The organism is Ruegeria denitrificans, assembly GCF_001458295.1.
Classification (GTDB): Bacteria; Pseudomonadota; Alphaproteobacteria; order Rhodobacterales; family Rhodobacteraceae; genus Ruegeria; species Ruegeria denitrificans.
Genome location: NZ_CYUD01000001.1, coordinates 114,665 through 172,335 on the forward strand (window position 1 = coordinate 114,665; position 57,671 = coordinate 172,335).

Annotated in this window: 44 protein-coding genes and 1 tRNA gene (2 of these 45 running past the window's edge); 29 read left to right on the forward strand and 16 right to left on the reverse strand. The window is 54.3% G+C overall.

All coding sequences use genetic code 11. From position 1 onward, the window contains the following. From RUE5091_RS00520 to RUE5091_RS00555, 8 genes are all read right to left on the reverse strand, one after another. A protein-coding gene (locus tag RUE5091_RS00520; protein WP_058279934.1) for a sacsin N-terminal ATP-binding-like domain-containing protein crosses the window boundary here: on the reverse strand, positions 1–4,335 show its 5' portion. Its footprint begins 996 nt before the window's first position; 4,335 of the gene's 5,331 nt are visible here — the first part of the coding sequence; its start codon is at positions 4,333–4,335; its stop codon lies off the left edge, out of view. After that, positions 4,332–4,793 carry a hypothetical protein gene (locus RUE5091_RS23005; RefSeq protein WP_131726253.1) on the reverse strand — a complete coding sequence of 154 codons (462 nt, stop codon included), beginning with the start codon at positions 4,791–4,793 and terminating at the stop codon, positions 4,332–4,334. Before RUE5091_RS23005 ends, RUE5091_RS00520 begins: the two co-directional genes overlap by 4 nt. 14 nt (positions 4,794–4,807) lie before the next feature. Then, positions 4,808–7,975, reverse strand: coding sequence for a UvrD-helicase domain-containing protein (locus tag RUE5091_RS00525; RefSeq protein WP_058279935.1), 3,168 nt, complete (start codon positions 7,973–7,975; stop codon positions 4,808–4,810). Further along, positions 7,972–10,113, reverse strand: coding sequence for a PD-(D/E)XK nuclease family protein (locus RUE5091_RS00530; protein WP_165590733.1), 2,142 nt, complete (start codon positions 10,111–10,113; stop codon positions 7,972–7,974). Before RUE5091_RS00530 ends, RUE5091_RS00525 begins: the two co-directional genes overlap by 4 nt. A gap of 528 nt (positions 10,114–10,641) precedes the next feature. Beyond that, a complete protein-coding gene (locus tag RUE5091_RS00535; protein WP_243470688.1) occupies positions 10,642–11,478 on the reverse strand; it encodes a HEPN domain-containing protein in 837 nt (278 codons plus the stop codon). A gap of 870 nt (positions 11,479–12,348) precedes the next feature. Next, positions 12,349–14,964 carry an AAA family ATPase gene (locus tag RUE5091_RS00545; RefSeq protein ID WP_058279938.1) on the reverse strand — a complete coding sequence of 872 codons (2,616 nt, stop codon included), beginning with the start codon at positions 14,962–14,964 and terminating at the stop codon, positions 12,349–12,351. Next, positions 14,961–16,091, reverse strand: a complete 1,131-nt coding sequence (locus RUE5091_RS00550) for a metallophosphoesterase family protein (protein ID WP_058279939.1) — start codon at positions 16,089–16,091, stop codon at positions 14,961–14,963. Before RUE5091_RS00550 ends, RUE5091_RS00545 begins: the two co-directional genes overlap by 4 nt. Positions 16,092–16,345: 254 nt before the next feature. Next, on the reverse strand, positions 16,346–17,344 hold the full coding sequence (locus RUE5091_RS00555; protein WP_082643531.1) for a helix-turn-helix transcriptional regulator: 999 nt from the start codon (positions 17,342–17,344) through the stop codon (positions 16,346–16,348). Between the two features lie 262 nt (positions 17,345–17,606). On the opposite strand from RUE5091_RS00555, the gene RUE5091_RS00560 reads away from it, so the two are divergent. From RUE5091_RS00560 to RUE5091_RS00630, 15 genes are all read left to right on the forward strand, one after another. Further along, the gene (locus tag RUE5091_RS00560; protein ID WP_058279941.1) at positions 17,607–18,470 is read left to right on the forward strand and encodes a GIY-YIG nuclease family protein; all 864 of its coding nucleotides are present in this window, start codon (positions 17,607–17,609) and stop codon (positions 18,468–18,470) included. Between the two features lie 366 nt (positions 18,471–18,836). After that, positions 18,837–21,446, forward strand: coding sequence for a Z1 domain-containing protein (locus RUE5091_RS00565; RefSeq protein ID WP_243470689.1), 2,610 nt, complete (start codon positions 18,837–18,839; stop codon positions 21,444–21,446). A gap of 1 nt (position 21,447) precedes the next feature. Then, positions 21,448–22,449, forward strand: a complete 1,002-nt coding sequence (locus RUE5091_RS00570) for a PD-(D/E)XK motif protein (protein WP_082643508.1) — start codon at positions 21,448–21,450, stop codon at positions 22,447–22,449. Beyond that, positions 22,446–24,290, forward strand: coding sequence for a hypothetical protein (locus RUE5091_RS00575; RefSeq protein WP_207383705.1), 1,845 nt, complete (start codon positions 22,446–22,448; stop codon positions 24,288–24,290). The genes RUE5091_RS00570 and RUE5091_RS00575 overlap by 4 nt, the downstream gene beginning before the upstream one ends. After that, a complete protein-coding gene (locus RUE5091_RS00580; RefSeq protein WP_058279944.1) occupies positions 24,287–25,198 on the forward strand; it encodes a hypothetical protein in 912 nt (303 codons plus the stop codon). The genes RUE5091_RS00575 and RUE5091_RS00580 overlap by 4 nt, the downstream gene beginning before the upstream one ends. Then, positions 25,195–26,085: a DUF6339 family protein gene (locus tag RUE5091_RS00585; protein WP_058279945.1), complete on the forward strand. Its 891-nt coding sequence runs from the start codon at positions 25,195–25,197 to the stop codon at positions 26,083–26,085. The genes RUE5091_RS00580 and RUE5091_RS00585 overlap by 4 nt, the downstream gene beginning before the upstream one ends. Before the next feature lie 493 nt (positions 26,086–26,578). Beyond that, the gene (dcm, locus tag RUE5091_RS00590; RefSeq protein WP_058279946.1) at positions 26,579–27,805 is read left to right on the forward strand and encodes a DNA (cytosine-5-)-methyltransferase; all 1,227 of its coding nucleotides are present in this window, start codon (positions 26,579–26,581) and stop codon (positions 27,803–27,805) included. 31 nt (positions 27,806–27,836) lie between these two features. Further along, positions 27,837–28,280, forward strand: coding sequence for a very short patch repair endonuclease (locus tag RUE5091_RS00595; protein WP_243470690.1), 444 nt, complete (start codon positions 27,837–27,839; stop codon positions 28,278–28,280). Beyond that, positions 28,277–29,527 carry a type II restriction endonuclease gene (locus RUE5091_RS00600; protein WP_058279947.1) on the forward strand — a complete coding sequence of 417 codons (1,251 nt, stop codon included), beginning with the start codon at positions 28,277–28,279 and terminating at the stop codon, positions 29,525–29,527. Before RUE5091_RS00595 ends, RUE5091_RS00600 begins: the two co-directional genes overlap by 4 nt. A 271-nt stretch (positions 29,528–29,798) precedes the next feature. Beyond that, positions 29,799–30,434, forward strand: coding sequence for a class I SAM-dependent DNA methyltransferase (locus RUE5091_RS00605; protein ID WP_058279948.1), 636 nt, complete (start codon positions 29,799–29,801; stop codon positions 30,432–30,434). 156 nt (positions 30,435–30,590) lie between these two features. Continuing rightward, on the forward strand, positions 30,591–31,412 hold the full coding sequence (locus RUE5091_RS00610; protein WP_058279949.1) for a methyltransferase domain-containing protein: 822 nt from the start codon (positions 30,591–30,593) through the stop codon (positions 31,410–31,412). Between the two features lie 268 nt (positions 31,413–31,680). Then, positions 31,681–32,091, forward strand: coding sequence for a hypothetical protein (locus tag RUE5091_RS00615; RefSeq protein ID WP_058279950.1), 411 nt, complete (start codon positions 31,681–31,683; stop codon positions 32,089–32,091). Positions 32,092–32,423: 332 nt separating this feature from the next. After that, on the forward strand, positions 32,424–32,687 hold the full coding sequence (locus tag RUE5091_RS00620; protein WP_058279951.1) for a DUF3489 domain-containing protein: 264 nt from the start codon (positions 32,424–32,426) through the stop codon (positions 32,685–32,687). Then, on the forward strand, positions 32,684–33,097 hold the full coding sequence (locus RUE5091_RS00625; RefSeq protein WP_082643509.1) for a DUF2924 domain-containing protein: 414 nt from the start codon (positions 32,684–32,686) through the stop codon (positions 33,095–33,097). Before RUE5091_RS00620 ends, RUE5091_RS00625 begins: the two co-directional genes overlap by 4 nt. Further along, a complete protein-coding gene (locus RUE5091_RS00630; protein WP_058279952.1) occupies positions 33,097–34,725 on the forward strand; it encodes a recombinase family protein in 1,629 nt (542 codons plus the stop codon). Before RUE5091_RS00625 ends, RUE5091_RS00630 begins: the two co-directional genes overlap by 1 nt. Before the next feature lie 330 nt (positions 34,726–35,055). On the opposite strand, the gene RUE5091_RS00635 is transcribed toward RUE5091_RS00630, so the two are convergent. Continuing rightward, a complete protein-coding gene (locus RUE5091_RS00635; RefSeq protein ID WP_058279953.1) occupies positions 35,056–36,183 on the reverse strand; it encodes a tyrosine-type recombinase/integrase in 1,128 nt (375 codons plus the stop codon). Beyond that, positions 36,183–36,737 (reverse strand): hypothetical protein, encoded by a 555-nt coding sequence (locus RUE5091_RS00640; protein WP_058279954.1) that lies wholly within the window; start codon positions 36,735–36,737, stop codon positions 36,183–36,185. Before RUE5091_RS00640 ends, RUE5091_RS00635 begins: the two co-directional genes overlap by 1 nt. Before the next feature lie 108 nt (positions 36,738–36,845). Between RUE5091_RS00640 and RUE5091_RS23010 the strand changes: the two genes are divergently transcribed. The 8 genes from RUE5091_RS23010 (at position 36,846) to RUE5091_RS00675 (ending at position 47,366) form a co-directional block, all read left to right on the forward strand. Then, entirely contained in the window at positions 36,846–37,052 is a 207-nt protein-coding gene (locus RUE5091_RS23010) for a MerR family transcriptional regulator (RefSeq protein WP_131726254.1), read from the forward strand. Then, on the forward strand, positions 37,049–37,315 hold the full coding sequence (locus RUE5091_RS00645; protein ID WP_058279955.1) for a hypothetical protein: 267 nt from the start codon (positions 37,049–37,051) through the stop codon (positions 37,313–37,315). Before RUE5091_RS23010 ends, RUE5091_RS00645 begins: the two co-directional genes overlap by 4 nt. Before the next feature lie 499 nt (positions 37,316–37,814). Then, the gene (locus RUE5091_RS00650) at positions 37,815–40,223 is read left to right on the forward strand and encodes a VapE domain-containing protein (RefSeq protein ID WP_058279956.1); all 2,409 of its coding nucleotides are present in this window, start codon (positions 37,815–37,817) and stop codon (positions 40,221–40,223) included. 1,005 nt (positions 40,224–41,228) lie between these two features. Further along, positions 41,229–42,653 (forward strand): dihydropyrimidinase, encoded by a 1,425-nt coding sequence (gene hydA / locus RUE5091_RS00655; protein WP_058280339.1) that lies wholly within the window; start codon positions 41,229–41,231, stop codon positions 42,651–42,653. Beyond that, complete coding sequence (locus RUE5091_RS00660) at positions 42,650–43,039, forward strand: VOC family protein (RefSeq protein ID WP_058279957.1); 390 nt, start codon at positions 42,650–42,652, stop codon at positions 43,037–43,039. Before hydA ends, RUE5091_RS00660 begins: the two co-directional genes overlap by 4 nt. Beyond that, complete coding sequence (locus tag RUE5091_RS00665) at positions 43,036–43,716, forward strand: aspartate/glutamate racemase family protein (protein ID WP_058279958.1); 681 nt, start codon at positions 43,036–43,038, stop codon at positions 43,714–43,716. The genes RUE5091_RS00660 and RUE5091_RS00665 overlap by 4 nt, the downstream gene beginning before the upstream one ends. Continuing rightward, the gene (locus RUE5091_RS00670; RefSeq protein WP_058279959.1) at positions 43,709–44,626 is read left to right on the forward strand and encodes a dihydrodipicolinate synthase family protein; all 918 of its coding nucleotides are present in this window, start codon (positions 43,709–43,711) and stop codon (positions 44,624–44,626) included. Before RUE5091_RS00665 ends, RUE5091_RS00670 begins: the two co-directional genes overlap by 8 nt. A 535-nt stretch (positions 44,627–45,161) precedes the next feature. Continuing rightward, positions 45,162–47,366 carry an adenylate/guanylate cyclase domain-containing protein gene (locus RUE5091_RS00675; RefSeq protein WP_131726255.1) on the forward strand — a complete coding sequence of 735 codons (2,205 nt, stop codon included), beginning with the start codon at positions 45,162–45,164 and terminating at the stop codon, positions 47,364–47,366. A 19-nt stretch (positions 47,367–47,385) separates the two neighbouring features. Here RUE5091_RS00675 and RUE5091_RS00680 read toward each other — a convergent pair whose 3' ends face one another. Together RUE5091_RS00680 and RUE5091_RS00685 are read right to left on the reverse strand one after the other, a co-directional pair. Next, positions 47,386–47,865 carry a YHS domain-containing (seleno)protein gene (locus RUE5091_RS00680; protein ID WP_112297127.1) on the reverse strand — a complete coding sequence of 160 codons (480 nt, stop codon included), beginning with the start codon at positions 47,863–47,865 and terminating at the stop codon, positions 47,386–47,388. A 14-nt stretch (positions 47,866–47,879) separates the two neighbouring features. Then, the gene (locus tag RUE5091_RS00685; RefSeq protein WP_058279962.1) at positions 47,880–48,473 is read right to left on the reverse strand and encodes an ankyrin repeat domain-containing protein; all 594 of its coding nucleotides are present in this window, start codon (positions 48,471–48,473) and stop codon (positions 47,880–47,882) included. A gap of 372 nt (positions 48,474–48,845) precedes the next feature. Here RUE5091_RS00685 and RUE5091_RS00690 point away from each other — a divergent pair, with 372 nt between their 5' ends. Next, positions 48,846–49,862: a M14 family metallopeptidase gene (locus RUE5091_RS00690; protein WP_082643510.1), complete on the forward strand. Its 1,017-nt coding sequence runs from the start codon at positions 48,846–48,848 to the stop codon at positions 49,860–49,862. Positions 49,863–49,887: 25 nt separating this feature from the next. Here the strand turns inward: RUE5091_RS00690 and RUE5091_RS00695 are convergent, their stop codons facing one another. Together RUE5091_RS00695 and RUE5091_RS00700 are read right to left on the reverse strand one after the other, a co-directional pair. Beyond that, positions 49,888–50,529: an MSMEG_1061 family FMN-dependent PPOX-type flavoprotein gene (locus RUE5091_RS00695; protein WP_165590734.1), complete on the reverse strand. Its 642-nt coding sequence runs from the start codon at positions 50,527–50,529 to the stop codon at positions 49,888–49,890. A 283-nt stretch (positions 50,530–50,812) separates the two neighbouring features. Next, positions 50,813–51,556: a hypothetical protein gene (locus RUE5091_RS00700; protein WP_131726256.1), complete on the reverse strand. Its 744-nt coding sequence runs from the start codon at positions 51,554–51,556 to the stop codon at positions 50,813–50,815. Between the two features lie 370 nt (positions 51,557–51,926). Between RUE5091_RS00700 and RUE5091_RS00705 the strand changes: the two genes are divergently transcribed. Both RUE5091_RS00705 and RUE5091_RS23945 read left to right on the forward strand, forming a co-directional pair. Next, positions 51,927–52,877 carry an HIT family protein gene (locus tag RUE5091_RS00705; protein ID WP_243470691.1) on the forward strand — a complete coding sequence of 317 codons (951 nt, stop codon included), beginning with the start codon at positions 51,927–51,929 and terminating at the stop codon, positions 52,875–52,877. A 297-nt stretch (positions 52,878–53,174) separates the two neighbouring features. Next, positions 53,175–53,420 (forward strand): hypothetical protein, encoded by a 246-nt coding sequence (locus RUE5091_RS23945; protein ID WP_503167653.1) that lies wholly within the window; start codon positions 53,175–53,177, stop codon positions 53,418–53,420. A gap of 222 nt (positions 53,421–53,642) precedes the next feature. Here the strand turns inward: RUE5091_RS23945 and RUE5091_RS00715 are convergent. After that, positions 53,643–53,717, reverse strand: a tRNA-Gln gene (locus RUE5091_RS00715). Between the two features lie 430 nt (positions 53,718–54,147). Between RUE5091_RS00715 and RUE5091_RS00720 the strand changes: the two genes are divergently transcribed. Beyond that, positions 54,148–54,654, forward strand: a complete 507-nt coding sequence (locus RUE5091_RS00720; protein ID WP_058280340.1) for a ferritin — start codon at positions 54,148–54,150, stop codon at positions 54,652–54,654. Between the two features lie 28 nt (positions 54,655–54,682). Here the strand turns inward: RUE5091_RS00720 and RUE5091_RS00725 are convergent, their stop codons facing one another. After that, positions 54,683–55,171, reverse strand: a complete 489-nt coding sequence (locus RUE5091_RS00725; protein WP_207383710.1) for an SH3 domain-containing protein — start codon at positions 55,169–55,171, stop codon at positions 54,683–54,685. A gap of 170 nt (positions 55,172–55,341) precedes the next feature. Between RUE5091_RS00725 and RUE5091_RS00730 the strand changes: the two genes are divergently transcribed. Together RUE5091_RS00730 and ggt are read left to right on the forward strand one after the other, a co-directional pair. Then, on the forward strand, positions 55,342–56,328 hold the full coding sequence (locus tag RUE5091_RS00730) for a 2-hydroxyacid dehydrogenase (protein WP_058280341.1): 987 nt from the start codon (positions 55,342–55,344) through the stop codon (positions 56,326–56,328). 39 nt (positions 56,329–56,367) lie between these two features. Beyond that, positions 56,368–57,671: the 5' portion of a gamma-glutamyltransferase gene (ggt, locus tag RUE5091_RS00735; RefSeq protein ID WP_058279969.1), read on the forward strand. 490 nt of this gene lie beyond the right edge of the window; 1,304 of the gene's 1,794 nt are visible here — the first part of the coding sequence; its start codon is at positions 56,368–56,370; its stop codon lies off the right edge, out of view.

The following is a 57,671-nucleotide window of genomic DNA, read 5'->3' on the forward strand; positions in this document are numbered from 1 at the left end:
AAAAGACGGAAGTTCATCTTCCGGTAATTCCCCAAACGTCTCTGCAAAAGAAGCCTCCACATGCTCGACGACCATCTGTCGGTCTAGCGTTTCGAAATCGAGGACCCAAGCTGGTTCAAACGGGATGAAGTTTAGCTCGCGCCTTGAAAGGTAGGTCGAAAGGTCCTTTCCGAGCCGATAATCCTGAAGATGTAGCAGCCGCAATCGGTCCCTTAATTCGGGCGACATCTCGCGCAAATACGCTTCGAACATGGCCCGCAATTCCGCTTCGCTTGATAGAGTCTCCTCGCCGATCGACTGGAGCACTCGGTTGAACCGTCCGTAGTGAAGGTCCAGCTCTGTCGCAATCGAACGACGATCAGGACTAGTCTCACAAGCAGCGAGCAGATCGCCGGCAGCTGGAGAGCTTGTTGAAAGATGCGTCTCAAGCCAATTCCGAATACTAAATTCAGCTCCTTGTTCCATGGCGGCATCAGCAAGGCCCCGAGCCAGATCGACATTCTCATAATATGCGACGATTGGAACGATCTGGTGTAGGACGTGCGCCAGGTCGGTCCGCATCCCTGCGCGCATGTCTTCGACAATTCTAACGTCACATCTAAGCGCAGAGGCAAGCTCGGTTTCGGTCGGTCGCTCGAGAGAACCAAAAGGGCGTCCTTGAGCCAACCGTAGAATGGCTATCTCAAGTGATCGCAGTCGAGCATGGATGAGTTTGGAAAGCTCGGCTGCAATGATTTCTGCAAGTCGCGGCCAGTCAATTGGGATATCTTCCGTCAGTATAAGCGTCGGTTTGGCATCATCTTGATAGGCGTACCACTGCATGCGACCGCCGCTCGCCACGTCCTGACCAGCTACGGTCAGCGAAATTGAATTGCATCTACGAATCCTGATCAACCGAAGTCTCTTGTCGAGATTCGTGGCGAGGATACCTCTCTCAAGGTTCTCACCAATCACTTCGTTGGCAATGACTGCAACTTCAGGAAGCCAGTCTAGGCCTAAAGAAACTAGGTACTCGTCATCAGACGACGGCACGAAAACTGAACCATCCACCAGCAATCGGACTGAGGCATGGTCCAGTTGCTTCGCTGAGTAGGCCTCGACATGTCCAAAACTTTCTTCGATGACCCCAAGGTCCACTTCGCCCAGCTCGAGTACCGACACGCCAGATGCGGAGAGCGCCCGCGCCTCAAAGTTCTGCGCGTTTTCCACGAGGACTACCGTAGTCTGTGCACTTTCTTCAACTTCGATCCTTGTCAATTTCCCAGAACGATACACGGCAAGAGGGAGGTTAGACGGTAACTCGATTTTGTTTTCGGCGATTTCTTTCCAGGCTTGACTGTATTCGCGACGAAACTTTCCAATATCCCCAGACCGTAGATCCGCGACGCCGTTTGCCAAAGCAATAAGGCGTTGAGTTGCAGTGTCCGTACTGGTCCAATCGAGAAGCCCAAGCCTATCACTGAACACGATCTCAGCGAGCTCGTCTCGGTCCAAGAGCACTCTCGCGTCCTCTGAGAGACGAGGCATGAAAGCCGGAACACCTGATCTTTTGGATTTCGATGCCCAGCATTGGTTTGGCAAAAGAAAGACACGCTCACCGCGCAGGTCTGCATTCAGCCACTCCTCGGACTGCAGGAAGGCACCTAACGGTGTGACAACGCGGCGTTCATTCCAATCGCGTTCCAAACGATCATAGCGGCCAATCCTTGCGTAAAAGAAATTGTCGAAGTGACAAGAGATATGGTGGACAAGCAATTCATAAAACGCCTCCCGCAAATGGTCTGGAAATTCATCGTATTCAATCTGGCCTGGCAGCCGCCAAAACTCGCCACTTAGTGTGTAATCGGGCGTGTTTGGATGGCTAAAGTAGGTTTGTTGCGCGAGCCTTGTCCACTTTCCTGTTAGGCCCCGGCTTGCATCTCCAGTTTGCAAAAGCTCGTCCCAATAGTCAGAGGGTGATCCACTTCTGTCAACTCCGGATGCTATCGGCTTCAGACCATCAGTAACACCCAAGAGACTCAGGAATATTATCCACTTTCGGCTGCTCTCCGGACTTTGCGTGCTCCACTCGCTTAGAGGCTGGAGAAGCTGGTTTCTTGCTCGCATGCAGTCATCCGAGAGCAGTGATGCGTCACTAAGGAACGCTTCCAAGCGCCTTCCGGTACCGCTCCATGCACTCGAAAAAACGGCTTCAGCTGCTGGTATCCACCCTCCGACCGTCGGGACGTGCAAGTTGGCATCTTCAATTGCGGAGGCCGCACTTTTACCCGCTGCATCCCAAACACGAAATGCCCAATCGAGAGCGTCCATCCGCCTTTTGTCGCTGAGCCTCCTGCCCAGCGCTGCGCTCAGGCCGGAAAGCGCCTCTATAGGATCGAACAGTCGAACGAGCCCTGCATCGGATAACGTCTTCAGGACTTCACCGGACAGAGCGATCTTTTCATCAAAAAAGCGATAGCCTTTGGTTAGGGAAGACGGCGGTAGAGGAACATCACCTTTCTTGCGCTTGCCGATTTCACTTGCGCCGCGAACGAAGAGACCGCGGCGGTCAACCGCATCATGTCCGCCGGCCGCACGCAGCTTTCCCTCCCGGTCGAGAAGAATCTCAGCTCCGTCAAGGCTTTCTAGCGTCACCCCGGAAGCCTCGCAGAGAGTCACCAGATCTTTGTAGAACTTGGCCCATGTCACCGGCTTTGCAGACCGCTGTACAAGCGATTTCGCGTAAGCTTCCAACCAATTGGCAATCTCATTCGGTGATGGTAGGCGAGAATACTCCCAGCCAAAGCGGCCCCAAATGCGCCCCGCCATATCGCGTAGCCTTTCAAGACGCTGACTGTCCAAATCGCCGGATGTCAGGTGCATTCCCACGTGCTTAACGATTTCGCGCGGCTTCAACAGAACAAAATTGGCGTCTGGCCAGATGCTTACTTCAGCAATCGTTGACCATTTTTGACCGTCTTCGGTGGGGTTGATCGGAATTAGTCGAAGTTCTGTCAAATCCAAGTCGGCGGCTTCGACCGCTGCGTCCAGTTTTTGTGCGGCGTCCCCTTTCCATGCGATCAAGTCAAATACACTGCTGGCGGGAACATCGAGCTGCTTTTGCACGGCAGTGAGTGCACCGAAAAGACAGGCTTCCGCAATGGCATCCATGAGCAGGTTGTTGAGCGGAAGGTTAAGGTCAATATTGCGTCGGTCGATGTCGGCGTAAAAAGGCGCATCAATGTGCCCCAAAAGGGGCGACCCGGCTTCGCTCGCCATCGGAAGAAAATTGTACAGCTGTCCGTCCTCAACTGCTGCGGTGGACATCCCTACTGCAATAGAAACAGACGGTTGTCCCTTCCAGTCCAACCAGCGTTTCAGAGGCGCTACTCGATCAATGCTATCTTGCACGGCCTCAAGAACGCGTTTTTTATCAACGTCTTGCTGCACAAGCAGGAAGCGTCGCCGCTCACCCACTTCGATCGCCGACACTCGTGGATGCAATGGGCCATCCGCCTCACGCAGGATTGTCTGGCGTCTGGTCAATCGACGGCTACCAGTCCTTTTTCCCTCAATTTCGACATCAATGCGAACCTCCGCGATTCGGTCTAAAAAAAGGAGCAGCGGGTGTTCCAAGTTTGCGATCTCGTCCACTTGCTGTAACACCAAACTCACCGCAGATGAGGATCGTAGAGGAGCGACGACCACCGTAGCAAAACCGGCAGCCGCGAAGCGTTCTATCTCGGGAGGAATTTCATCTAGGGGTTGTGGCACGAGGTAACGCGGAATTGTCTGCGCGATGACATCTGCTTCATCTTCGCTAACGTGCTGGTCGTCCAGTTCTGACAACAAGATACCACGTATCTCAACCGGTCGAGAAAACCGAAAACAGTATCCATCGAACGCATTGGGCGAGCGGTTCTCCGATCGTGAATAGATATGTACATCGTCAGTAATCGTCTCGACACTGCGAAAGCCGAGCCCCTTATTTCCAATTCCCTCGCCAATCTCCTTTTCGCTGGTCGCCAAGTTCGTGATGGCGTCCACGTCACGCTCTGTGAATCCGCGCCCTTTGTTGGCCACATAAAGGTGACCTTCGGTTTCTGATGTTTTGACAAATTTGATCCTGATCGCACCGTTGTCACCCACGTCATGAGCATCGTGTGCATTCTGGACGAGCTCGAAAAGAACTCTATCCCCGTATTCAGCGCTTATAACTTCGCCCGAATTCTTGAGGCTTTTGTAGGTTAGAAGACGCTTGCGATGTGCATCAAGGGCATTTGAAAGCGCATTACGGGCCTTACTCTTCAGAAGGTAGGAGAAACCATGGGACGCAATATCTGTGGGGATGTTCAACTGTTTGGCCTCGTCTTGCTAGTCGACAAATGGGAGCAAAACCGGGAAAGCTGCTTTAGTTTTTCCTTTGCCTGTGAACTCCTCAAATTGGTTGACCCAATTCGATTAAGCGCGCCCATTTCCTGATGTTTGGAACCCATTTCCGCATAGTGAATTGACGAAAAACCCTTTGCGGAAAACGTGTTAGCTGAGTTTTCTACCAATAATCCTTCAGGCGATAACTCGAATGAAACCTCGCCTTTGGGACTCGGTTCAGTGGGTGCGTCGTCTGCGTTCAGAGGAAGTTTGAGAAATGCGCGAACTGTGTAATCGATTTTTGCGTTGTCTTCACTTCCAGCAAAAGAGAAAACTAATTTTGGTTTTAACCGCAATGCGATCCAATCCACATCTGCAAGCCGATCCTTAAGTGACTTTTTCGAGTTTTGAGGTAATTCTGAGATAATCTTTTGAATATCCACCTGTTTTCCTTTGATTAAGCGCAAACAGCGGTTTCATGAGCCACGTGCGCAACCGATATCATGCCTTCGTTCATCCAGTTGATGGCTAGTTGCCGCACGGGCTTGCCGCCGCTGGCGGAGAGCAACTCTGTATATGCGCGCAACTGCGGCAGATAGTTTGCAAATCTGGTTGATGGGTCAGGGCAGGGGCCTGATTTGTGGTCCAGTATCAGGTACCCGGACGGCCCCTCCGCGAGACAGTCGATGATCGCATTGGTCTGCGACCCGTCAGTGCGCACGTCCTGAATCGGAAGTTCAAAATGCAGGTGTTCGTACCCTTGGTCTTTGAGCCAGGCCCGGACGCTTTCGATCTGGGCCGCTATGGTATCAAGTGCCACAGAATCCAGGCCAACTGTGGCGGCCAGCCGATTTCGCAAGTCGGGTCGTTGACACAGAACACGGAAGGCAAGGTGCCAAGCAGTCCCTCTTTCTGTGGCGCTGTTGAAATGGTCCGCCCGGACCCCAAGGCCATGACCGAGCTCAAAATGTCTTAGCATCGGTGGTATTGTTTTCGCTTCGGTCTCAAGCGATGAAGGGCTGACGCGCCACGGGGTGCGCGACGCAACTGGCGCAACCCGCGATTGCCCAAAGCGTGGGACAGACGCCTGGTTCACTGCGCCGGCTTCGGGGAATTCTCTGTCAGGGGCTTCATAAATAATCCGCGCGTCTACTTCACTCCCAGACACCATCAAACTTGCCCCGGATACATCCAGTCCGGATCGCGCGCGCAACAGGTCAACCATGCGTTCTGGACGGTCCTTTTCTTTCGAGGGTTCCGCCGGCAGAGAGACGATCAACCTGTCGCGTGCGCGCGTCATTGCAACATAGAGTTCGCGAGCCGCGTCCCGTTCATCTTTTTCGATCAAGTCGTCAGCAAAAACTTTCTGTTTTTCAGGCGCCGCAAAATTCGGAAGCCAGCTCAGACCAGCCTGATTAAGCACGTTGTCCAAGTCGTCGAAACTCGAGAAATCCGCGCTCAGAGTGCCAGGACGTTCGGGAAACTTGAATTCCAGTCCTGCCACGACAGTGATATGCCACTCTCGCCCCTTTGCCGCATGCCAGGTTGATATTTCGACACCAGTTCCTGACCAGCCAGCCGGATCCGGATGGCGGTTCCAGTCTTTTTCAGTTTGTGCCGAAATCCAACCGAGGAAAACCTGTGGCCCAAAACCATGGAAACCGGCAGCGGCGCGCATATCTTGGGCGAGCTGATCAAATTCGCCGGCTTCAGCCTGAAAACGTGTCAAATCAGCCAGTGCTTCGAGCGGGTCGGACAAACCAGCGGCCCAATCGCGCAGTCCCGTAGCTATTATAATTTCTGCGATCAGGTCGCCGACAGGCAATTCGTTTGCGAGGGGCTGCAATTTGTGCAGTGCTTCTAGCGCGGTATCTGTGTCGAGTTTGCCGCTGACTGAACTGGCAAGCGCGTCTTCAAGTGCAACAGCCGGTGGACCGAGCGTCAGCCATGTGAGCGCCGCGTGGCGGTCGGCAGGGTCGGAAACAAAGGCAACAGCAGCCCGTGCAGCCCGTGTTGCCGGTGCTTCAAGCCAGCCCTCGCCTTGAATTCGGACCGGCAGACTACGTTTTCGCAACGCGTCCGCCATACGCGCGCATTCGGCAGTCGTGTAACAAAGCACAGCCACATCTGACGGTCTCACTGATCGCAGCTTTTTTGTATGCTTGTCGCGAACCCGTTCGTTCCCTTCGAGAATCTCGAAAACTCTGTCCGCTACGCAGTCGGGCGCGTGTTTCTTTCTATCCGCCCAACTTCGCGGGAGCACGATTGCTTCGATAGCGGTCTCGCCCGTTTCGTCTTGTGTTGGTGACAGTGCATCGTAACTTTCTGGGAAGAGCACGCGCCCGAGCTCGTTTACAAAACCCATGATGCGTGCATCCGAACGCCAGTTTTTGTTCAGGGGATCGACATTGTCAGGGAAAGATTTCTGAAGCGCTTCTGAAAGACGTGAATCTGCTCCTTGAAAGCCCATTATTGACTGTTTTGTATCACCAACGATGAGTGCTCGCTGTGCACCCTTCGCCAGTCGCCACAACAGCGAAAACTGTACGGGGTTTGTGTCCTGGAACTCATCGATGACGACGCAGTCGACCTCCGACAACACAGCTGCAAGGATGTCTTCACGGTCGCGAAGCAGCGTCTCCGCTTCCACAATCATATCCGCGTAATCAATCAGCCCGGCCTGCCTTTTTGCAGCATCGTAGCTTGCAAGCACTTGCTGGGCCCCGCTAACAAGCGCTGTAAGATGTGTTTTGGCGTCCTCTAACGGGCCCGGATGTTGTAGCAGGGCGTCGGCGGCCTTCATCACGGTCGCCGCGTAGGCGTCGTACCCGTCCGGAGTTGGCGACGTGCGTTTTGAAAGTCTCAGATCTCGCAAAGCGTGCCAGAGAGACCAGTCCCGCTCAAGGTCATCCGTGTTTGCCGCGCGTCTTAGGTTTGCGAAGTCTCTGGCAAAATCCTTTTGCGCCGACTGGTTGCCGGCGTCGGGCGCAAGCGAACTGGGAAAGGCAAGCAGGAGATCTTTGGCCGCGTCTTGCAGTGTACTTGTCAGAGAAGAACCATCGGCGGCGCAGGCACCATATCCATTTTCCAGTCGTTGAATCGCTGTTTTGCACAAGGCATTTGACATGCCGCTCCTGCCAAGGCCCCGCAAGAGATCGACTGTGCGTAACAGGTCGGATCGCAAAGCACTCTCGGCATTCTCACCTGACAAAAACGACCATTTATAACCATATCTCCCGAGGTCTTGCATGATCGGTTCAAGAGCTTGGCAATATGCCATTTCGAGACGGATCAAAATATCACGCTCGGCCTCGCTGAGTAGGCGGCTTTGAGGAGAACGGCCCGCAGCAAATGCATGCTCTGTCAGGAGCCTTTGTCCCAAGGAATGAATTGTCCCAACATAGGCCCGATCGATTTCCAGAGCATCTTCGACACGGCCCCGTTTCATAAGTTCGGCCCGAATACGCATGCGCAGCTCGGACGCGGCCGCTTCTGAAAAGGTGACCGCAAGAATTCGGCCCGGTTTCACCTGATCTGTTTCGATCCAGTCTGCCAAGGTGTTTTGGATGCGCGTCGTTTTACCGGCTCCAGCACCGGCGGGAACTAACGTCAGATGATCTGTCATTGAGACCCCTCTTCCGCCGGCAGGGTGAAAGCTTTCACAAACTCATTGTCTTTGAGTGCGTAGGGCGTAATGCCCCGGTCCTTCTCCATGATCGAAATGTCATCAGATCGGTTCAATCGGATGATCCCTGCTCTTGCTTCGGATACAGCTTGCAGCAGGTGATCCGTCGCATTCGCAGAGATGTCGACCGAAGCAACTTCCGCACCGGGTATACCTTCACCGCCAAAGTCCGTCAGGACAGTTGCATCAAGCATGGTATGATATGCGGTTGTCGTTTTGACGCCTTCGGGAACGAGGCGCGTAAGAGACATCGCTTCTGAGGGGCGTTCCAACATGGCGCGGTACAGCGCAACCTGCAGGTCCCAGCCTTTCGTCATGCGCGCGCGCCGCGAGTAGGATTTTGATCGTTTGTGGTCTACGACAAGCACACGATCGTTGGGCAGTCTCAAAAGACTGTCCGCGCGTCCCGCGATCGGCAGGCCGTCGAAGTCTCCCTCCAGGCCAATTTCATTATGTAAAACAGTGGCTTCCGATTTGCGCAGGAAGCCGCCCCAGGATTGTGCAATCATTCGCGCTTCCCGCAACAGGTTGGCGCGCTCAGTGTTCCAAGCTGGACCATTCAGCCAGATTGCATGACATTTTATTGCGTCGACAAGCGCCTCCGGAGTTTTTACGTCAACGGCAGTTGCGTCTGGAATAGGCTCTTCTTTAGGAAACACGACCTCCAATATGTGATGCATGATTGTGCCGAGCGTCATGACATCAAGTGTTTCTGAAGCCCAAGTGCGATCTTTCGCACCCAGTTCATCCATTAACCACGCCAATGGGCTGACTAGAAGCGTTTCCAACCTCGAAGGAGATTGCCGGACATACCCTCCTTCGCTGGCCTGGCGCAGGCGGAGAAGATCGGTGTTCAGACTTATTATCCCATCTTCTGGCAATGATGCAGCTGGGTCCGCTTGTGTCGGCAGCGCCTCCGTCGGTACAGGTATGGATGTAACGTCTGAACCGCGCACATCGCACAACAGGTCCGCCGGATCGGACGCGCCCAGAAGATGAGAAATAAGCGCAAAACCGGTAGAAGGTGACAGAGATTTTCCGGCAAGATCGAGCGCGGGCACGAGCAACGTGGCGCCCTCAGTGGCAGAACAAAGCTGGCGGCGAAACATTTCCAGCCCGCGAGACAGGTGTTCGCGCCGCCCCGGAAGTATCAGACCGGTTGTTTCCCGGATCAAACGGATTTCGCTTTCGGTGAATACCGGATTGGAGGCAGGCAAGCGTGGCCAGTGTTTTCCCGTAAGGCCGAGGACAATGAGGTGCCTGGCAGGGCGCCAGGGTAAGGCGTTTTCAGTGAAGAGAGAGACACCTTCAACGAACCTTGAAATGTCTGGAGCGTCTTCTTTGCGTGGTTCCGCTCGTTTGCGTAGAACAGACCAGTCCAGGGATTTTGCTGATGCAATACCGAGTTGCCCGATGCGTTCGGTAAGCGGCACGTCGGGTAAAGTTTCTGTCACGGTCATAAGTCTTGCGGATAGCTGCGGTAACGTTTCTGTTTCGCGCAGCGCATCAAGTACCAGACGACCGGCGCCCTCAAGTTCTTTCGCCGTTTCTGACCATCCGCGGTCCATGAGCTCCCGCGCCATTCTTCGACCGGTGTCTCCAGGCCAGGGCATCAGTGGGCTGGTGTACAAGGATGCAAGGGCGGTTCGTGATGCTGGGGCCTCGAGCAATGTCAGCAACAGAAGCAGTAATTCGGCCGTCAAGTCGCGCTTTATAGCGGCTTCGGCCTGACCGGAGAGCGGAATGCCGACTCTATCGAAGGCTTCTGCAAGTGCGCGTTCGTAGTTCCGGTCGTCTGGAACCAGCACGCCAATGTCAGCTGGCAGATCAACGATTCCATCTTGCAAAAGTTGCTGAGCGCGCGCGGCGGCAAAATCTGCTTCCTCTTGAGGGTCGCGAACCCCGAAAACTCTTAGAGTTTCGTCTGCGCTGGTGCCTTCTCCCGATTTTCCAAGGTTGCTTTGAACGAACCCGAGAGCACCTGAAACGGGTGCTGTTGCCGAAACAAGACCTTGTTCGAAGGCAGACATTTCAGCGTCGGGCGCAGCCCCATGGTGTGCGATCAACTGGTTGGCCAACGCTCTTTCAATCGAGTCCTGGTGCTGGCAGACAACGGAGTTTGCAAGTGGCAGCGGTTCAAGTGCATCCGCCGCGTCGCAATTCAAAACATGCGAATAAACGTCCAGCGGTGCAGGCAGGGTACCAATATCGCGCCATAGGTCACGCAGTGCCGTCAGGTGATCCCGCGCGCGGCTTTCAGGAAGGGCTTCTGGTTGCAATTGACTGAATTCCAGCCCTTCAGTGGCGCGCATCACCGTTGTAAGAGCGCCTTCGATTGCGCGCGCCGTTTCTTCCGGAGCCAATGTCAGACTTTCCGACCAGGGCGCCTTGCGGTTGGACAATGCCTCGACCAGTGGAAAATCTGTGGCGGCTGGCGCGAGGTAAGTCTCTCGCAACAGGTCATCCGTAATGTAGCGCAATGCGCCAGTAACGGGTGAGCAAGTCATGAGTGGATCGATGCGCATTGCGTTATATGCCTTTCCGGCATGGCCAAAAAATTGTTTCTGAGCCCTTGCGTGATTTGTGGAATGTTCCAGTGAAGAGCATCAAATCCGCCTTTGCCCAGCACTTCCGCGGGCAGCCGGAACGGTGACGACCGGGTAGAATGGACGTCCCCAGTCGTCTTCAGGATTGTCCATCATGATATCAAGCATGACAGGCAGCAATGTTTGAAGAATTTGGGCGCCGTCTCTGACTTGCTGGCGATTGACCTTGCTGTTCCATGTCGTTCCGCCGTGCATCATCTGGCAGCGCAGCATGTACAGGCGATCGAAAACTTCCCGCAAAACGTATGCGGTGTCTTTGTCGGCCATAGAACGCACAAACCGTTCCGCTGAACTTTTGAATCGTTTGGCCCAATTCTCGTTCCCTGGGATGCCATTCTGGTTCAGCCAGAACGGCCGGTACACGAAACGGTTTTCCATAAGAGTTGCTATAGGCCCGCGAAAACGATCCCAAACAGCCGTATACAGCCGGCCGTCTGCGTCCCGCTCAACGAGACGGTCGATCAGATCGATAAATTGCTGACGCTCTCCAAGAGAGCGCTCCGCGTCGCCTTCGGCTTCGCCCGCGTACGCAGAGTTGAACGCGATCCATAGGAATATGAAGGCCGCGTCGTAGTCTTGTTTTTCCTTCTCGGCCCGGCCCACCCAGCTAATGGCGCGGTGGATTCGAAGGCCAATGTCTTCTGGGAAGCCTTCACGCAGATGCCTTTGCTTCTGTTTTAGTTCGTCATGAGAAATCATATTCAAACTCGTTGCTGGTTGTTTCGGGTGATCTGTACCACCCAAAAATGACCAATCTTTGGTTGAAATGGGAACGCGGGCACTTCCGAAGGTATCGCTCCAATTCAGACTGGCGATTGTGCAATACGAATTTTGCATGACGGACCTTCTCCGTGAGTAAAATTTGCCCGAGCAGCCATTTTTGAGCGTGTCAAAAAGGCTCCGACCTGTTCGAAAGAATCAAGTGGTGCCGGGCTCAATAAAGATTGCGGTCTCAGCATGACAAATTTTGACACCCTCGCGGTTTATCTAATGAGTAACGACAATAGCGCGCAGCAATTTTTGGGTTCGATTACAAGTACAGTTGGCAATGCTATGACTGGAATGTTCAGCTTCTGGCGCTCGAAGGCATGTTTGCGAAATGCTTGAGTTTTTGGTGATCGTCCTAGCCGTAATTGCGTTTTTGGCTTTGCTCACTCGGGAGCCAGTGAGCAGAGCGATCTCTGTTGCACTGGATCTGTCTATTTTGACGGTTCTGGTCCTAGTAGTTTCGGGACTGATTTGGTTGATCTTACAAGCTTAAATAGGACTGTTGGCAAACAAAGACGCGTGAAACCTCAGATTGCAGGGATTCGATAGTGTCGCTGCAAAACGTCTACATGTTAATTAGGGTATGGCACGCCGTCAGAACACATGAAGGCCATCGAGAGAGCTTTCTCCTAAGTTTCTTTAGGCGACTTGTTCAGTGGTTTTTCATATGTTTCATCGCAGAAATGGAAGACCGAGAAGTGCAAATCGGGTGGACATACTTGCTAACCTGAAGCGACAGTTAAGGCTGTGGTTGATGTTAATTTTGTTGATATTTTCAATATTCTTAAAATCGCACAAGTATTTGATTTTAATAATTATACACGAAGCGATGCACTTTATTGGAATCTATTGAAATCACGTTTGGTAATTCGATTGAATGAGCACAGGACAAGACTCTCATTAGGTCAGACGCTGACAGAGTAATTTGTCAGCTTTCTCTTAGAACGCCGCGGTTTCCGTTGTCACCGGTAACAGGTGCAAGGCGCGGCCCCCAAGGTCGCCAAATGCGCGTTGGCGGCAGGACAAAACAATGATTTGAAGGTCGCCTGCTTGTCGGTGTAGGGCGTCGAACATACGCTCGATCCTGTCGTCGTCGGTGAAGATAAGAGCGTCGTCTAGGATTACCGGGGCAACCCGTCCTGACGAGGCGAGCATCCGGGCGAAGGCCAGCCGGACAAGCAGAGCCACTTGCTCTTGCGTCCCACCTGAGAGGACGTCGATCGACTCCTCCCGCCCATCCCGAACCAGCGCATCTGGTAAAAGAGATTCTTCTCCCCAGGTCAGTTCAGCCTCTGGCCAAAGAAGGTGAAGCAGAGGTTTGAGTTCCTTTGCGATTGGAGCGAAATAACGCTCGCGGGCTTCGTTTCTAGCCGTACCCAACGCTTCCTCGAGCCGGGTCAGCACTGCAACCTCATGCTCAATACGCGCCAGCGTTTCTTTTGCAGTTTCCAGTTTCTCTGCTGTTTCGGTCAGGCGTTCTTCAATTGCGTCTCCGGAAGAGCGGCCGATGCGTTCTTCGAGACGTGCAAGCAGTGGTTTTAAGTGCGCGATTTTTTCTTTTGCTTGCGCTTCGATGGATTCGGCTCGGGATAGCGCAGCCTTCGTTGTTGTAAGATCCGGAGCGTCCCTTAAGATCCTGGCATATTCTGCCTGTGCGTCTTTGAATACTTTTTCGGCGGCGACTGTAGCCTCGACAAGATCGGTTTCTGAAATTTCTCCGAACTTCTCCAAAGCGTCTTTAGCCCTTTTTAGACGGTCGCGGAATGAGGTGAGATTTGTTTCAGCGCGCGTCGCCTCGGTTCTATCATCCGCAAGTTTTTCGGACGCAGTGTCACGAGCGAGGCGCGCGTGCTCGTGGGCGTCTTGCGCATTCTCCAGCAGGGTTTCTGCGGCGTCCGGGTCTAATGCCTCAGTGTCCAAATCAAGAACAGGGATCTGGTTGAGCACTTCACGCAGTTTATCGATGCCGTCTGGTGCGACGCTAGCCAGGACCGCTTTGGCTTCACGATAATTTTGTTCAGCCTCGGCGCATGCCGCCGCCGCTGCACGGGCCGCTTCTAGATCGTCGAATCCGGCCTCTTTCAAAGCTTCCTTCAGTTTTTGAGCCGCCACGTCCACCGTGTCGATGTCTTGATCGCCCTCACCAGGTCGTACTTCAAGCGTTCCCACGCCTTCAATTGTCAGACGCACGGCACGGGGTAGGGCATGAGCACGCCCGTCGGTCAGTGCTTTGTCCCCGGCTCGTATTGCACCGTCTCGGCCTTCCGCATATCGGGCGATGACCTTTGTTGCAGTGGCATCGCGCGCGGCAAGTGCAGTATTATGGGCGGTGGACAAAGCCTCAAGCCGGCTTAGCGTTTTCGCACTTGGACCAGCACGAGCTGCGACGGCTGCCGTTTCCATCGCACTGCGCATTTTCTCTGCATTTTTGATACGCTCCTCCATTTCGCGCCGACGCTCTACGCCTTCCTTGGCAGCTTTCGTCCGTTGGGCAAGCGCCATGGAAGCTTCTGCTTCCTTTAACTTTGACTGAGAGGTCTGGAAGGTCGTTTCTGCAGCATCACGTATAGCTTGCTGCGCCTCGAGCGCTTCGCTCGCGGATTTCGCCTCATTTGCTGCCACTTCGACTTTTTCAGCTGCGTCCTGCTGTTCCGCCAACGTTACACGGAAGCTATCGAGTTGGGTCCTCGCGCGATCGACTGTCAAGCGCGCCATTTCAACCCTCCTGGCCTCGGCATCTACTTTCTCTGCGTGCCGCTCTGCCACCGAATGTGCCTTTCGAGCTAGCTCCAGCTTCGCGCGCCTCTGTTCTGCTGCTTCTGGGCTCTCCATCTCGTGCAAGTCACGCCGCGCACGCTTTCTTTCAGCGAGGGCTTCGTGCAGATCGCGGGCCGTTGAACCAAGCGTTTCGTGTTGTTCTGTGAGCATTTCGACCCGCTCTTGAGCCTCTTTCCAAGGACCAGAGGTTTTGGGTCTTCCGGTCGACGTGACATACACCGCCAGTTCTTCACGGCAACGGGCGAGTGCGGCATCCATGCGTCGCCCGCCCGTCATCGCCTCAACTTCCTCGCCGACCGACGTCATCAGGTCGCGCCGGGCTTCCAGCGCCGCGTCCTGTTCTTTTTTTGAACCGCCGGTCAGGTCGGTCATGCCCTGCCGCACCCAAATTAGGCCGGAAGGACCGCCGCCATCTCCGCCCAAAACATCCGAGATCCACGCCTCGGCTTCGTCGGCTTGGGCAATCAACGTGCCGTTTCGATGTATCATGGCTGCCGGCTTTTGGAGCCACCGTTTGAACACTGAATAGCGACCCTCGTCAGTTTCGATTTCGATTGTTACCTCTGGGGCGCCCCCCGCATGTGGGCGAAGGCTTGAAATGTCCTTGTCGCGCGAGCCATGTGGTTTAAAGAATAGTGCTTGGATCGCATCAAAAAGAGTGGACTTCCCGAATTCATTGGGTTCGGAAAGTACGTTCAGGCCATCACCGATATCATCGACGCGAGTGGCCGATGTGAAGCGACGGACATTTTTTAGAGTGATGCTGCGTATCTTCATGTCGCGTCCTCCCGGACGTAGGCGTAAAGACGGGCGAGCGCATCCCCGGCAACCTCGCGCTGTTCCTGGGAAAGGGTTTCGGTCTCCGCTTCTCCCATTAACCTGTCCGCGGCAAGCCGCAACGCGCCACCTCGGTCGATCTCATCGAGATCAGCTGCCTCATACTGTGTGCCGAGACCGTCGGTCCTTAATTCAAAATGTGCAAATTCGGGCGCACTCTGTTCGGCAGTACTCTTGAGTTCGACTTGGTCAGGCAGGCTAGCCCAACCCATCGCAGCAACGCGCAATAACAGGTCTCGACGGCCATTTACGGGTAGGATTGCATTCAGCGCGGCCGCGGCATCCTGGTGTGGGTGCAATTGCAATTCGACTTCTGTCCAAAGAAACTTGCCTGTCTCGATTTCTTCGACCTTCGGTGTAGCTCCCGGTCCATCAAAAGTTACGCAGAGGCAGACGCCACGACGGCTATGCTTGAAACGATCCTGTTCGGGGCTGCCGGAATATTGCACTCTATCAGATACAGCCATCCGCCCATGCCAATCGCCAAGCGCGAGATAGTCAAGACGCGCAGTGCGATCTCGGTCAGGTGCAATTGCTTCGCCGGAGTCAGTGAAATCAGTCACGCCGCCATGCGCCAGTCCAATACGCAGCTTCCCTTCGTCGCTTGCCATCGTGACCAGCAGTTCCGTTGGATCGCTTGCGCTGGAGCGATAGGCGACGGGGCAGGGTAGGAGTGTTGCTCGTTCCCCAAGGTCATGTGGCTTTGCGTCCGTCAGCGCAATGACGTTGGTCGGTGCGTCACGTTGGATCGTCTCCCACAAAGGTTCGGCGTCCCGGAGGTTGTCGTGGTTTCCCGGTAGAAGCCACCATGTTATGTCCGGTGTCTCACCCATGGCCGAGAGCGCCTGACGGATAACGACCGGAGAAGGCGTTGCGGTGTCGAAGGTGTCGCCGGCTAAAAGAATGTGTTCAGCGCTGTTTTGATGAGCAGCCTTTGCTAGTTTGCCAATCGTACCATGACGTGCTTCCATTAGGCGTCCGCGGATGTTGCCATCGGCTGGCTGTGGGATGTTGGCGAATTTTCGTCCGATATGCAGGTCAGATGCATGAATGAAGCAAAAGGCCATTTTCAAAACTCCCAGTGTGCTAATCGCACTGTTTCAATTGAACTGTATTCCAAAGTGGGGGATGTGGGCGTCAAATACTGTCATGGTTAAAACTTGGGCTCGTTTTGCGTGCGTTGCTCCTTGGTGGTGTAAATTAATCTCAAGTACTCCTAACTGGGCCAATGGGGCTTTATCCAAGAGAAAATTGAGAAGTTGTGGAGAGCATCTTATCGAAACTGGCAGAATAAGACGCCACATTGAGCCGACCTCGTAATTCACGGGAGCGCCGGAAAATCGTCTCTTCTATGCTGTTCAACCATTTCGCGGAGACTTTTTGGAGAAATGACTTCAACCTGGTCCCCCCATTGATACAGATGCCATGCCATCTCCATGAGACCAGATGCTGAGAAGCGGACTACAAGGGTACCATCCGAGTGTTCCACCATTTCTTGCTGAGGGTGAAAGATAAATTGCTTTGCAGTCGAGGCTGCCCGAGCCGTAAATCGCCATTCCACCATACCGAACTCTGTATCCGAATGAAATGATCCAAAAGCTTGGGCGGCAAAGGCGTTAAGATCAAAGTCGGGATCCCGTGCAAAGGTGCGTGGCGTGGTTACCGCTTCATGGATGCGATCAAGCCGAAAACGACGCATGCGGCCATCGCCGTTAGACGGACGAGCAACGAGATATCTGCGTGTCCCAAGAAGGAGACCGTGCGGCTCAATCAGACGTTCTTTTGGACTGCTGTCTTGAGCGCCACGGTAAAAGATCTTTAGTTCCAACGGTGCCCGCAACGCCTCGGTCAATACGCTCAAGAGTTTCATGTCCGAGACCACGCGAGGTCCTGGTCGAGAAGCAAACCCTTGGGCCTCCAGCAGAGCTTCGGCATCGGCTTCTGCGCGGCGCTTGTGTGGGCCTGGCATCGTCGCCAACAGCCGATCCCGCAGTCGTCGAAGGCTCTCTGCATCGTTTGAAGAACCGTCGCGTTCGGCGCGCCTGATCGACATCTCAAGGGCCGTGAGTTCTGCATCTCGAATGCCTTGTGATGCAATAAGGCGTAAATCTCCGCCTCCGAGCTTCCAGAACTTGCGCCGTTCCATGTCGGTGCTTGTTTCGACATGTGGAAAAACCGATTCAAGCGCTTTTGTCATGCGCTGAGCCGTGCGTCTGTCGACCTGAAAAATTTCTTCAATCTCGGTGAGACCCACGCCAAGGTGGCGAGCGGTAGCAAGTTCCGCCAGTCTCAACAGATCAACCGCCTTATAATACGACATTTTTTCCTCAGTGACAGTTTTTGTCACCGTAAGGATACACTTATTGGGTGTCGAAGAAATTGGCGAAGGAGGGAAAAAATTGTGACCAATGTGCAGATAATAAGTCAGCCGTCGTGTTTCCCATGTGTGCACAAGTATCAGACGGACAGCCTTGCAACAAAGGAACACCTATCTGAAAATTTCGAAAAAGCGTTTTGTGCCATAAGGGTGCCATTTTCATTAGGGACTTTGTCGCCACCGAAAAATATTGATCGAGCAAACCATGTTTCAAATTGATCATTTATCCATAGCGGTCGATGCGCTGTGTATCGAGAAGCGGGCCACCAGAGCGTCAGATTGGAATGGTCTAGCCGCCGCAGAGAATAATTCTGGATTGTATACTTGGTGGGTGGACAGAGAAGGCGCAGAAGCACTCGCTGGCGGCTTGGGTGTATCGCTGAGCCGAGGTCTAATCTACGGCGGACAAGCAGGAGCGACCCGGTGGCCGTCTGGCACCAAAAGCGAGCAAACACTTAGTGGCCGTATCCAGTCAAACCATCTTTCTGGTACTATCCGTAGTTCAACTTTTCGTCGTACGCTCGCCGCCGCACTTGTGAGTGAGCTAGGGCTTCGAGTTGTACCTGGACGAAAAGCAGGTCTAGCGCGGCAGAGCGAAGCCGAGCTCAGCAAATGGATGCGTTCGCACCTGAGTCTTTTGGTGTGGCCCTTCGCCGATCGCGATAATTTGGAACAGTTAGAGGGAAAAGTTTTAAGCCGACTTGATCCGCCAATGAACCTACGTGGCATGAGATCCACACCGCTTCGCAGTGCCATTCGCCTTGCGCGAAAAAATCTTTCAGACGCTTCACCATCGCAGGTCCCGGTCGTTGATAAGATTAATGCCAAGCCATCGACGAAACGCGGAGCGCGCTCAGTTACCTTACATGAGGAAATTTCCGAAATTCTGATTTCAAATGGAAATCGCTGGATGTCCACTAAGGAAATTGCCTTTTGGGTTAATGAGCGCGGGCTTTACAAGAAGCGGGACAGGTCTGATGTGACCGGTTTTCAAGTCCACGGGCGGACGAGAAACTATTCAAAACTTTTCGAACGCGATGGGCAACTCGTTCGCTTGATCAGATCGTAGCGTTTTGGGGTGAACTCAAATGGACCTGCTTGTAGTTTCGCTGCTTTTTAACCCGACGGATTGTTTAAATCGGTTCCGAAGTAGAGCTAAGTCAAATATTTATGCAATATGTGAAAATTTGTCATCCGCGCCGACTTTAAAGTCTGAGCTCTCGTTACGGGGCCGGAAGCGTTGTATCAGGATGGCTTGTTATGAAAATCGGCGGCTAGGCACCATAAAGCCCACATATTTTCATCGCTTCGACGCATTTGGCTGTCACTGGCACGGTCGGTTGTGTCTAGGCCGCTCCTTTTTTCCGTTGCGGTTTAATAGATTCACTTTAGCGCCTACTCAGAATTGGGCGACGAGCAGATAGGGCTTAAAAATATGGTATTTCAGACCGAACAACTAATTCACCTTATTAAAAACGAGCTTCCAAACGGTGGCGGTATGGACGGCGCAATTCAAAGGCTCCGCAGTATGTTCGCCACCTCCTTTGATGCCGAGCAGTTGGAAGAAATGTTTTCCAAGGCTCGCTTTGAACTCGAGAAAGAGTTCGCGAAAAAAGAGATCCTGCACGTTCACTCCATCATCGCCAAGCGACCTAAATGGTATTTCGGTCCGCGTTCGCATGACCGCTTCTGGCCTAGCTTGAAGAACTACCTTCTAAACGAGAAGGGCTGGCACAAAGATGATATTGATAGCATAGGGATTGCCTCAGACGAGGTCGTTTCCCTACTCCAAAACCCCGCAGAAGACGCGTTCAAGTGCACTGGGCTTGTCGTGGGGCACGTCCAGTCTGGGAAGACGGCCAACATGACTGCGGTGATCGCTAAGGCGCTGGATGCAGGTTATGACACCGTGATTGTTCTGGCCGGATTAACAAATAAACTCAGGGAACAGACGCAGGCGCGATTCAAGAAGGACCTCGTCGACCGTCGCCCCTTGGACTGGCAAGTTCTGACGCCGGCGAAAGATGGTGATTTTCGGAAACCCCCTCAAGGCGGGTTCTTAAAGCACACGGACAAGGCACAGCTAGCAGTCGTTAAAAAAAACGTATCGCCACTTGGTCAGCTGGGTGATGCAATCAGAGAAACACCCTGGGCAGCACTAAAACAGCTTCGGGTACTCGTGATCGACGACGAATGTGACCAGGCAAGCGTCAATGCAGCTTCAGGTGAACTTGACATAACGCGGATAAACGAGAGGATCCGCGAGCTGCTCTCAATGTTGCCGGCAGTAACCTACGTTGGTTACACGGCCACGCCTTTTGCGAACGTACTAATCAACCCTTACAAACCAAACGGCGTCGATCTTGATGATTTGTATCCACGAGACTTCATTACTGCTCTTCCGACGCCTAAGAGATATTTTGGTGCAGAGAAGCTATTCGGGAAATTCGACGCGAACGGCGATGATGAGAGCAGCGACGGCTACGACATGGTTCGGGTTATTCCCAAAGATGATGTCGCAATGCTTCAACCGCACAAGGCATCTGAACGGGAAGCCTTTTCACCAGAGATTCCGAAAAGCCTCGAAGATGCTATGCTTTATTTCCTAGCTTGCTGTGCGGCTCGAAGAGCTCGAGGTCAATCAACTCAGCATATGACGATGTTGATCCACACGTCATCCTATGTCGTAATGCACCAAAAAATTGCCCGCCTGATAGAAGCATGGCTCGGTATCCACAAGACTGAATTAAAAGCTGGCAAGGGTGAATTGGCAGATCGGATCATTGAACTTTGGACCACAGAAAGCAATCGGCTCCCGAGGGACCTAACTGAAGAGCAAGAAACTCCCATTGTTTCAGTGTTCGAACACCTTCCCGACGTTCTCGATGCCGTTACTGTGCCGATTGAAAACGGGGGCAGCGATGATCGCATCGATTACGAAAACGAACCAAAGACTTATATTGCTGTCGGAGGCTCAATTCTGGCTCGAGGACTAACACTGGAAGGACTCACAGTTAGTTACTTCCTGCGCTCCGCTTCACAGTACGACACACTCCTGCAGATGGGGCGATGGTTTGGATACAGGCCAGGCTACGAAGACCTCCCGCGGATTTACACAACGGAAGATCTGCGGCTCAGGTTCCGAGCTCTTTCTGGTGTCGAGGATGAAATTCGAAGGGACATCGCTGAATACAGAGAACGCGATCTCACTCCGATGGAACTTGCGGTTCGTGTCCGTTCAATACCAGGTATGGCAATTACGACAAAATCAAAGATGAAGGCAGCTGAAGAATGCTCAATCAGCTACTGGGGCGCGCACAAGCAAACAATACGTTTTAACCACAAATCTGATAGTATTGTTGCTGCCAACTGGAAAGCAGCGTCTTCTATGATCGAAACAATAGAGGCGTTACGACTTCGGGACAAAGAAGCCACGGCGAAACTCTGGCGAGGGGTGCCTCGATCAGAAATCATAAACTTCTTGCGTGAATATACCCCGCACGAAATCCAAAAGGACCTTTCTAGGGAGTTTTTACTGGAGTTTGTCGAGGAGGCCGGTAGCCAGCTGGATAAGTGGTGCGTCGGCATTGTCGAACCAAAGAAGGGAGAACCTTCGCAAAAAGTGCTCGGCACTGTTGGTAGAATAACAACGGTCAAGCGCGCGCAGTTGGACGACGGGGACACCGAAACGGCAGACATCAAGGCTCTTATGTCCCGGCAGGATATTCTAATCGACTGCCCGCATAGCGGCGGCACAAACCTATCTTGGGACAAAACCAAGGCCTACCGAGCTTCTCAGGTTGGTGACGTACCACTTTTGCTTCTCTACGCAATAGATTCGAACTCCAAACCTCGGGTGGATAACGGCAATCGTACCGATCTGAATGCGGTAGGCGACCTTATCGGATTTGGGATTGTTTTCCCGGGCTCTGATAAGGCTTCAGGTGCATACGTCCGCGTACGTTTGCAGGAGATATCGGCTGACGAAATCGACGAAATCGAGCGCGAAGAGCAGGAGCAAGCCAGAGCGGCTGGGGTAGAGTGAAATGGCGGGTTCACGTAATCATTGGCAGTTCCTACGCAGCGGTGGCGACGAGCCGACGGGACTGGAAATTCCCACACGCATAATTGAAGTCAGAACTTCACATGGGCCTCTCAGAATGGCGCTAGGATCGAGCGGTGAATTGCGGTTTCTACTTCCTGTTGGCATGCAGACCAGAGTTCCGAAGATCCCGGTTGGACCCAATGTCGCTATCAGCGATGTAATCTATTCTCTCGGAAAGGAGCGTCTGCGGTTCATTGATATCACTTGTGGAGCCGCCGAACTTGAGAGTGTTTTTGCAGATGTAGTTGATCAGATCGTTGAACGTATCGCGGATGGTCAGGCTGCCCTCGAGGCAGCAAGCTCTACGTTCGCTGAGTTTCGTAACCTCCTCCTTTCAAAACCCGTATCATCTCGGCCTAGGACCGAGGTGGTGGGCCTTGTTGGCGAACTTTTGGTTTTGACGAGGCTACTTAAAAGGAACAACGATGCATGGCGATCGTGGTCAGGCGCTGACCGCGACCGACATGACTTCCGGGCGGGGGATTATTCCATAGAAATCAAATCTACTTCTCGTTCCGGAAATATGCAGGTGACGATTCATTCCGAACATCAGCTGAGTACGCCAAACAACGGGGCTCTTCAGCTCTTCCACTTTACCTTTGAGGCTGTGTCCGGGGGGGAATATACTGTTGAGCGTCTTGCAGACGAAGCGCTACACGCATCGAGCGACCCGCAAGCCTTTCTTGATAGGTTGAAAGCGTGCGGTTGTGAAGCACCTGACAGTCCTGAGTGGAATGAGGACGCCTTTCGGCTTGATGCCGAAAGTGCATTCAGGGTTGAAGGCGATTTCCCTCGGATTACACCAAAGTCTTTCCAATTTGGAATGCGCCCTAGCGGTGTCAAATCCATCCAGTACGATCTCGATCTTTCAACAGCTTTGGGTTTCCTTGCTACGTTGGAACAGAAAAATAGTCACGAAGACCTTCTTTTGGGATGCCTATGACGAGACTCTCCCTTCATTCGGAGCCATATGGCCGTACAGGTAATATTGGCGCAAACGTTCGTAAACTGCTTGGCGCGCCACACCTGGATCCGTTTCAGATGATGATCCGTGAGACACTGCAGAATTGCTGCGACGCTGCAAAGCTGGGTAAGGGGCCAGAAGTTTTCATTCGACTGCGTCGGCTTGGGCCGATTGCAGCGAATGCAATGCGCGAACGAATCTTATTTGATCTACCCAAAGAACCGAATTCTCAGGTTCTGCTTCGTGAGTTCTTGGCGGCTGATGCTCCGGTGGTTCTGGAGATTTCGGATGTGAACACAACTGGTCTTGCCGGTCCGACACGTGCCGACCGTATTCCGGTGGACACGAAGTTTACCGATTTCATCGACTTCCTGAGAAACATAGGTACACCTCGAGACACAGAGCATGGTGGCGGTACTTATGGCTTCGGAAAGATGTCACTCTACGGAGCGAGCCGATGCCAAACGATCCTTGTTGACACCTTGGCAATCGAAGATGGCCCGCCAGTTCGGAGGCTGATGGGTTGTCACGTCGGAAGCTCTTTTGATATTCGCGAAGACGGTATGATGCTGCGTTATACTGGTCGTCATTGGTGGGGTATCCCTAGTGACGATGGGGAAACCGTTGAACCCTTAGCGGGCGTAGACGCCGAGCAACTTGCCTACGACCTCGGTTTCTTGGGGCGCGACCCACTTCAGACCGGCACTTCGATCATGGTTCTTGACTTTGACACAGGTGGGAAAAGTCTCAAGGCGTTCGGTGGCGAAATTGCGGAGACGGTGCTCTGGAACTTCTGGCCCCGAATGATGGAAGATACGCCCGCCGGTCGTCGGCTTACCGTACATGTCGAAATCGACGGCGAAACAATAGAGCTCCCAAAACCCGAAAACTTTCCACCTCTTGATCTATTTTGTGGAGCTATGCGGAGAGCGCGCGAAATAGAAAAGGAGCCATCCGCTGAAGTTTTCTGCATGAACCCTCGCAAGAAACTTGGGCGCCTTATTGTGGAACGTGGACTTTGCGCCCCTCGAATGCGCCTTGTCGATGAAGATAGCCTTTTGCCGGCAAATTGCTCGCACATTGCAGTAATGAGGCCGGCGGAACTTGTCGTACGTTACTTCAAAGGAGACGCATTCCCAGACCAGCGACTAGAGTGGGCCGGAGTTTTTGTTTCCGACACAGACAAGGAAGTTGAGCGCGCCTTCGCTCACTCCGAACCTCCCGCGCACGACGATTGGGTTCCGGAGAACCTTCAGGAGCGAAACGCTAAACGCTATGTAAATGTCGCGCTGCGCGAAATTAAACGGATGGCTAAGGAAGTGGCAGCTGTCGGAGAAAGCGGCCTTTCGGGAGCGAAAGCGTCTCCGCCTTTGGCACGTATCTCAGGAATTCTTGGCTCAGCCCTTGTAGGTGTAAACACCGGCGCCGCACGAAGAACAAAGAAGGTAAACTCCGTTACGCGGGGGGGGCGTCCGCAACGCGCGCGTGCTCTTCCAGCAACTTTTATCGAACTGCGTTCGGACAATGGCGGTGCGATTGCGATTTTCCATACTGAAGTCTTGCAGGATGCAGGGCGGAGTGGCGCTGTTCTTCGCGGAGTGGCTGGTGTCTTGGTCGACGGCAACTCCACCACTTTTTCCAGTGGTCTAAACGACCAACCCGAAGTAATCAAAATCCGCAGGCTTGAGGGAGATATGACTAGTGTGGGAAGTGAGCTGCGCATAGACGGAGCAGACGGCACATTTGAGGTGCTCGTCAGGGTTCCCAAAAGTTGTGCAGCAACTCTGGATGTCTCCATTCTTGAGGAGGACACCAAGTGACAGCGAGAGCAGCATTTCCATTTCTGAGGCTTAACAACGATATTGTTAGGGCATCCGATTGGTTCGCGATCCTTGATGGCAGCACCGCTTTCCCTGCTGGTGAGTTCATCCCGGATTGGGATTACGCCTCTTCGCTTTTGGTAGAGAGGAATGTCGATCTAGACATGGCAGCGGCATCAGAGAATCTCGAGGTTCCATATTCCGATCTCGATCTGAAGATTTGCGTTGAGATAGGAAGCGGCTCTGGGCGGCTACCCCGCCTGATTCACCACAGAGAAGAGATCAGAGTTCCTGAGGGGGTTACCTCCATTCCAATCAGTGTAAAACTCAACAGTAAGGAACTGTCTTCAGCTGTATTTCTGAAAACGAGTCTGGTGCTGGGATCTGACCCTGCTCGTCACGGCGCGATTAGCCCTCAGAAAGCTGGATTGCAGGTCTGGTCTGATTTCCATCGGACCCGGATCGAAGGCGCAGAGTCGAGGTTCCCGATTGAAGTTGCTAGCTTCCGCGAAATGTTTGGGAGTACTCCAGAAGCCAACAGTCTCTGGCACCTCCATTGGACACCCGGTGAATGGGAACGAGAGTTTCATGGAGCTGTACGGTTGTATCTCAACTCCGATTTTGAGGATTTCGTTTTGAGGATAAAGCAGGGTGATCGAGTAGTTCTACAGATGCTCCTCGGCGACGTGGTTAGTCAGATCACTGAAACCCTTTTGCGGGAGGATGAGGCAGAAGTGGTTCTTGCGTCTGCTCAGGAAGGGAGCGTGGCGGCTCAAGTGGATGTTTGGTTGAAAACGGCATTTGGGAATTCTTCGTTCAGTGTCGCAAAATCCATGCTGGAATCCCGCGTCGGCAATTTCAGGAGCGCGCTTCTATCTGTGGTTGAATTGCCGGAGGAGGTGCAATGAGCGTTTTTCTATTTCCGCGGCTTTCACCCCTTGCTGTTGAAAAAATCCTGGCCGAGGCAGGCGAAAACAGCCATCCGACACCGACAACCGATACCACTCATCCCATTCATCCTCTGGCAACTTTTGGCGCATCTGGCGGATCGCGGGTGTCCAGAACTATTCTCATTCAGATACGTGAACGGTTACTTGATATAGCAAAGGCCAAGGGATATCCGGACCCAGACGCCGGACGTACGGCGAGGTCGGGTTTTGATCTGGAAGTATCTGCTGCTCTGGCTACAACCGATGCACTAAACTCAGGCGAAGCCCTTCGTGACGAAGTCTGGGCTTACATTGCGACAGTTTTGTTACCGGACGTTACTTACTGGCGATTTGGGAACGCCAAAGATCGCTTTCGTGGTGGCATCAGAAATGCCTTTCAGAGGCTATGGCTAAGAGGTCGCTGCCTCGACAGGGGAGCCGCTGCTGAAGACCGATGGGGGCTCATCAGAGACCTGACTGAAGATGCTTTAGTTCAGATCTTCGAGCGGCCAGGTTTGTCAGCTGATCCGGATCTTGCCCAAGCCGTCGCGGAAGCTTGGGTCCGCGCCGCGAAGAAATATCGGTCGGGTCTAATGGAAGAAATAATGCGGAATACGGCGGTCCCAATCCTTGCGATGAAGGAGATACGATCGCTCACCAGCCTCAACAAGAATGATCGAATCACTCTACTTGATGAAATCTTTCAGGGTGCGGCTGATTCATTGGTCACCACGGAAGAGCCGGTTGTATTGAAAAAAACAGAGAGCGCACCCAAAAACCTCGCCGAGCATACACAACCGCTAATTAAGTCACGCAAACAAGGATTGCGTAGTCTCTTTGCTCGCGCGCTTTCACAAACTGACTAAGCAACCCGCTCTAGATGCAATCGCTGAAGACGCGCTTTACATGCGACAACGTATATTGGGACTTCTGGAGAAGCTGGGCGTTGAGACCCGTCGACTGGGTGTCGACGGCGATGGATAATGGGCTCAAGTGTTCTTGAACAACGACTGGGATAGGCTGCTGTCCAGAAGCGTCTCCGAGGATCTGACGTGTTAAGCACTGAATTGTACAGGATTGCTCGCGGCCTTGTATTGAAATGCTCAAAATGCGCCCGTCGCATATAAACGCACTTCGCGCGATCATGTTCTGCGGTTTGCTTTCAACTCCGAGACACCGAACAATTTAGTGACCTGAAACAACGGATTTTGAGTGCACTGGGGGTTCTCGTTTTGTCCGGCGGGGTTTCCTGGATGCGGTATGGGCTAACAAAAAATCCACCAGATGTGCGCAGATTGTTCTTGTCGAATGGGCAGTCCCCAGCCATAGTGTCAGAAAAATTCCCAGGGCGGAGCAGTTATGACCGACTTTGAAATCCTTCTGCGGAAGGCGGGGTATTCTGTACCCGAGGCAGCGAAACACCTCGATTATTCCGAAGGGCATATCTACCGCTGGATCCGCGGCGAAGAACAGCCACGAGATGGCATTGTCCGGCTCTTGAAACTTGAGATTGAACAGCGCCGTCCGGTCGATAGTGGAGCCATGTTTTCGTTTATCGATCTGTTTGCCGGGATCGGTGGATTGCGAAAGGCTATGGAAGGGGCCGGTGGGCGCTGCGTATTCACGTCTGAATGGGATCGTTTTGCGCAACAGACCTATCTCGCCAACTTTGCCGACAACCGGCCGATCGCCGGGGATATCCGCGAAGTCGACGCAAGCGCGATACCTGCGCACGATGTGCTTGTTGCCGGCTTCCCGTGTCAGCCGTTTTCAATCGCGGGTGTATCGAAGAAGAATGCGCTGGGGCGTCTGCACGGGTTTGACGACGAGACCCAGGGCACTCTGTTCTTCGATGTCCTGCGCATTCTGAAGTATCACCGGCCAGCAGCTTTCCTTCTGGAGAATGTCAAAAACCTGAAGAGCCATGACCGCGGCCGGACCTTTGAGGTCATCAAGCGCAAGCTCGAAGATGAATTAGGCTATTCAATCCGTACCCGGATCATAGATGCGGCCCATTTTGTTCCCCAGCATCGGGAGCGGATTGTGATTGTCGGGTTCCGGGAAGAGGTGCCGTTCGACTTCGACGAGATTGATCTGCCTGCGCGGGGCCATCGGGTGATGAAAGACATCCTTCATCCGGAGAACGGCCTGGAAGACCCTGAGGCCCATTACACGATCGGGGACGATGCCGTTGTCAGCGAGAAATACACGCTCTCGGACAAGCTCTGGCGCTATCTTCAGGATTACGCTGCCAAGCATCGGGCTAAGGGAAACGGTTTCGGGTTTGGGCTAGTTGACGGGAACAGCATCGCCCGGACCTTGTCTGCCAGATATTACAAGGATGGCTCTGAAATCCTAGTAAGTCGGGGCGACGGCGAGAACCCCCGGCGGCTGACGCCGCGCGAATGCGCGAGGCTGATGGGCTACGAGGAGGATTTCCGGATCCCGGTGTCCGATACGCAGGCCTACAAGCAGTTTGGAAACTCAGTCGCCGTGCCAGTATTCGCAGAGGTTGCGCAGATCATGCGACCGCATATTCTGTCTCTGACTGAAAGCGATGCGGAGTCCGTTCTCAGAGTTGGTTGATGTACACGACAAGGCCACGCGCAGCCGGAACATGGCAGCGATACGTGGCGCCGATACAAAACCAGAGATGCTGATCCGCCGCGGGCTCCATGCCCGCGGTTTCCGCTTCCGGCTGCATGATCGCAAACTGCCGGGGCGCCCGGACCTGATCTTTCCTAAGCATCATGCTGTGCTCTTTGTCCATGGTTGCTTCTGGCACGGCCACGGCTGCCACCTCTTCAAGTGGCCCAGCACTCGGGAAGATTTCTGGCGCGAAAAGATCGGGGCCAATGTTGCTCGGGATGCAGCAAATAAAGAGGCGCTGCACCATGCCGGTTGGCGGGTGGGGGTTGTATGGGAATGCGCCCTCAGAGGACGCCAGAGACAACCGCTGAGCGATGTTCTGAGTGCGATCACCGATTGGCTTATCTCGCGAGATGGCGACCTCAGTCTGAAGGATTTGACCGAAGGTGAGCGAATGGCGGTGCCCTCATGAAATTCGGTGTTCTGGCAGATCTGTTTGAGGGCGCCGGGGCCAAGGTGCTGACCGAGGTCGAGATTAACCGTCAGCGCTCAAATCAACATGAGTTTCAAGGCGTCAGCGGCTTCCGGGCCTTTCTGGGTACGCCGGCCGAAAAGCAGACTTTCCCGGCGGTCTTCTACTGGCTGGAAGATGATGAGGACGCCGAACTCATCCAACTGAAATCTTTTTGCACGTGGAGCGACGTCCGTCGCGGCCAGGCAGGCCGGAGCCCTGAATACCACCTTTACTATGCCGCGGAATCCGAGCCCGTTGTGCATCGGGCCCGCGTCGGCGACCAGGTTGTGATTGCCCGAACAAAGGACGGCAGCCTGATGGTACTCCTGACACCTGAGGGGTCAACGATCGGCCAGCAGCTTTTGTGGCTGTTTGGGCTGGATCTTTTCGGGGGAAGATCTGTCGCGCGCCGCCTTGATCGCGACGATGCGGCCGAACTTGGCTTCGCAGCGCGAAGCGTTCTGGCGGATCTGGGTATTGAGACAGAAGAACCGGAGCCAGATGCCTTTGATGTGTTGATTGAGAAGTTCGGGCGGGCGTTTCCAGGCACTGTTTCGCTGTCTGTGTTCGCCCGGGAAACGCTGACAGAGGTCGATCCGCTGGGCGATCCTGACGGTGCACTTGTTGCCTGGATGGAGCACGAGGAGGCGCTGTTCCGGCATCTGGAGCGAGAGATAGTCTCGGATCGGCTGAAGGCCGGTTTCATGGAGCAGGGTTCGGCGGACGTGGATGGGTTCCTGAGCTTCTCGCTAAGTGTTCAGAACCGCCGCAAGTCGCGGGCTGGCTATGCCTTCGGCCACCATGTTGAGGCCATTCTGCACGCCCACGGGGTTAGCTACACGCGCGAAGCCACGACCGAGAAGCGGAACGCTGCCGACTTCCTGTTTCCAGGCGAAGACGAATACGCCGATCGCCGGTACCCGGATGACCAGCTTGCTATGCTCGCGGTGAAAACAAGCTGCAAAGACCGCTGGCGGCAGGTCCTGGCAGAGGCGGACCGGATCAGAACGAAACATCTGCTTACTCTTGAGCCAGCGATATCGAAGATCCAGACGGCCGAAATGCAGGGCCAGGGCCTGCAGCTTGTGCTTCCCGCGTCACTGCACAGCACCTATCAGGCGGATCAGCGTGCATGGCTCATAGGCGTGGGGGATTTTCTCGGGGCGGTCCGCGACCTTCGCGGGCGCCAGAGGCTGCTCATCTGAAAACTCCAAATTTTTTCAGAAGGCAGGGCAGTTATGTCCGCTGAGCGGAACTTCCGGTAGTTTTCCGGAATGGCCACTTTCGACAGAAGCAGACATTCAAACCGACAGCAACGGGCCGGCGCAAATCAATGACTGCTTTTACCAAAACCAGACGTTTGCCAAAAACGGGTCAAGGACTGCTAAGCGGACAAAACAGACGCTAGCTTAAGGCCGCTTCCGCTTAATCAATGAACAGGCTAGGTTGCTACCCACGACGAGATAGGTGAGATGAATGCCCGACCGAGAAGCCAGCAACAACTTGTCGTCTGCTTTTGCCGTTCGCGGCAATGATGCTCTTGAATCCCAGTATGACGAATGGGCCGAAACATACGATGCTGACAACGCGGCAATGGGATTCCGACTGCCTGTTCTTGCTACGGCGTTTTTTGCAAGGTGGGTTCCAACCGGCGGCAAAGCTCTTGATGCGGGTTGCGGAACTGGTTTGGCTTCGGAGAACCTTCATATTCTTGGTTACCGCGATCTAGTGGGAATCGATCTGTCGAACGCAATGCTTAACAAAGCGCGCGAAACAGGCGTTTTCTCCGAGTTGTACCGAATGGTGATGGGCGAGGCACTTGATTTCGCGTCCGACACCTTTTCTGGGGCCATCGTTACTGGCGTATTCACCGAAGGACATGCTCCGCATTCCAGCTTTGATGAATTAATCCGCGTCGTGAGGCGGGGTGGCCATATCGTCTTCAACGTTCGTGACGACATATATGAGCATCACGGCTTTCGTGAGAAAATGGATAGGCTTGAGTCCGATGGGCTCTGGAAGCTTTCTGAGAAGAGCGAAGCTTTCAGACCGTTTACGATCAGCGAACCTCACGTGATTGCCCGAATATTCGCTTATGAAGTCACTTCGTGAGTGCTCGACCTTGGGCGACGCACATTCTGATCGGTATGCGTTCGTCTATTCTCGTCAATGTCTTTGCTGCACTAGGATCAGTCGCGCCTTAACGGAAGATTAGATTTTGAGTTTTTCTGATGTTAGCGTCTCCCTCGATGGCGACTGGAGATTGAAATGGAAAATTTTGCTGAGTTCGGCAAGGCCGAGTTAAAGGGCTGGTCAGAGCCACAAACGGCAAAAGCCTATGCAGAGGGGTTTGCCTCGGCGGCAGAACAATGCGTCGCTGACATTGTGGAAACCTCACTTGTAACGAACGGTTCCGTTGCGCTTGATGTTTGTTGTGGCCAGGGAATTGTTGCGAAGGGGCTCGCAACTGCCGGGGCTGAAGTTATCGGTTTAGATTTCTCTCCAGCGATGCTCGAAATTGCACGTCGGGAAGTGCCGATGGTGGATTTTGTAGAAGGTGATGCAACCACTTTGCCTTTCGCAGACAATTCGTTCGATGCTGTCACAATGGGGTTCGGCATTCTTCACATCCCAAATGCCGAAGCCGCAATAAAGGAGGCGAAACGAGTACTGAAACCAGGTGGCCGCTTTGTTTACTCAGTATGGGAATCTCCTGAGACATCAGCCGCATTCCGAATAGTTTTTGGAGCCATTGAAAGATTTGGGAGTAAAGACGTTTCTTTGCCTCCTGGGCCACCTCTTCATGCTTTCGCAAACCCTGAATACGCATATCCGATTTTGATTGCAGCCGGATTTACTGAACCTCATATGCGATCTTCAAGTAGCGTTTGGGAAGTTTCAGACCCCGCCACTCCCTTTGACTATTTTCACGACGGCACCGTAAGAGGTGCGCTTTTGCTTAGATCACAGCCTGCCGAAAATGCTTCTGCGATTAGGGCTGCGATAGCCAAGGCTGTTCAGGTGGAATTTGGTTCAGTCGCTCCCTGGAGAGTGCCAATTCCTGCTGCCATAGTTTCAGCTACGGCGTAATTTAATCAAATAAGTGTTCTGCGGACAGCAACGGGGTGGGTTAAGCTTATATTTGGGCTTGTGATGTCCGCTTTGGGCTCGGTGCGGTCATTCGCTGAAATGCCGCGAGCGACCGCAATGCGGACTTAGCAGACACTGGAATTTAGAAGACAACCTCTGGATATGAACCAACACAGCCAGTTAAACAACTCGCGCAATACAGCTTTGAACAATGGGAAAAACGCACATTGTGCCCTAAGAAACTGCCCTTATCCGGCACAAAGATCAAGTGCATGACGGCCAGCACGACCCGATCATTGATCCCGACCGATGGGATGCGGTTCAGCTCAGGCTGCAAGGGATGGCCTCCCGGATACGCTTGAAAAAGACGCCGCGCCACGTGTCGCTACTTTGCGGGAAAATCTTTGATGAAACCGGAGACCGGCTGACGCCATCGCATTCTAAAACGAAGAAGGGCACCCGTTTGCGCTACTACGTCTCGCACCGGCTGATCGCGCGCAGCGGCGAGGAGAACCTCGATGGCTGGCGCTTGCCGGCGGACCAGCTTGAGGCACAGATCGGCACTCTTGCGCGCAGCCATCTTGCTAACCCTACATTTGCAGGGTGTCTCTGCCTACAGTCCGACGCCAGTGAGATCGCCTGCGTTCGAAGCAATGCGAACTGCGAATGCAGCATTTGAAAACAGTCCTCAAGGGCAGCTCTGGGACCTTACTAACCATAACAAATGGCGGCAAAACGTGGTTCACGCCCGTTCGTGCGTCGCGCAGAATCGGTCAAGATGGGCTCGATGCAGTCATCTGAGTCTTTCCGTCAGATGACCGCTTGTGGTCGGAAAGTGGGCACGGAAGCCATTACCCACTGATCTAAAAAAGTTCGGGCTTTCTCCTTGAATGGACTGGACTTCACGACGGTTCAGAGCGGTACTGTCTGTGTCGAACATGCCCGGGATCACTGGGCTCCACTCAGTACAGGGCGAGGAATAAACCTTTGCCCTCAGAGTGGAGAAACACGATGACAACACCAATTGCGGCAACCCAAAATTCGGACAGAAACACGAAGGTTGCCAAAAAGCCGACCCGCCAAAAGCAGCTGTACAAAATGCTGACGCGGAAGTCCGGCGTCACAATCGCACAACTTCAACAGACCTTCGGCTGGCAACCGCATACGGCTCGGGCGGCGATATCCGCGCAGCGCAAAGCAGGACGTGTGGTCGACAGGGCGGAGACCGACAAGGGATCGATCTACCGAATTGTCGAAATGCAGGGCAACCAATGAAAGCGGAGCAAAACGAAGATGTTTCGATCCAAATATCAGAGATCGAAGCCCTTGATCGCGCAGCGTGCCTCGACCGATGGCGAGAAACCTTCGGGCGCTCACCACCGAAGTATCTTTCGCCACAGTTCATGAAGCGGGTGCTAATCTGGGAAACGCAGAACAGGGCGCTGGGCGGTGTGTCTGTTAAAACCACCCGGCGACTGAAGCAGATTGCAGCTGGGAAAACGTTGACCACGACCGCCAAGCCCGGTTCTCAGCTTGTTCGAGAATGGAACGGGCGGACTTACCAGGTCGAGGTCGTTGAGGGTGGGTACGTCATGGACGGTAAAACCTGGCGTTCGCTGTCAGCCATCGCCCAGTATATCACCGGCGCCCATTGGTCCGGCCCGCGCTTCTTCGGGGTCCAGTGATGCGCAGGGTCCGCTGTGCGATCTATACCCGCAAGAGCTCGGAAGAAGGGCTTGAGCAAGACTTCAACTCTCTGGATGCGCAAAGAGAGGCCTGCGAAGCCTACATCGCTAGCCAGAAGCATGAAGGATGGGAGCTGCTCCCGGATCGCTACGACGATGGCGGGATCTCCGGCGGACATCTCGAGCGCCCCGCCTTGCAGGGGTTGATGCAAGCCGTGGATGACAAACGCGTCGATCAGATCGTGGTCTATAAGATCGACCGGTTGACCCGCTCACTGGCGGACTTCGCAAAGCTTGTGGAACGGTTGGATCAAGCCGAAGCGTCGTTTGTGTCGGTCACGCAAAGCTTCAATACAGCGACCAGCATGGGACGGCTCACATTGAATGTTCTGCTCAGCTTTGCGCAATTTGAGCGAGAGGTCACGGCTGAGCGCATCCGCGACAAAATAGCTGCTTCTAAGCGCAAGGGGCTTTGGATGGGAGGCAACGTCCCTTTAGGCTATCAGGCAGGTGGCCGGACGCTGAAGATTGAGCCGGAGGAAGCGGCGACTGTTAAAGCACTCTATGATCTCTATCTTGAGCATGGCCTCATCCGCGTTGTGAAAGAGTGCGCAGACGCGATGGACCTCAGATCTCGGCGGCGCGTGCGTGGGGAAGGGCTGGTGTCTGGCGGTATTCATATTGATCGCGGGCATATCCATCATATTCTGAGCAACCCGATTTATGCCGGGCGGATTCGTCACAAAGGCCAAGTTTATGACGGTCAGCATCCTGCGATCATCGCGCCTGACGTCTGGGACCGGGTTCAGCAGATGCTGCAAGACGGGGCCGCAAAATCGCGAGGGGCCAAAAGCAAAGCCCGGCGATCCCTATTGGCTAGCAAGCTGTTCGATGAAACCGGCGACCGCCTGACACCCAGCCACAGCAGGAAGAATGGCACACGCCTGCGGTACTACATCTCCCACCGACTGGTGAAGGGCCGTAGCCAGAAGCATCCAGATGCTTGGCGTCTGCCTGCGGATGAACTGGAAACTTTGATCGCTGACGTCATCAGAAAAAACCTGAGCTGTCCGGATTTTGCTATAGCCCTCCTGCGGGACGTATCTGCTGCAGAGATCCCGGGCATCTCCACGAAATTGCAATCCATTCAAAGTGCGAAACAGTGCCTTGCTCTTGTCGCGCGAGTTGATCTCAAACCAGGCCAGGTGACTGTTCTTCTTGGCCACAGGGAAATAGCCGAGCAGCTTGAGTGCAAACTAGATCGGTTAGACATATCTGCCCTGTGCATCGAAGCTCCGTTCCGGATGCGCCGACGAGGAGTCGAGCTGAAGTTACATCTGGGAGACGCACCCTCGGAGGCGGATCTCACTCTGGTTCAGAACATCGTCAAAGCGCAGCGGTGGATGGCTATGATCAAGAGCGGAAAGACCTTTACCGAAATCGCAAAGACGGAAAGCACATCCAAGCGCCGCGTTCAGGATGTAGTCGATCTGGCGATGCTGGCGCCGGACATTCTCGACTCCATCGCATTAGGCGAACAGCCGGATGGCCTCACGTCTAACTATCTCATCAGGTCAGGCGTCCCGGCTCTCTGGTCTGAGCAACGCGAACGGTTTGCTAAGCTCTGAGCAAAACCTCTCCAAAATCTACCAAACTCGTACCGCCGAATTGGCAAACTGAGATTAAGGGCCGAAATCGGCCGTTTTTACTGCTTATCCCATGTCTATGTCGAAAGTTGCTTGAGCCAAGGTGCGGAAATCACGCAGCAATATCGACGCAAACTCTCGTGAGCTGAAGATTAGTGAGTGGGTGGCTGGGGTGGTAGGATTCGAACCTACGATACACGGTACCAAAAACCGAACGAAGATCCGTTTCTGGTTGTTTTTAAACCATATTTTTTTGACTATACATCCAATGCGCTGGGTGTGTCTGGACACCATGGACACCAATTTGGACACCTAGCCGCGCTTGTTGAGCCAATCGACCGCAGCGTCTCGGTGTTGGGGTAGGGCGTGCGTGTAGACATCCAGCGTCATCTTTGTGCTGGCATGACCCAAGCGGTGCGCGACGACCGCAACCGGAACCTGACCGGCAAGCATTTCTGACGCCATACCATGGCGCCTAGAATAACTGCCCGTTGCGAGCCTGTGTTTGTCCGCCATCCGTTTGATGACCTGCGCGGCCGAATGCACGCCCCAAATCTCGCCGGTCGTGTTCGGGAACACTAACCCGTCTTTAGGCCAGATCCCGTCTGAACCCAGATGCAGTTCCACGTGATGGGCCTGCAAGTTCCGCAGTGTTTCGATGGTGCGATTACCCAGCGCCACGGTCCGGATCGATCCGTCATTCTTTGGCGTGTTTTTGATCCGGTACTTGCCGGAGCTGATGCGCTCCAAGGCGCGCCAGATATGGACGGTGCCGGCATCCAGATCAACCGCGTCCCACATGAGCGCGAGAACTTCGCCGGGCCGGGCGCCAGTATCCGCAATCGTTTCGATATACGCGGCCGCGATGGGCCGATCGGCTGCACGGAACGCATCGGCCAGCGCATAGCTATCGTCCAGCGTGGCGACCTTGACGCGCTTAAGGGTGGCCTTGGGGCGTGTGGCATCCATCCACGGTTCGCCTGAGACGATTTTCCATTTCCGGCCCTGTCGCAGTGCAGTCCGGAGCGTGTCGTAATAGTGGCGCCGCATGAAGGCGCTCACACCTGCTTTTGCCATACTTGCCGTCATGGCATCGATCGCGGCGCCCGAAATGTGCGCGATCGGCGTGTCGCCCAGATAGTTAAGAACCTTGTCGATCCGTTGCTCATGCGTGCGCGCGGTCGTGGTGGACGTGGTGGCCCGGATATGGGGCAGCCAGCGATCCGTTATGAATTTGCGCAGGGTCAAAACCTTTGCAGCCGCTGCGGTCGGTGCGTCGCGCTCTGCGGCTTCCAGACGGTTCGCTTCAGACAGGGCGGCCCGGCGCCCACCTTTGCCATCAAACATGCGGCTACGTTTGGATAGTTTGCCCGTCACTGGATCGGTCACGGTCCAGCGCATCATGAAGGCGCCGGGTTTCTTTTCAACAACTGAGGCCATCAGGCATGTCCTTTTTTCTTGTCACGGAGGTGCTGCATCCGGCAGCGGGTGGAACAGAACGCGGCATCGGACCGGAGTTTGACCATGTGCCGGCCGCAGGTTCCGCACTGGCCAATCTCACGGCCGGCAAGCAGATCCGCATAGGCGGTCGCGTCGAGGTAGGCGCCGAGCGTAGTAGCGCGAATGTCGAGCCCGGCGCAGGTATCGATCACAAGTCGACCGGCGTCCCGGTGATAATCGACAGCACATCTCAGGGCGTCGGTGTCGCGGGACCTGAGACGGTCCAAAGTGTCCTGCCATTCACGCACGGGCTCAGACGACCCGGTTCCATCACCGATCGGCCCAAGGGCGGTAAAAGCGGTCCAGTCGCTTGCGGTCAGCAGGGCGGCCCACAGGTCCGGCAACGGCCGGTCATAGGCAAGACGCTGCGAGAGGGGCGGGAACTGTATCTCGCCGTTTTTGGGGAAGACATGCGATTCTGGCGCGTCAGCTTCTCCCCACGCGATCGCACGGGCTTTCGGGCCAGGCTTCCATCTGGTGTCCAAAAAAATCATGTCTCGTTTCCGTATTTGGCGCACTGAGCGTCTACAACGGTAACAAAGTCGTTGCTGCAATAAAAGTAAAAATGTTACGTATATATATGTAACTAAATGGAGCTAGCGATGACAGATCAAAACCAACCACTTTTCATCAGCATGGCCCAATACGCCCAGCGCATGGGCGTCTCGGAAGGCCTCGTGCGCAAACAGGTCGCGGCCGGTCAGGTCCGCCATATCAAACGCGGCCGACGCACGCTGATCCCGCACGATGAACCTGAGCGCCATTATCAGGAAGCATTGGACAGCCTGAAGATCGGAGGAGCGGTATGACACAAGACCACACCAATAGCCCTAACAGAGACCCTCGTGCAGTGAATCTGGCTTATCGTGCACAAGAAACCGGTGATCAACAGGATATCAGCAAGGCCGCTAATGCTGCCAATGCGGCGCTTTTCGAGGCGTTGGATGCAATAAAGATCTTGATCGACGTAACAGGGTATTCTCGGCTGGAAAATGGTCTGGAGCTCATTATGGATGAAGTAATGCTTCATGGCGCACTCGCGGACCTCGAGGAAGGGATTGCGTATGACTAAAGCCCCAAATTCAGGTGACCTGAGCGAGGCCGCCGCGCAAAGTGGCGGCAATGTCAGGACATGGTGGGTGCGTTGGGAAGCTGGGCCAGACAACTGATCAATGACGTCCAGCAATGTCCCGTGGCGCTATGCAGATACTTGGTAGGGCTTCCTCACTAGTTTCGAACTCAACTGACACTCGGTATTTACCGCCCACGTTCGGGCCGCGCGGGGCAGTGGGGTAATTGTGCCCGAAAGGAACTGAGAATGACCCTGGAAGAGTAGAAGACTGACCTGATCGACATTTTAAAAACGGCATTGGTGACCGGCAGTCACTGATCGAAGAAATCCGAGACGTGGAAACCGTCGAAGATGCCCGCAACGTATGGGAAGCCGATATTTTACGGAATTGTATGGGCGGGCCGGACTTCATCGATGCTTAAAATGAGACCCGCCGCAACCGCAACGTCTGGGCGGGCCGGTCTGAAACGAACATTGCCCCCAAACAAACGAGGCAATCATGGGTAACGATAAGACTGTCCATGGGCACCTGACGACAGCATATGATGCAGGTTTCACCCAAATCGTCCCCTTAATTCCGGTCGGTGCATCGCTTTATCCCGGCAACGGCCACATTTTCCCGCCCGGCGATAAGTACCACATTCCGCCTTGCGATCTCGATCCCAGCCAAATGGGCAAGGTACCGGGTATCCTGCATGGCGACGCATGGGGCATGCGTAGCGGTTGGACCGACTATCAGATTACTGAAGCCGACATCGCAACCTATGACGCCGCTGGTTCGTCTTGCGGCCTTCTAGGCGGCGATCACTGGGTCGGGCTTGATTGCGATTGCATGAACCCTGACCTTGCGCTGGAGTGGTTCAGAGCTTTGTTGGCGCGGTATCCGCAGATGCAAGTCCGCATTGGACAGCACCCGAAGTTCTTGGTCGTGTTTCGGGTATCTGGTGAAGCGGTTCCCGCGATGAAGATCGAATTCAACAAAGATGGTCACGCCAAGCAACTGATCGAAATCATCGGCACCGGGCGACAGATGGTCCTGTTGGGCGATCATCCTGCCACCGGCCAACCATACAAATGGTATGTCGGCCAAGATGCCGCGACGCCCCAGGCTTCACGCTGCCTAACATTGGATACAGCCGGTGCGCTGGAACTGGTAGAATTACTGGAAGGCATCGCGAAAGGTCTGGGCTGGTCACGTGGCCGATCACGGACGACTGCATCAGGCGAACGAAATCCACTTAATGACGTTCCTCCCGACATCGATCTGGCGCAGGATTTTCTGACCGCTTGTCCGAACACTTTGGACGGAGAAGAATGGTACAAGCTGTCCTATGCCCTGCGCTGGGATTTCGGTGACGATGGCTGGCCACTCTTTTTGGACTACAGCCGCAAGTGGGTCGGCGGACAGGACACGGATCGCGCTATCGAACGCCAATGGAAAGCATGCGCCCGCCCAGACGGGAGTCTCGCCTTCGGTGGCACTATGCACTACTTGGCCGAGAAACACGCCGCTGATCTGCCTGCTGGCCTGATAAAGCGCGTTCGGGCCGATACCGTAAAGCGCAAGTTCGATCTGGCCGGTGCAGGTGCGCCCACTATGCCGCTGGGTGCGACGGCCCCTGCCACGCTGCCGCCGGGTATGACGCTACCTCAAAGTGTGGAACCCGACCTGGATTTCATCACCAGCACTTCGGGTGAAATTCTGGTTCGTCTGCAAAACTTCACCCTGCTGTTAAACAACTCGGAACAGACGGCTGGGCTGGTCGGGCGCAACCTGATGGATATGCGCATCTACCTCCTGAGGCCGGTACCGGGAAGCAAGACGCCAAAAACCACATTCACCATCCGACCTATTCGCGACGGTGATTGGGTGAAGTTGAAAATGTGGTTCGAACGGCAGGGCGTGTTCCGCAGCGTAGCGACCGAAATGGTCAAGGATGCGATCACTGCTGTAGCCGATGAAAACGAATTCGATCCGTTAGCCGATTACCTGACGAACTTACCCCCACCTGGCTACTTCGGATCAGTCGTTTCGAACTGGTTGGTGAGATACGCAGGTGCCAGTACCAGCCCGCTGACAGGCGATCCCGCCGATCAGACCGTCCACAATGCGTACCTTCAGACTGTAGGTGCCTGTTGGCTGATTTCAGCCGTTGCGCGGGCGCTGCAGCCCGGATGCCAAGCTGATCACGCGCTGATCTTTGAAGGTCCTCAAGGTGGCGGCAAATCCACCTTGTTTCGTACACTGGCGGGGGATGAATTCTTCAGCGACAGCCTGCCTGATTTCCATAGCGAAAAAGCGCCTCAGCACATAATGGGCAAATGGATCATCGAAATGTCCGAACTGACCAGTGTGTTGAAATCCGAACTGGAAGACATGCGACGATTCATGACGCGACGGGTTGAACGGTTCAAGATGCCCTACGACAAATTCGAAATCGACTATCCACGTCGATGTGTGATCGGCGGATCAACGAACCGGAACGATTATCTTCGCGACAGTCAAGGCGAACGCCGGTTCTGGATCGTCCAGACACCGAACCCGATTGACCTGATTGGGCTTGCCCGTGATCGCGATCTGATCTGGGCGGACGCTGTGGCAATGTATCGACAGGGGATGGTCTGGTATCTGACTGATCCCGCCGTGAAGGATTACGCGCTTCGCATCCAGCGGTCACGTGTAGCTGCTGACCCTTGGGAAGGCGTGTTGCGCCCGTATCTTGAGCAACGGACAGAAGTGACGATTACAGATTGTTTGACCACCGTTGGGAAAGAGCCTCAGCGGCAAACCGTTAGCGATCAGAACCGTGTGAAAGCTATTCTGGAACTGTGTGGGTTCAAACTTGACGGTCGTTTCAACAGCGGACCGAACCGGAACAAGTTGCGTTACTCAAAGACCAGCGCATAGACATTTGGAGACATACGTCTTGTGGATTTTGCCTTGCGCATGTGCACAGACCAACAAGACCCTGCTGGCGCTGATATTCCCTCTTTGTAAACCCTTGTTACCAGAAGGAATAATAAGAAAGAGGAAAGCCATGTCTCCAATGATCCATGCGCAAGCCCGTGTCGAGCGCATCCTGTTGGACATTTATAGGAGATCCCTGCGCACCGTGCGCATCAAAACTAGGAATACATTTGTATCCGTTGACGGTGATCATCATAAGCGAAAGTCAACAGATCGGATACATCAAGTTCAGTTATAGATACTGCTGTCACAGCCGCGCATCAGATCCGCATGATCGCACGTTCAGCGTCACGCATCGTCACGCTACGCCCCGCTGGTCGGTTGGGTTCGCTGCTAGGGGCGGGGGTGTTTCGTAACCTTTGGTGAAACCCCAGCACCGCGCGGGAAGGCTTTCTTCAACAACAAAGCCATTTTTTGCTGCCAAACTGGGCCACCACGAGCATTCAGGAGCCACTTGAGGAAACACTTAGGTAGATCCATTCTGTCCGGTTCTACCGATGGAAAACTGTTGTCGGACGGAAACCGGACCTTTGCTGTGGCGCGCACCAATGTCTCACATGCGGACTTTCCCGACATTTGCGACATTAAGGCCAGTTGGCGCCTCCGGCTCTTAGCTGCCATCGGACTGGAGTGAACGTCACCGCAGCGCGGCCCGTCATAGCTGCCGTTCACTGCGATGGTTCAATCTGGTTTGCTATGAACGTCCTGTACACGAGATACTCCCGCAGCCCTAACACAAAAGGGCACCCGTCGCTCATGCCACCACGCAATGTGCAAAACTTTTGTGTAGCGCCAAACTGGTTGGTGAGAAATAGGCACGCGCAGGCGTGCCCGCCTCACGCGTCCGCCACCGATGGAAGCGCTTTGGCAGTGTCTGTGGCGCTTTGTAGCCCCGGAGATTTGGTGCATGCTACCCCTTAGGCGTTGGTAAAATGGCAGGAACAGATGTCCCACGGCATAGACTTTGTGATTCATGATGGTCGACTGGTTACTCCTGATGGGGTGATCGAGGGCGATTTGGCCGTGGCGGATGGTGAGATTGTATCAGTCGGAAAGCCAGTTTTGGACGCGAAGACCCACATCTCGGCCAAAGGCAAACTGGTGATGCCCGGCGGTGTCGACCCGCACGCGCATATCGAGCAGATGTCTGGCATGGGTCAATGGAACGCGGACACTTTCGAAACCGCGACCAGGTCAGCGGCAATAGGGGGAACAACCAGCGTCATTTCTTTCGCCGCCCAAGCAAGCGGTCAGGTATTGGCCGACACGGTCGCGGATTATGCGGCGCGCGCCGCGCGGGGCGCGATGATTGACTATGCCTTTCATATCACTCTGACCGATATCTCGGTTCCCAAGTTCGAGCGTGATTTCGCCGATCTGATCGGTGCGGGCCACCGGTCGCTGAAAGTGTTCACCACGTACAATATCCAACTGCATGACGCCGAGCTCTTGAAAATCTTCCGTCAGGCGCGCGAGGCAGGCGCGCTGGTCTGCGTTCATGCCGAAAATGACGCGATCATAACGCAGGCCAAAGAGGCGCTGATAAGTGCTGGTCACACCACCCCGCGCGATCACGCCCGGTCCCGGCCCAGAATGGCCGAAATCGAGGCGGTTGAACGGATTTGCCGTTTTTCCGAATACCTTGATCAACCGGTGATGCTGTTTCACATTTCGACGAGCGAAGGCGCGAAGGCGGTGCGCGTCGCGAGGGACCGGGGTGCGCCCGTATGGGCCGAAACCTGCCCGCATTATCTATTCATGACAGAAGAAGTGTTGGATCGTCCCGGATTGGACGGCGCCAAGTGGATGTGCTCGCCACCACAACGTAATGTCACGGATCAAGAGGCACTTTGGCATTCCCTGCAGGACGGGACTCTGGCCTTGGTGTCTTCGGATCACGCCCCATACCGTTTTGACGAAACGGGCAAGCTGGCCGCTGGACCTGAAGCAGGGTTCCATCAGATCGCCAACGGATTGCCAGGGCTGGAAACGCGGCTCCCACTGATGTTCGACGCTATGGTGTCCAAGGGGCGCGGCGGGCCTGAAGGTTTTGCCGAACTCACCTCACACGCTCCTGCCCGGCTTTATGGTCTGCAAAGAAAAGGCCGCATCGCAGAGGGCATGGATGCCGATATCGTGATATGGGACCCGGATAAGACCGTTACTTATGGCGAGAATGATCTGCATGACAATGTTGGTTACAACCCTTGGAAAGGTTTCAGCGTGAACGGCTGGCCGGATCAGGTCATTCTGCGCGGGCGAACACTTGTGAAAAGCGGTGAGTTCTTCGGCATCCCAGGAAGTGGGCAATGGATCGACCGGCCTGTCCTTGCTACTCAACCGACCAAACAAGAAGGCGCACCCGCATGAGCAGACCAGACGCCGCCAATCAACTGGCTATCACATTCTTTTACTACCGTGATTTGCCCGCCGCGATGCGGTTTTACGAGGACGTCTTAGGCTTGACGCTGGCGATTGATCAAGGTTGGTGCAAGATCTATCAAATCTGTCCCGGCGCCCATGTCGGACTGGTTGATGAGGCCAAGGGCATGAACAAATGGGCCGCAGTCAAGCCCGTGCAGCTATGCATTCGGGTGCCGGATGTGGACGGCTGGTATGACTACGCCCTCGCCAAGAGGCTGGACAACCTGTCAAAGCTATTCGTCAATGATGAGATCGGCATTCGCGCGTTCGTGTTCAACGACCCCGAGGGCTATCAAATCGAGATCCAGTCAGCTATCCGGCAAGGCGCATGAGCACGCTCATCGTCATAAACCCTAATTCCTCTCATACGGTCACTGGCGGGATCGACGTGGCCATCACCCCTCTGCGCAGCTTTGGCATCCCCATTCGTTGTCTGACCTTGGCCGAGGGTCCATCGGGCATCGAATGCCAGCGTCAGGCGGATTTAACCATCGCGCCGATGCTGGAACTTGCCGCCGCGCAAACCGATGCCGCCGGATATGTGATTGCCTGTTTCGGCGATCCCGGGTTACATGCTCTCCGCGATCAGACAGACCTTCCGGTAATCGGCATTCAGGAAGCGGCGGTCGTGACGGCGCTGACCCTCGGACAACGGTTTGGTGTGATCGCCATTCTACCGCACTCTATACCACGTCACCTCAGGGCCTTTGGCGCAATGGGCGTGCTGGATCGGCTGGCAGGGGATCGTGCCCTGGGTCTTGGGGTGGCGGACCTTGCCAACCCCCACACAAGCCTTGATGCGATGATTGCCACTGGTAGACAGCTGCGCGACGATGATGGCGCTAACGTCCTGATCATGGGATGCGCGGGAATGGCCAGCTATCGCGAACCACTGCAGGAGGCGACCGGCCTGCCCGTTGTCGAACCCACCCAGGCCGCCGTTAGCATGGCGTTGGGACAAATCCAATTGGACCTTTCACACAAACCACAAAGTACCGACCATGCTTGATGAAACCGCAAAAGGCGTCTTTACCATCGCCGCCACCCCGTTTCTGCCGGACGGCGCGCTGGATTTCGACAGTATCGACCGGATGGTCGACGCCTATATCGAAAAGGGCGCCGACGGCCTGACAATCCTGGGCATGATGGGCGAGGCAGGCAAGCTGTCCGCCGAGGAATCCGTGGCGGTCGTTCGACGCGTCACCGCACGTTGCCAGGTGCCGGTGATCGTTGGGGTGTCAGCGTCCGGCTTTGCGGCGATAACGGCACTGAGCAACGAGGCAATGGAGGCCGGTGCAGACGGGGTGATGGTCGCCCCGCCAATGGGGCTCCAGACAGATGCGCAAATTACAAATTATTTCCACAGTGCCGCGGATGCGCTGGGCGATATCCCGTTTGTCCTGCAGGATTTTCCATTGGCGACCGGTGTTCAAATTTCGCCTTCGGTGATCCTTCGGATCGTCGAAGATTGCCCGACTTGCGTTATGCTCAAACACGAAGATTGGCCCGGCTTGGAAAAGATTAGCGCGCTTCGAAAAGCGTCCGACGCTTGCGGGCGCCGCATTTCTATCCTGTGTGGGAACGGCGGGATGTTTCTGCTGGAAGAAATGATCCGCGGCGCGGATGGCGCGATGACGGGATTTGGATACCCCGAAATGATGCGCCAGGTACTTGACGCCTTCCTCGCAGACAAGCTTGACCGCGCACGTGATATCTTTGATGCCTACATGCCGATGATCCGGTATGAATCACAGCCCGGCATGGGGCTTGCTATCAGGAAGTATTCTCTGGCTCGCCAGGGGATTATCGCCCATCCGACGCTCCGCAAACCGGGGGCAGGTCTGACCGCTGCGGCGATAACCGAAATCGATGTCCTTACCTTGCGTCAGGAAAAACGCCTGGCAGAACTTGGGCTCTAGTGCGGAACTCAACGAAACCTTGGCGGGGATATAGTGGACGTGGGAAGTAGGCTGTCCGCAAAGCAGTAATATGTGCGCCGCGCAGCGAAGGTCAGCTGTCCGTCCCTCAGCGACCAATGCATCGCTTACCGTTTCAGTCGCCTTTGAGCTCAATGCGGACATTCAGTTAATAACGCCCAAGGTCTGCAATGCGGGACAAAGCCGCCCGATGCTGGCGCAGCGAAAATCAAATCGATTGCTCGACAGTGTCACGGTATCGCCCGCGACGGCGCAGCACGATTTCTCGATACCGGACGTTCAAATCATGCATATAGGCCAAAACTTAATCAGGCCGTTCGCTTCGCTCGGATATAATGTCTCAAATGCGGAGCAAGCTGCCTTATGCTGCTGCGGAGACAATTGGCTTGTTGCGCCACCGTACCTTTGAACGACAAGCACCCGCCCAGCCAAATATTTTGAGCGAGCGCAGTTTCCGTCACGTTTTTTCAGTGTTACCTTCGCAGTACTGCCCATATTTGGAGGAGAGGGGCAAACCTTGGAACGCAGGCTTGCCGCCATATTCGCCGCAGACGTAGTCGGTTTCAGCCGTATGATGGCCGAGGATGAGGTGGGCACCTTCGAACGTTTGACCACGGTGCGCCAAGACATCCTCACCCGTTTGATAGATGAAAAGAACGGGCGGATCGTCAAGCTTATCGGCGACGGACTGCTGGCCGAATTTGCAAGCGTTGTTGATGCCGTGGAGGCTGCGATCCAGATACAGGAGGCGGTTAAGGACAAAAACGACACCATTGATCCCCACCAGCGTATCGAATTGCGGATCGGTATCAACCTGGGAGATCTGATCATCGATGGCGACGACATTTACGGAGACGGTGTTAACATTGCGGCGCGCCTGGAACCCCTAGCTACGCCCGGAGGCATCTGCATCTCGCGCGAGGTTTACGAACACACGCGCGGCAAAGTCAGTAAGCCATTTGAATCTGCGGGTGTCCACCGGGTCAAAAACATACCTGAGCCTCTCACGGTATTTCGGATGGCGGACCCGAATGGCTCGAAATACAATTCACTGTCTCACTTCAAAGTTCGACGCGCTGTCACGGCGGTGGCCGTAATAGCGATTCTTTCAGGTGCCGCTTTTATATTGCGTGATGGTATAGTTGCCCTTTTCGGCGGCGCTGAAAGTGAAATCATCGCGGCAGAGGACGGGCTGCCTTCTCTCATTGTGTTGCCCTTTGAAAACCTCGGGCTGCCAGACGCGGAACGCTACATCGCAGATGGGCTCACGGACGATCTGATTACAGATTTCTCGAAAGTCGCCGGGCTGATGGTGATCGGCAGCAACACTGCGTTTTCCTATCGGGACCGGACAATCGACAGCAGGGCCATCGGTCGCGAGTTGGGGGTGGGCTATGTTCTCGAAGGCAGCGTGCGCAGAGCGGGAACTCGGCTTTTGGTCAACGCGCGGCTGACAGATGTGAGCAGCGGGCAGACAGTATGGGCCGAGCGGTTGGAGCGAGACGAAGCTGATATTTTCTCCATGGAAGCTGGCCTGATAAACGAGATCATTGATCAACTTGGTGTGGATGTGAGTGTGTCCGAAAAGGAGCGGATCGAACGCCTACCTACAACGGATCTGGAAGCATATGACTTCTTTCTCAGAGCCGAAGAAGCCGCTCGCAGCGGCTTTCGGCCCGGGCTGCGCGAAGCGTTGAGCCTCTATTCGGACGCAACCGCAATCGACCCGACTTTTGCCAGGGCATTCGCGGCACAGGCCCGCACCGAGGCATTGATCATGCGCCGTAACTATGACGATGTGCTGCCCTTTCCGGTCGCCCGGAAACGAGCCTACGAACATGCCGGTCGTGCCTTAGAAATTGATCCCGATGCGGCGATGCCTTTTGCCGTATTAAGCGAGTTGCAGACTGTGGATCGAAGGTATGAGGAAGCGATGCGCTCGGCGCAGCTTTCTGTCGAGAAGGCCCCCGGTGAAGCATCTGCTTATCTTGCGCTGAGCTTTGCGCAAACTTTCTACGGCCGACATGAAGAGGCGATCGAGAATTTCGAAACGGCTCTGCGTCTCAACCCACTATTGCCGGGCTATGCACGTCAGATCGCAAGCTTGTCCTATATTCTGACAGGGCGTCCCCAACGTGCCGTCGAAATCCTTGAGGAGATAAAAGGCAATTCTCAAGGTATTGAGGACTACTTTAACATCCTCGCGGCCGCCTATGGAGAGGCTGGCCAGACGCAAAAGGCGCAAGCAACTGCAGACGAGGTGGCCGAATTTGCTCCGCATACTTCGGCGCAACTCTACAAGGTCTTGTTTGCGCATTTTCGGAAGCAGGAAGAACTCGATCGGATCATTGATGCAATGTTGACTGCGGGCGTGCAGGAATGGCCCTTCGACTTTCAACCTGGCGCTCGCGAAAAGCTATCTGCCGACGCGATTACCGCTCTGATCGACGGCAACGTATGGCAGGGAAACTTCGAAGGCCGCGGACCCGGCTTGATGCAGATTTCAGAGAACGGAAGTATGGCCTTGCGCGCATCCACATTGTTTGTCACTGGATCGGCATTTGTGAAAGATGACACATTGTGCTTACAACAACCCGGTCTTTCGCTTGGTCGCCCGGCTTGTGGCATGGTCTACAAAAATGCCGAAGAAGAGGTCGGGGCGAGCGAGCCTTACAGCTACATCAACCCGCATATTCTGTTTCACTTTAGCCCTGGCGGATGACCATCATCCGAGGTGCGCGTCAGTTAGAGTAATCCTTGGCTGCCAGCGGCTTGGTCTTCTCCCAATTCGCATCCGCCTTGGCGATCACCGCTTCCCCTTCTGGGTGGTCAAGCATTTCTGCTCCGGTCGGGTCCGATATAAAGTAAAGCTTCCCATCGATGATCCGCCAGGAATTTACTGGGTCGATGTTTTCGGACGCGTTGGCCCCAAGGCCGACACCCAATGTGCAATACCCGCCGTATTGCGGAGCGTATTTGGTTGGGTCAGACTTAAACAGTTCGCGGTTCTCTGCGCTGTTGAAGTGCCATGGCGTGCCAAGCCAATCATATGCGAACTCACTTGATCCCTTTACCGCACGGCTTTCGGTGAAATAGGCAACAGTATCATAACCCTTGATTGCAACATCGCCGAAAGGCCCAGTGTTGATGGGCTCATCCGCCAGCGCATTCGTGGTCATGCCTGCAATAAACAGCCCGCTCATCAGAAGTCGAAAGTTCATTTTTTGACCTTACCTCATGTGCCTGCCTCCAAACACAGGCGGTGAAATTCCGGGCCGAAGGCATCTGGCGGGGGGCAAGTGGCTCCGTTCTGCTTCAGCAGCCCAACGATATCATAGTGTTTACGGAACATCGTTCGGATTAGAACCGAAAAGCCATCGTTATCGAGTGTCACAATATCCGCACCGTTGTCGAGCAGTAGCTCGATCATCTCGATATGACCCTCATCGGCCGCCATGAAGATGGGTGACTTTTCGGCCCTGTTGACGCGTCCATTCACGTCTGCGCCTTTGGCGAGAAGCAGCTGCGCTGTTTCAATCTTACCGCCGAAGGCAGCCGCGTGAAGTGGAGTGAAACCGCTGTGGTTACGCGCCATCACGTCAGCCCCTGCTTCGATCAGAGCCGCAGCGGTTTCGGTGTTTCCAGCCAACGCAGCAGCAATCAAGGGCGTAGCCTTGTTCGGCCCCCGCTCATCAACCGAGGTACCGCTTTCCAACAGAGCCTTAACGGTCGCTGTATCACCCTGCTTTGCAGCATCGAATAACTGACCTGCTTGAGCGGGCCCAAGTATAAAGAATGCCGTTGTAAAGATGGCAATAATCCAACGCATGGATCTACCTCCCCTGTTTGAAGTCTACAATGAGCCGCTGTTGCGCGCAACGACGGCTTATTCGCTGCGGTGTTGAAGACGGTTTCGATGGAGTGGGTTTAGTCCATGCAGCGGCCCCAGAGACAACGAGTGTTTTGTCCGCGACGGAGCGTAGTGCCTCCGAATTTCGCCGCAGCCAGCATGAATGTCCGGTCTTTAATCTGCGCCGCGACGCTCCGGTTAACGAGAAGTAATGCTGCAGCGGCGAGATTTACTGGTCGAGAAGGTCTGCTTTGGGCTCACACCGGTCATTCGACGAGTTCAGATGAACGACCGAAGTGCGGACGAACCGGCCATTTGGGTCAGCCAGTGTCGCGGCTTTGAGAAACCTCTATGGGTTTTACACAGGTGCGTTTAGTGTCCCATTCGATGGAGATTGAAAATCTAACACTGGATGCAGATACACCTGGCCAGAAATATGTCTTGGACGTTTTTCGCTTTCATGGTTCCGGAAGTGGCCCTGCGGTCTATGTTCAGGGTGGTCTGCATTCGCTCGAAATGCCAGGCACTGTGGCGATAGACCGTCTTATCCCGCGTTTAGCGGCGGCTGAAGCTGAAGGGCGCGTGGCTGGCGACATTACATTGGTCCCTCACGCAAATCCGGTCGGATTGACCCAAGTGGTGTTCGGTCAACCGCTGGGTCGATTTGATGCGAATACCCGCGTCAACTTTAACAGGTCGTTCCCGCCCAAATCCGCGAGCGGTTTGGAGACCAAACCTGCATCTGAGCGTTTGAAGGCAACTCTTCTAAAGTTGGCTGAACAAGCGGAAGTCGTGCTTGATCTACATTGCGACGATGACGGCCCAGTCTATTTGTACGTTTCTGAGCGGCAGTTGGAGGAAGGACGCCGTCTTGGCCGGTCGATGGGGGCCCAGGTTATTCTAACCGACGCCAGCGACGATCCAATTTCATTCGACTTGGCTGTAGGAGAGCGTTGGGCTGCTGACAACAGAAATGAGCGATTTGCTGCGACCGTTGAATTGCGCGGTATGATCGATGTAACTCCGGAATTTGCCGAACAAGATGCCAACGGCCTTTACCATTATCTGGTGAGCATAGGGACCGTCGACGATACGCTCCCTGCCAGTTCCGAGGTAGATCCAATCATAGGCGACGTTGATGCAGCCGAACTTCTTGCAACGCCGTCATCCGGTGCTGTTCTTTATGATGTTGAAGTTTGTGATTGGGTGAAGTCAGGTCAACGTTTGGCCGTCGTCGTGTCGAAACCCGGTGCAGCACATCAAGAGATTATTTCTCCGTTTGACGGTCAGGTTATGACACGCCGGGAAGTGCGCTTTGTCCGAAAAGGCGATGACGTCATCAAAGTGCTGCGGCACCCTCTGCCATAGAAATCCAAAAAATTACGAGTAACTACTAGTAAAGATTCTCCTCGGCGTCTTCTTTGCACCCGTCCGCAATCTCTTTGACGGTCTCGGGCATCGCGCCGTGAACCTTCAACATCTCTGCAAGGGTGGGGACATTGGAGGTGTCGGGCCAATCCTGCGATTGCCAGACCTTTCCGCGGATGAACGCCTTTGGGCAATGACATAAAACCCTTTCGACATGGACGAGTAGGATCAGATCCGAGGGCCGCCCGTTGACCGAAAGTTGTTGCCCCAATTTGATGTCCCTGACGACAGCTCCTTTGCCGCTCACGCGGAGAGTGTCGCGATGCCCGGGAATCATGAACAATATGCCGACATTCGGGTTCCCGAAGATATTCTCAAAGGTATCCATCCGATTGTTCCCAGGTCGATCGGGAATTGCGATGAGATTCTTGTCAATGACGTTTACGAACCCCGCAGGGTCGCCGCGAGGCGTAACATCCAAAACTCCGTCATTACGCGTCGTCGACAAGATCGCTAATGAGGATGATGCGATGAAACGTCCGGCCAGTTCATCGATGTGGTCTATTACCTTGTTGTCTACCCAGTGATCGTACGGCTTTTCCGTTCCTCGCAGCTCAAGCGGTGATTTCAAATGATTGTCAACGCTTCGTCCAAAAACATGATCCATAAGGTCAATCTCCATACAACCACGGCAACGTTACCACATGGAGCTTGGACCAAAAGAAGGCGCAGAAACGTAAGTCTGCTTCGGGCTCGAAGCAGACGTTCACGGCACACTGTTCGAACGACCGCTCTGCGGACAAAATGAGCTTTCACTGCGCTTGTCCAAATGGCCGCTGTTTTTGGATCGCGTTGAGCCCGGTGCCCTCGTCCGCTAGGGGCTCGCATATAGCGTCGCAGCACTATCGGTGCTGCTGATGTCGAGTTATGGCAGCTTCAATTCTTTGTACTTATTTCAGTTCTAATTCTTTGTTGATCTCAGTATCCTCGCCAAAAATAGGATAAAATAAAACGTATTTATTATACAGAAATAAGTTCGCAAAAGCATGGACAATTAAGTCTAAAAATAACTTTGCAACAATGAGCATTCCACCAATAAGCATTGCAAAATCAACAACATCAGTTTCTATACCCACGCCACTCGATAGAAAGGCCGGAATATCGGTAAAGCTGTATAAAAGGGATTCAATGATCGATTTAGCATCATCGCCAACCAAGTAAAATTTTGAAAATTCAAGAATCGAGAATGCAAATAGAAAAAACACCCAAAGCGGTTGTTGACGCATTTTCTCCAATTCCTCTTCGGCCATTTTAAATTGCTCAAGTTTGCCTTCGTAGTAAATTTGTTTAGCCATTTCACGCATTCTTGGCATTCTATACTTGCACCTATGTATGTTTTTGTTTCCAAGCTCACTTAGCAGTAGGATAGCAGCGCGAACAGCAACATTAGAGAGTGCCAATAATAACATAGTCGAAAGCAAAGAAAGGCTAATTACGAATATGGACAGAAGGGCGAACACCGCGCACAAGCCGAAGAAATTATTTGAAATGTACTCAAAAGAATTCACAGTGAAAATATTCTTGCCATTCATTTGTGAATGAACATCACCTACTGTCATCACTGTTGCTAGTATCAATAGCTTGACCCAAATACTCGCGGTTTGAACGCCGGTAAGTTCTAATAGCTTGTCCATGGAGCACTCCTTGCTCAGAGATGGTACCAGCTCCAGCCTTTCGAAAAAGTGCTGAAAGCTCGGCGACGCCAACGATTCTTCGCGGGAAGCCTAGCTAAGATTGCGGAATCCCGCTGAAAGCTGACTTTGGCTCGTTGCACAATATTTGTCTGTGTGGGCTCCGAGCTACCGTTCGCTGCAGGTTTCTCCAACGTCCGCTTTGAGCGGCTGCTGGGAATAAACTGTATCGAAGGTCGCGGTAGGCAGGTAGTCGTTATCGATAAGCGGAAAGACACAGCCACTTAGCCGTTTGCGAGCAGCGGTCGCGTCGCTAATGTGGCGGGCAATGAATGTTGAACACCTGCAGCGATACATTAACGAGGACATGCGTATGTCGCATGTTTATCAACCCGTCATGCTGCTTGAGCTTCTCAAGTCTGGCGGCGAAGCGAGCATCGAGCAGATCGCGAAAGCTATGCTGCTACACGATAGGTCACAAATCGAGTACTACGAAATCCGTACTAAGAATATGGTTGGGAAGGTGCTGACAAATAACGGCATCGTGGACCCAGTGAAACTTGCGGGCCGGATTGTTGGATACCGCTTAAAAGACATAAGTAATATGAGCGCAGAAGATCGATCTACTTTGATCGGCCAATGTGAAGGCAAGATTGCTGACTACATTGAAAAACGCGGTGACAGCATTTGGAAGCATCGCTTCAACGCGAAGGGTTATGTGCCGGGGTCGGTTCGCTATGAAGTCCTAAAGCAGGCTAAGTATCGCTGTGAATTATGCGGTGCATCTGCCGCGGAAATCGCCTTGCATGTGGATCACATCATCCCTCGTAGCAAAGGCGGTCAGGATGATCTGAGCAACTTTCAAGCACTTTGCATCACGTGCAATACCAATAAACGAGATACAGACGACGCTGATTTTCGCGACGTGGCGAAGGCGTATGCGCATCGAGAGAAAGGGTGCGTCTTTTGTGAAGTATCAGCAGATCGTGTCATCGCTGAAAACGAACTGTGCTACGCTATCCTAGATGGATTTCCTGTTACACCTTTACACACATTGGTAATCCCGAAGCGGCATGTGTCAGACTATTTCGATCTTTTTCAGCCTGAGCTGAACGCAATGCGGCGCATGCTCGAAGAAATGCGCTCTGATATTCTCAACAAGGACTGTTCAGTTTCGGGGTTCAACGTCGGCATCAACGCCGGGGAGGCCGCCGGACAAACGATTTTTCACTGCCACGTCCACTTGATCCCGCGGCGAGATGGGGACATGCCTAATCCACGCGGTGGTGTGCGCGGTGTCATTCCACGAAAGCAGTCGTACTGAAAAAAACGTCCATAGTAGCTTGATCTCATTTTGCGCCCAGCGCCTCATTTCTTGTGATTCAAGTTGCGTTTTCATAGTAAGCTTAAGCCACATTATTCTGAACCGAGGTCAACCACATTGCCACGCGTAACCGAAACAAGAACGCAAATCGAATTGGTCCAAACGGCCCAGAACTTGCATCCATGGCCCTTGGAAGCGTGCGACCCGTCACTAATCGAATTGGAAGCCGGATACACTTTCGAAAAGCTGCAGGAACAGCGCGCCTACAACGATTGGACACCTTCCGACCTGATCCATTTGGCGCAAATTTCGATGTTGATCGCTGACTTTGGTGTTGAAGCGGACACGCTTCGCGAAGAAGGCTACGTTATCCAATCGGACGTTCCAAAGAAGAATCCGCGCATTGACGTGCTTGCTTCGCTGAATTCTCAGATAATAGCCAGGTGTCGTTTGATAGGCATCAATCACACCGCGGCAACAGACAAACGTGCGCGTGGAAACAGAGCAGCGTTGCAAAGAGATATGCGACGAATACTTACCTAACTTGCCGGTATTGGGCATCGTCCACCAGCCGCCAGCTGGTGTTCCGCCTCTGCACTCAGGCAAACTCACGTTTGCAGCTATCGGCCCTGCTTTGCGGTCTGGCATCCTTTGCGGTTGTGACGGCTTTGCTTGACTAAAGGCGCACCAAGCGCTGAAAAGAGCGTTTGGACACCAAGTTGGACACCAAACAAGAAAGGGCACCGCGTGGCGCCCTTGTTCTTATGGCTGGGGTGGTAGGATTCGAACCTACGATACACGGTACCAAAAACCGCTGCCTTACCACTTGGCTACACCCCAACAGTGAGGCGCTATCTACGATTGTTGGTTAGCGGGTTCAAGAGCTTTCGAGTGAAAAATTAAGCTTGGAGCAAAAATTATTTTTGCGGCATTCCCACCGTTTGCTTGTGGTGAATTATTCGCGCTTAGATTGCTCAATTCCCGACCTATTATTTAGCCTTGAAACAGTTCGGCCTGACCCGAAACCGTTGAACACTCTTATGTTATGTAGAATTTGAGAATATACCGCCCTTCGGCGAGAGTGGCAGTCTGCTAGCTGGACAAGATCCGATATGCCAGATGCCGCGATATTGCGAGTGCTTTTCACTCGCAGAGATGCGCAGTTAAAATGTTGAAAATAATATGCAAAATGTAACATCTAGGTTGTGCGGGTTCGCGAACATACGTAGCAATGTGTAAATACCGGCACCCCGTGACAAAGGAGAAAAAAATGAAGCTGAACCCGAATGTCGCAGAAGCGCTGAACCGTCAGATCAACAATGAACTCAACGCATCTTACACCTATCTGGCTATGGCTGCGTATTTCGAATCGCAGGACCTGCCTGGATTTGCACAGTGGTTCCGGGGACACTCGGTTGAGGAAGAGGCACACGCCATGCGTATCTTTGACTTTGTGGCGCAGCGCGGTGCGAGAATTGAGCTGGACGGAATCAAGAAACCTAAGGTGGATTTTGACTCACCGGTTGAGGCGCTGGAACTCGCGCTGGCCAACGAGGAACAGGTATCAGACCAGATCAACGCGCTGTTTGAGTTGGCTCATGATGTCAAGGAATACAGCACGCAGAACATGTTGAACTGGTTCCTGGCAGAACAGGCCGAAGAAGAGGATTTGTTTGGCAAAATTCTCGATAAGACAAAAGCTGCAAATGGCGATCGGTGGAACCTGTTGTTGTTGGACAAAGATATGGGTGCGCAACCTGAGCAGGCGCAGGAATAGACGGGTCTGCGGGGCTGACGTCGCCCTATTACTCGCGGATTTCAGAAGGGTCGACGCCCCATAAGTTCGATTTCAGGACCCAGCCGCGATAGCCTCCGGCAGAGATTTGGCACCAGTTTAGGCTGCAACTGCCCAGGCGTGCCACCACTCCGGATTCGAATTGGGCGCTGATTTGTGCGTTGGGATCAGGGTTGGCGTAGACGGGCAACATCTCGGATTCTATCAGCACCGTTCGCACGCCCGACAGCAGGGCATAGTGCACCCAGCCACCGGCACCGTCACGGTCCTGGACCTTGCGCCAATTGCCGTATTCAGCGGTGATTTGCAGTGGCATGCCCCGCCGTTTGAACACCCAATCGATTCGATGTGTTAACGAAGGACCCCGCCGAACGTTGCCTTCTGCTGCCTTCATCGAAACATATCGTGGCAAAGGCAGGTTGGTCACAGGGCCACGCGCGTCTTGCGCGCTGGCGGATAAAGTGCTCAGCACAACAAGAAATGCGGACGAAACCACCAGAAGGCGGCGTTTTACCGTTAGAAAACCACTCACTGACTGCCTGCTCTTGTGCCTGTTGATCTGGTTTCGAAAAAAGGTCGTCTCAATGCGTTGGGGTTCTTGTGCCCCGCCTTATCCTGCGCCACGATGCCATGGCGCGCGAAGGTTTGCAAAGCGATGGGAGGGCGAAAGTGCCAAGAGAACGTCTGAGTGTTGTTGTAACGCGACGGTTGCCCGAGGCAGTGGAAACCAGGTTAAGTGAGTTGTTCGATGTGCAGTTGCGCGACGAAGATACCCCTATGTCGCAGGAAGAACTGGTTACCGCAGTTCAAAACGCAGATGTCCTTGTTCCTACGGTCACCGATACGATTGATGGCGGTTTGCTGGGGCAGGCGGGGGAAAACCTACGTTTGATCGCCAATTACGGGGCCGGTGTCGACAATATCGACGTGGCGACAGCACGCCAGCGGGGCATTCTGGTGTCAAATACGCCGGGTGTTTTGACCGACGATACGGCCGATATGACGATGGCTTTGATTCTAGCAGTTACGCGGCGCATTCCCGAAGGCGTTAGTGTTATGCAACAGGGCGAATGGAGCGGTTGGGCACCGACCGCCCTGTTGGGTGGCCGTATTGGTGGCCGACGCCTTGGCATTCTGGGGATGGGGCGGATCGGTCAGGCGGTTGCCCGCCGCGCCAGCGTCTTTGGAATGCAGGTGCATTACCACAACCGCCGCCGATTGCGCCCCGAGGTCGAAGAAGAACTGGAGGCGACCTATTGGGAAAGCCTCGATCAGATGGTCGCCCGGATGGATGTTATTTCCGTTCATTGCCCGTCGACGCCTTCGACCTTTCACCTGATGAATGCACGTCGTTTGAAGCTGCTGAAACCATCGGCTGTGATTATCAATACCTCTCGGGGTGAAGTGATCGACGAAAATGCGCTGACGCGCCTGATCCGGACGGGAGAAATCGCAGGCGCGGGGTTGGATGTGTATGAGCACGGAACTCAGGTGAACCCGCGTTTGCGGCAACTGCCCAATGTCGTTCTGCTGCCTCATATGGGATCGGCCACGTTGGAAGGGCGGATCGAGATGGGCGAGAAAGTCATTATCAATATCAAAACTTTCGAAGACGGGCACCGCCCGCCGGATCAGGTTGTGCCCGCAATGTTGTGACGCATACGCGCCGAAGGAGCAATTTTTCAGGAGGATACGATGCGACGAAATTTGATTTCAGGATTGTTTGTAACGGCGCTGATCTTTGGCGAGGCGTCATTCGCGCAGGAAACCGCAGATGCGGTGGCGCCCGAGGGCGCCTCGGAAGGGCAGGCTCAGGGTCTGACCGATGAAGTGATTGCCTCGCTTGAGGCGAAGATGGCTGGTCAGCCGGTGACCTCGCAGAACTGGATGGTTGCCGCTGCGAACCCTCTGGCGGTCGAGGCCGGGGCCAAGGTGCTGCGGGCCGGAGGATCGGCGGCGGATGCCATGGTTGCGGTGCAGGTCGTGCTGGGGCTGGTTGAGCCGCAATCTTCGGGCCTTGGTGGCGGCGCGTTTCTAGTTTGGTATGACGCGGCAACCGGAAAGCTGACCACGCTGGATGGGCGCGAGACGGCGCCGTTAGAGGCGGACCACCGTCTGTTCCATGATGAAAATGGCGAGCCGTTGAAATTCTACGATGCTGTAGTGGGCGGGCTTTCGGTGGGGACGCCCGGCACGCCCGCGTTGTTGGAAGAGGCGCACCGGCGCTGGGGTCGCAGCCCGTGGCCCAGCCTGTTTCAGGATGGCATCACGTTGGCGGATGAAGGGTTCCTTGTATCCCCGCGTCTGGCCACTCTGGTCGAGGCGGATGCCGAGCGTTTGTCGCGCTTTCCTGTGACGGCTGATTATTTCCTGCCCGAAGGTGAGCCTTTGCAACAAGGTCAGCGCCTGATGAACCCGGATTACGCGGACGCACTGCGGGTTTTAGCCAGCGAAGGGTCTGCCGGGTTCTATGGCGGTGAAGTCGCCGCTGGTATCGTCAGCACGGTGCGTGGCGCGCCGGGAAATCCCGGTGTTCTTTCCGGCGTCGATTTAGCGCTGTATCAGGTGATCGAGCGCGATCCGGTCTGCGCCGCCTATCGTGCCTATGAGGTGTGCGGCATGGGGCCACCCTCGTCCGGGGCGCTGACGGTTGGACAGATTCTGGGCATGCTGGACGGGTATGATCTGGCTGCGATGGGCCCCGAAGATGCGCATACGTGGCGGTTGATTGGCGATGCGTCGCGCCTGGCTTTTGCGGATCGCGGCCGTTACATGGCTGATCACGACTATGTGCCGATGCCTACGCAGGGTCTGGTCGATCCCGCCTATCTGTCTGAACGCGGGCAACTGCTGGGCGGAGAGGGTGCGCTGACCGAGGCCGCCCCGGGTAACCCAGTGTTCGACCATGCGTCGAACTGGGCGGATGATGTCTCGCTCGAGCTGCCATCGACCTCACATATTTCGATTGTCGACCAGTATGGCAACGTGCTGTCGATGAC

Bases quoted from the DNA above. Each gene is read 5' to 3' on its own strand.
- RUE5091_RS00525 (WP_058279935.1), bottom strand. From the start codon at position 7,975: ATGACAGATCATCTGACGTTAGTTCCCGCCGGTGCTGGAGCCGGTAAA.
- RUE5091_RS00535 (WP_243470688.1), bottom strand. From the start codon at position 11,478: ATGCAAAATTCGTATTGCACAATCGCCAGTCTGAATTGGAGCGATACC.
- RUE5091_RS00545 (WP_058279938.1), bottom strand. From the start codon at position 14,964: ATGAAGATACGCAGCATCACTCTAAAAAATGTCCGTCGCTTCACATCG.
- RUE5091_RS00550 (WP_058279939.1), bottom strand. From the start codon at position 16,091: ATGGCCTTTTGCTTCATTCATGCATCTGACCTGCATATCGGACGAAAA.
- RUE5091_RS00555 (WP_082643531.1), bottom strand. From the start codon at position 17,344: ATGTCGTATTATAAGGCGGTTGATCTGTTGAGACTGGCGGAACTTGCT.
- RUE5091_RS00560 (WP_058279941.1), top strand. From the start codon at position 17,607: ATGTTTCAAATTGATCATTTATCCATAGCGGTCGATGCGCTGTGTATC.
- RUE5091_RS00565 (WP_243470689.1), top strand. From the start codon at position 18,837: ATGGTATTTCAGACCGAACAACTAATTCACCTTATTAAAAACGAGCTT.
- RUE5091_RS00570 (WP_082643508.1), top strand. From the start codon at position 21,448: ATGGCGGGTTCACGTAATCATTGGCAGTTCCTACGCAGCGGTGGCGAC.
- RUE5091_RS00575 (WP_207383705.1), top strand. From the start codon at position 22,446: ATGACGAGACTCTCCCTTCATTCGGAGCCATATGGCCGTACAGGTAAT.
- RUE5091_RS00585 (WP_058279945.1), top strand. From the start codon at position 25,195: ATGAGCGTTTTTCTATTTCCGCGGCTTTCACCCCTTGCTGTTGAAAAA.
- dcm (WP_058279946.1), top strand. From the start codon at position 26,579: ATGACCGACTTTGAAATCCTTCTGCGGAAGGCGGGGTATTCTGTACCC.
- RUE5091_RS00595 (WP_243470690.1), top strand. From the start codon at position 27,837: ATGGCAGCGATACGTGGCGCCGATACAAAACCAGAGATGCTGATCCGC.
- RUE5091_RS00600 (WP_058279947.1), top strand. From the start codon at position 28,277: ATGAAATTCGGTGTTCTGGCAGATCTGTTTGAGGGCGCCGGGGCCAAG.
- RUE5091_RS00605 (WP_058279948.1), top strand. From the start codon at position 29,799: ATGCCCGACCGAGAAGCCAGCAACAACTTGTCGTCTGCTTTTGCCGTT.
- RUE5091_RS00610 (WP_058279949.1), top strand. From the start codon at position 30,591: ATGGAAAATTTTGCTGAGTTCGGCAAGGCCGAGTTAAAGGGCTGGTCA.
- RUE5091_RS00620 (WP_058279951.1), top strand. From the start codon at position 32,424: ATGACAACACCAATTGCGGCAACCCAAAATTCGGACAGAAACACGAAG.
- RUE5091_RS00625 (WP_082643509.1), top strand. From the start codon at position 32,684: ATGAAAGCGGAGCAAAACGAAGATGTTTCGATCCAAATATCAGAGATC.
- RUE5091_RS00630 (WP_058279952.1), top strand. From the start codon at position 33,097: ATGCGCAGGGTCCGCTGTGCGATCTATACCCGCAAGAGCTCGGAAGAA.
- RUE5091_RS00635 (WP_058279953.1), bottom strand. From the start codon at position 36,183: ATGGCCTCAGTTGTTGAAAAGAAACCCGGCGCCTTCATGATGCGCTGG.
- RUE5091_RS00640 (WP_058279954.1), bottom strand. From the start codon at position 36,737: ATGATTTTTTTGGACACCAGATGGAAGCCTGGCCCGAAAGCCCGTGCG.
- RUE5091_RS23010 (WP_131726254.1), top strand. From the start codon at position 36,846: ATGACAGATCAAAACCAACCACTTTTCATCAGCATGGCCCAATACGCC.
- RUE5091_RS00645 (WP_058279955.1), top strand. From the start codon at position 37,049: ATGACACAAGACCACACCAATAGCCCTAACAGAGACCCTCGTGCAGTG.
- RUE5091_RS00650 (WP_058279956.1), top strand. From the start codon at position 37,815: ATGGGTAACGATAAGACTGTCCATGGGCACCTGACGACAGCATATGAT.
- hydA (WP_058280339.1), top strand. From the start codon at position 41,229: ATGTCCCACGGCATAGACTTTGTGATTCATGATGGTCGACTGGTTACT.
- RUE5091_RS00660 (WP_058279957.1), top strand. From the start codon at position 42,650: ATGAGCAGACCAGACGCCGCCAATCAACTGGCTATCACATTCTTTTAC.
- RUE5091_RS00665 (WP_058279958.1), top strand. From the start codon at position 43,036: ATGAGCACGCTCATCGTCATAAACCCTAATTCCTCTCATACGGTCACT.
- RUE5091_RS00670 (WP_058279959.1), top strand. From the start codon at position 43,709: ATGCTTGATGAAACCGCAAAAGGCGTCTTTACCATCGCCGCCACCCCG.
- RUE5091_RS00680 (WP_112297127.1), bottom strand. From the start codon at position 47,865: ATGAACTTTCGACTTCTGATGAGCGGGCTGTTTATTGCAGGCATGACC.
- RUE5091_RS00685 (WP_058279962.1), bottom strand. From the start codon at position 48,473: ATGCGTTGGATTATTGCCATCTTTACAACGGCATTCTTTATACTTGGG.
- RUE5091_RS00690 (WP_082643510.1), top strand. From the start codon at position 48,846: ATGGGTTTTACACAGGTGCGTTTAGTGTCCCATTCGATGGAGATTGAA.
- RUE5091_RS00695 (WP_165590734.1), bottom strand. From the start codon at position 50,529: ATGGATCATGTTTTTGGACGAAGCGTTGACAATCATTTGAAATCACCG.
- RUE5091_RS00700 (WP_131726256.1), bottom strand. From the start codon at position 51,556: ATGGACAAGCTATTAGAACTTACCGGCGTTCAAACCGCGAGTATTTGG.
- RUE5091_RS00705 (WP_243470691.1), top strand. From the start codon at position 51,927: ATGTCGCATGTTTATCAACCCGTCATGCTGCTTGAGCTTCTCAAGTCT.
- RUE5091_RS00720 (WP_058280340.1), top strand. From the start codon at position 54,148: ATGAAGCTGAACCCGAATGTCGCAGAAGCGCTGAACCGTCAGATCAAC.